Origin of the sequence: Streptomyces sp. NPDC058872, assembly GCF_042743065.1 — a bacterium.
Classification (GTDB): domain Bacteria; phylum Actinomycetota; class Actinomycetes; order Streptomycetales; family Streptomycetaceae; genus Streptomyces.
Map to the genome: position 1 here is coordinate 1 of NZ_JBHYMK010000044.1, position 57671 is coordinate 57671.

Below are 57671 nucleotides of genomic sequence, written 5' to 3' on the forward strand. Positions count from 1 at the left end.
GCCCCCCCCCTCATACCCCCGCACCCGGGGGGGCGCGCGGGGTGTGTTTTATCCCCCCGCGGGGGGGGGGGGGGGGGGGGGGCCGCGGGCCCCCCCCCCCCCGCCCCGGGCCGGTCGGTCAGCGGCTTTCCACGAACGTCTTCCCCGCGTGGCCCTCGGCCCCGCAGGACCGCCGCTCGGCCTCGGTCATCTTCCGGGTCTTGACGACCACCGCGTTGTTCTTGCCGTCCGTCCCGTTCTTCGCGGGCCCCGTGATGGTGTCCTGCCAGAACCAGTAGTAGTGGCCCCACTTGCGGCTGTCGTAGTGGGTCTGCCAGGTGCCGGAGACCTGCTGCATGACCTGCGCGCGGGAGATCCAGCCGACCTCACCCGGCTTGACGGTCATGCTGAGGGAGTTGCTCTCGGTGTGGGTGCTCGACCAGGTGTGGCCGTACGTCGCCGTCACGCTCAGGTCGACGATGCCCGCGATCTTGCCTCCCGTCGTCACGGAGACGCCCACCGAGTCGGTGGAGCCGACCGAGTCCGACCAGCTCATGGTCTGGATGGCGTCCGACGAGCTGCAGTTGTACAGGGAGTCCGACACCTGGTGGAACTTTCCGAGGTACGCCTCGCCGAGCACCGGGGTGTTGAACGTGCACTTGCCGAGACCGGAGGCGCAGTCGGCGGTGAGCTCCTGCCGGGTGGGGTGGTCGGCGGCCGCGGCGGGCGAGGCGGCGATGGCCAGGCCGGCGCAGGAGGCCAGGGCCAGGGTGGTCAGGCGGGCGGCGGTGCGCCTCCGGCGTATGGCGCGGGGGCGTGACGTCGTCGTCATGGAGTGTCGTACCTGCTTTCGGATGTGCTGGGGGGGTCGGAGCAGAGCCGCACCCACCACATGTGCGCACGGCTCCAACTCCGCCTGGTGCGCGAGGGATTGTGTCAGGGGCCAGCTCCACCACGCACGTGCATGAGCGCGATCCGGCCATGCGCCAGCGACACGTGATGATCGGACGGTCGACGGTGAGCGGGCGGTGAGGTGGCAGCGGGTGGGCGTCAGCGGTGGAGCGAAGGATGTCCTGGCAACGGCGCTCCCCCGCCGGGCCCGTTGCGCAGAAGTTCCCCTCCGCCGGTACGGGACGGGGCGCCGTCCGGATACGGTGAGCGGTACGCGCGAACCCGTCAGCCCCGTCCCCACCCGTCCGAGCAGGAAGGCCACCGGTGCACATCGCTCCCCTGAGCCCGCACGACCCCGCCGAGCTGGGCGGTTTCGAGTTGCTCGGCCGCATCGGGCAGGGCGGCATGGGACAGGTGTACCTGGGCGAGTCGCCCGGCGGGGAGCCTGCCGCGATCAAGGTCATCAAGCCCTCGGTCGTGGACTCCGAGACCCGGCAGCGCTTCGCCCAGGAAGTGGAGATCCTCAAGACGATCTGGGGCGCTCGGATCGCGGCGCTCCTGGACGCCGACGCGGAGGCCGATCCGCCGTGGCTCGCGACCGAGTACATCGAGGGCCCCGACCTGAGCCGTCACGTGACACGTCACGGCGCGCTCCCCCCGCTGCTCACGGCCTCGCTCGGGGCGACCCTCGCCGAAGCGCTCGCGACCGTGCACAAGCAGGGGCTGCTCCATCGCGACCTGAAGCCGGCCAACGTGCTGCTCGGCCCCAACGGGCCGAAGGTCATCGACTTCGGGCTCGCGGTCTTCGCCGAGTCCAGCGCGTCGCTGACCGCGCCCAACACGGTGGTCGGCACGCCGTCGTGCATGCCGCCGGAGCAGGCGCGCGGCGACCGGCCGCTGACGCCCGCGGCCGACGTGTACGCGCTGGGCGCCGTGATGCTGTTCGCCGTCACCGGCCACCTCCCCTACCAGGCGGCCAACATCAACGTCCTCTTCCACCAGGTGACCGATCCGGACACGGCGCCCGACCTGTCGGGCGTCCCGGACGACCTGCTGCCGCTGCTGACCGCCATGCTGGCACACCGGGCCGGGGACCGGCCGGCCCTCGGCGAGGTCGTCCAGCGGTGCCGGACGCTCATCGAGGCCCAGGGCGTCAAGGTCGCCCAGGCGCGACGGCGACTGACGACGCACACGGCGGCCCCCGCCTCCGAACGGGAGGTCCTGCTCCCCACGGTCCTCGCGCCGGCCCCGCCCGTCGCTCCGGGCGACCTGCCGGACACCGAGCCGTACGCGCCGGCGGCGACGACGCTGGTCCTCCCGCCCGGTGCCCCGGAACCGACCCCGACCCTCGTCGACCGCCCCGCGCCGGGCCCCGGCTCCCCCGTCGCTCCGCCTCCGGCCGCACCGACCACGCCGGCATCCCCCCCGGCGCCCGCTCCGGACGCCGATGCCGTGCCGAAGGCGGAGCCGGATCCTGCTGCCGCGCCGGCTCCCGCTCCCCGGCCCCGGAGCCGTTCGGGGCAGCGGCTGCACTCCGCCCAGGCCCGGATCACCGCGCAGCGGCTCCGCGAGGTCTACGCGGCGAGCTCGGCCTTCTGAGCCCGGCCCTCCGCCCCTGGCAGACCCGCGATACTGGAGGGCCTGCCCCATCCGTCACGAAACACCACAGGAGGCGCCGGGTGACCGCCGTCCAGACCAGTCCCGAGCAGAACGGCGACGTGCCGGACGCGGCGGGGCAGGAGCAGTTCCCGGCCGGCGCGCAGGTCCTCGTGCGCGACGAGGTGTGGCTGGTCAGGAACGCGGTACCGACCAGGGACGACGGCAGCCGGGTGGAAGTGGTCGGGGTGTCGGACTTCGTCCGCGACCAGGAGGCCGTGTTCTTCACCCGGCTGGACACCATCGAGCTGATCGACCCGCGGGACACCCGGCTGATCGCGGACGACTCCCCGAACTACCGGCGCTCCCGGCTGTTCCTGGAGGCCGTGCTGCGCCGCACCGCCCTGCCGCAGTCCGAGCGGCGGCTCGCCCTCGCGGACTCCTTCCTGCTGGATTCGCTCCCCTACCAGCGGCGGCCCGCCGAGCTGGCCCTGTCCGGCGCCAATCTGCGGCCGCGGCTGCTGATCGCGGACGTCGTGGGCCTGGGCAAGACGCTGGAGATCGGTCTGACGCTCGCGGAGCTGATCCGCCGCGGCCGGGGCGAACGCATCCTCGTCGTCACCCCCCAGCACGTCCTGGAGCAGTTCCAGCACGAGCTGTGGACGCGGTTCTCCATTCCGCTGGTCCGGCTGGACTCGGTGGGCATCGAGCGGATCCAGCGGGAGATCCCGGCGGGGCGGAACCCGTTCACGTACTTCAAGCGGGTCATCGTCTCCATCGACACGCTCAAGAACACCGACCAGTACCGCCACCACCTGGAGCAGATCCGCTGGGACGCGGTCGTCATCGACGAGTCGCACAACCTGATCAACCGCGGCTCCCTGCGCAACCAGCTCGCCCAGACCCTGGCACCGCGCACCGACGCCCTGATCCTCGCCTCCGCCACCCCGCACAACGGCGACGCCCGGTCGTTCGCCGAGCTGATCGGTCTGCTGGACCCGGCGGCGATCCGCGATCCGGAGAACTACCGCGCCGAGGACATCGAGCACCTCTTCATCCGCCGCACGAAGATCAGCACCGAGGTCCGGGAGCAGATGAAGGGGCAGTGGGCGGACCGCGGCCCCTCCCAGGCGGTGCACTGCCCGGCCACCCCCGCCGAGGAGAAGGTCTTCGAGGAGCTGGCCGCCGTCTGGCTGCCCGAGGACGGCCGCCCCTCGGTGAGCTCGGTCCCGCTCTTCCCGTACACCCTCCTGAAGTCCTTCCTCTCCTCCCACGCCGCGTTCCGGGCCACGGTCACCGCCCGCACCAAAACCCTGGAGAAGAAGGACGACCCGCAGGGCACGGCGGCGGAGCTCGCCGCCCTGCGCCGACTGACCGAGCTGACCGCGGACCTGACCGAGGCCGACTCGGCGAAGTTCGGCGCGCTCGTCGAGCAGCTGAAGGAGATCGGGGTCGGCCCGGCCTCGGACACCCGCGTCGTGGTCTTCTCCGAGCGCGTCCAGACCCTGGAGTGGCTCGCGGGCGTCCTGCCCGCGGCCCTCGGCTTCCGGGGCCGCGCGGCGAAGGAGTCCCTCCGCGTCATGCACGGCGGCCTCTCCGACGAGCAGCAGATGCGGGTCGTGGAGGAGTTCGGGCTCGCCGGAGCACCGGTACGGATCCTGCTGACGGGTGACGTGGCCTCCGAGGGCGTCAACCTGCACCGCCAGTGCCACCAGCTCGTGCACTACGACGTGCCCTGGTCGCTGATCCGCATCGAGCAGCGCAACGGCCGCATCGACCGCTACGGGCAGGCCCACCCGCCGCAGTTCCACGCCCTGATCCTGACCAGCGGGACCGAGGGCGCGAAGGACGACACCCTGGTCTCCGAGCGGCTCCTGGAGCGGGAGGACCAGGCGCACCGTTCGCTCGGCACCGCCGAAGCCGTCACCGGCCTCTACCGCGCGGAGGCCGAGGAGAAGTCCCTGATCCAGGATCTGCTGCGCGGCCGGACCGTGGACGAGTCCCTCGACGGACACCGGTCCGACGAGGACGCCGGCACGGCGGCGATGGACGACTTCCTCGCGGACTTCTTCGGCGCGGTCGGCGAGGACCCGGACGCGCCGGCCGGAGCGCAGGCCGAGGCCGCGGGGTCCCCGGCCGGGACGCCCGGAGGCGGAACGCCCACGGACGCGGGCACGGCGACGGGCGCCGTCCTCCCCCGCCTCTTCGACTCGACCGCCCACTTCCTCGACGAGGCGCTCCGCGAGGTCTACCCGGACGCCCGCGAGCGGCTGGACCTCGACCGCGACGAGCAGTCCGGCCTGCTGTCCTTCCGCCCGCCGGCCGACCTGCTGCACCGCCTCAAGGCACTGCCCGTGGACTACCTGCGGGAACAGCGGCTGCGCGAACGCCTCCTGGTCACCTTCAACCGGCGCCTCGCCCAGCACTCGCTCCAGCGGGCCCGCGAGGCGGGTTCCACCTCCAGCTGGCCGGAGATCTCCCTGCTGACCGATCTGCATCCGGTCGTCGAATGGCTGACGGACAAGGTGCTGGTCCGGCTCGGGCGCCAGGAGGCGCCGATGATCACGGCGAACGTGGCGGAGCCCGTCTTCCTCGTGCAGGGCGTGTACTCCAACACCCTGGGCAGGCCGACGGTCGTCAAGTGGATGGGCGTGACGCGGCACGGGGCGGTGGACGACGACATGGTGTCCCTGCTGCGCCGCTCCGGAGTCGGCCCGACGATGGCGAACGAGCTCCGCTACCGCGACCCCGCCCCGCTGGCCGAGGCCGTCCCGGACGCGCTCGCCGCCGCCGAGGCCTTCATGGAGCGGCACCGGGACGCCTGGGACCGTCCGCTGCGCGAGTCGATCGAGCGCCACAAGCTGCGGCTCGGCGACTGGGAGCAGCCCACGCTCGCGGGCGAGCAGACCAAGCGGCGGCTCACCGACCTGGCCGACGACCTGCTGACCACCGGGCAGCGCCCGATGCTGAGGGTCCTCGCCGTCCTGCTGCCCGATCCCGACGCCCCGCCCGCCGCCCCCGTGTCCCCGTCCGCCGCGCCCGCCGCCCGCTGAGAGAGCACCTGCCATGACGTACGACTCCCTGGTGAACCGCGGCGACTACTTCTCGGCCCACTACCTGGCCGAGGTGCTGCCCAAGGACCTGAAGACGGGCCTGCTCCAGACGTGGAAGGAGCGGGAGGAGGCCGCCGGGCCGCCGGCCGGGGCGGGCGGGCCGGCCCCCGCCGAGGACCCGGACACCGCGCGGGAGGACGCCGGCACGGCCCTGCCCGTCACCCCGCGGGCCGGGCTGCGGGCCCTGCGCCGCGACTACTTCCGGGCCCGGTCCTCCTTCGCCCTCCCCGAGGACGCCGAGGGCTCCGCCGCCACGCCCGACACCGGGAACGACGCGGCGACGTACGGCGCGCCCGCCTGGCGCGAACGGGTGCGCACGCTCAACGCCGACGTGCTGCGCGCGCTCGGCTACGACGCGAAGGCGGGCACGCTCACCGTGGAGCGGGCCGGCCAGAGCCACGAGGTGCCGGTCGCCCACGCCGAGAAGGGCCTGGTCGCGGTCGACTGCGGCTGGGCCGCCGAACCGGACGCCGCCCTCGACCCCGACGGCCCCGGCCGACTCCTGGAACCGGTCGCCCTCGACGGCTCGAACAGCCTGACCACCGGCTCCAAGCTGGCCTCGTTCCTCTTCGCCTGCGAGGACGCCCCCCGCTACGTCCTGCTGCTCGTCGGCGGCGTCGTCGTCCTCGCCGACCGCATGGTCTGGGGCGAGGGCCGCTATCTCGCGGTCTCCCTGGACCTCGCGCTCCAGCGCAACGACACCCGGGCGGGCGGCGAACTCGACACCGTCGCCGCGCTGTTCGGCGCCGACTCGCTCCGCACCCCCGAGGAGGGCGGCGAGAACCCCCTCGCCGCACTCGTCGGCAAGTCCACCAAGCACGCGGTGGGCGTCTCCGGCGAACTGCGCGACGGACTGCGGCTGAGCGTGGAGCTCATCGCCAACGAGGTCCTGGAGCGCCTGCGCGAGCAGGGCGTGCACCCGCAGGACATCGGCGAACTCCCCGAACTGGGCCGCCAGCTGACCCGCGAGTCGCTGCGCTACCTGTACCGCATCCTGTTCCTGCTGTACGCCGAGGCCCGCCCCGAGCTGGGCATCCTGCCGTCCGACTACCCCGAGTACCAGCTGGGCTACGGCCTCGGGCGGCTCGGTGAACTCGTCGCGGAGCGGGACCTCGTCGACGAGAAGTCCCGCCGCGGCTTCTACCTGTACGAGTCCCTGGACCTGCTGTTCCGCAAGGTCCAGGACGGCTACCGGCCGCGCCGCACGCACGGCGAGGCGACCGGGACGGCGGAGGCCGCCGACGCCGCCGCCCCCGGTGCGAAGACCAGCGAGGACCTCGGGCTGCGCTTCGAGCCGCTGCACTCCACGCTCTTCGAACGCGACTCGATCCGGCTGATCGGCGCGGACACCGTCACCGACCCCCGCCACGACGCCGACGAGGCCCTCGCCCGGGGCGAGTCCGTCCGCTACCTCGACACCCGGCTGCGCAACGCCACCCTGTACGAGGTCCTGCACAAGCTCATGCTCACCAAGGGCAAGAAGGGCGAGCGCGGCGGCTTCATCTCGTACGCGCAGCTGGGCATCAACCAGCTCGGCGCCGTCTACGAGGGCCTGATGTCGTACTCCGGCTTCATCGCGGGCGAGGAACTGTACGAGGTCGCCAAGGGCGGCGACCCGAAGGACGGTTCCTGGCTGGTGCCCAAGTCGAAGGCCGACGAGTACCCGGACGCGGTCTTCGTCCGGCGACAGGACCGGAACACCGGCGAGGAGCTGCGGGTGCGCTACGCCCCCGGCTCGTTCGTCTACCGGCTGTCCGGCCGCGACCGCCAGACCTCGGCCTCGTACTACACCCCGGAGTCACTGACCAAGGTCACGGTGCAGCTGGCCCTCCAGCACCGCCTGGACCAGGACGGCACGGTGACCGAGGCACGCGAGCTGCTGGACTGGAAGATCTGCGAACCGGCCCTCGGCTCGGGCGCGTTCCTCAACGAGGCGATCAACCAGGTCGCCGCCGAGTACCTGCGCCGCCGCCAGAAGGAACTGGGCCGCTCGATCGACACCGAGCAGTACGCCGTCGAGCTCCAGAAGGCCAAGGCGTACATCGCCCTGCACAACTCCTACGGCGTCGACCTCAACGAGACGGCGGTGGAGCTGGCCGAGGTCTCCCTGTGGCTCAACACCATGCACCCGGGCATGGAGGCCCCCTGGTTCGGCCTGCACCTGCGGCGCGGCAACTCGCTGATCGGCGGCCGGCGCGAGGTGTACGGCCCCGAGCGCCTGAAGAAGGGCGGCTGGCTGGGCACCACCCCGGAGCGCCACCCGCTGACGGACGCCCAGGCGGGCACACCGCTGCCGGAGGGGGCGGTGCACCACTTCCTGCTCCCGGCAAAGGAGTGGGGCGCGGTCGCCGCGGAGAAGGAGGCGAAGGCGCTCGCACCGGAGGCCGCCAAGGCGCTCGCCGCCTGGCGCAAGGCGGTCGCCAAGTCCCCGACGGCGAAGCAGACGGCCCGCCTGCAGGGCCTGGCGCGGCGGGCCGAGTACCTGTGGGACCTGGTGGTCCAGCGGCTGACGATCTCCGAGAGGGAGATCTCCCGACGCGTCGACGTGTGGGAGGCGGAGGCGGACTGGCTGCGCTCGCCGCGGGAAGCGGTGCCCCGGGAAAAGGTGCTGGCCGACCTGACGGCCGTGGACACCCCGTACTGGCGCCTGAAGAAGATCATGGACGCCTGGTGCGCGCTGTGGTTCTGGCCGGTGCAGGAGGCCGGGCTACTGAACGGCACGGACGGGCGGTACGAGCGGGCGGAGGCCGCGCCTGAGCGGGGCACGGCCGGTGCGGGGACCTCCGCACCGGTGTCGGCGTCGGACGTGATCCGTACGTACGAGGAGGTCGACCTCCTCGGCAACGTCACCGTGAAGGAGGTCAAGCGCGGCGACATCGACAAGCGGCGCAAGGGCAAGCGGCAGGGCGAGCAGGCCTTCGCGGGCCAGCGTCGCGAGGTCATCCCGCTGGCGGACCTGGACGACTGGCTGGACTTCGCGGAGGCCCTGCTCGGCACCCACGACGTGCCGGCGGAGTCCCTGGTCGCATCCTTCGATTCGCTCTGCGCGCTGGAGCAGTACGAGGACGAGCTGCCGGACTGGATGGGCATGGACCGCTCCTACTGGCTGGAGAGCCGGTTCCCGTGGGTGGGCGTCGCGAACGACGTGGCGGCGCAGCAGGGCTTCTTCCACTGGGAGTTGGAGTTCGCCCAGGTGTTCGGGGGGCGGGGCGGGTTCGATCTTCAGGTGGGGAATCCGCCTTGGGTGCGGCCGCAGTGGCAAGAGGGCCTGGTTCTGGCGGAGCTGGAGCCTTGGTTTGTCCTGGCAGAGAAGCCGGGAGCGGAGGAATGGCGCCTCTGCAAGGAAAATGTATTGAGCATGGGCATGGACCGCCGGGACTTCCTTCTCGTCGAGCTAGCCGCACACTCGGGGATCGTCGCCGTGCTGGGCAGCCCAGCTCTGTATCCGCTCCTCCTCGGCACCCAGGGCGATCTCTACCGCGCCTTCATGACACAGGTATGGCAGAACATCGGCCGGAATGGCAGTGCGGGCCTGATCCACCCAGACACCCACTTCGGTGGCGTGCGAGAAGGAGCCATCCGAGCCGCCGCGTATCGGCATCTCCGCGTCCACGCGCACTTCGTGAACTCAGCAAACTGGGCATTTGAAGACCTCGACCGCGCCCAGCAGTTCGCGATGCATATCTACGGGACTTCACAGGATCCTGACTTCCTACATCTCAGTGAGTTGCGCGATGCCGATGTCCTGCCCGATTCGCTGGCCCATGACGGACAGGGTTCGACGCCTGGCATCAAGCACAATGGCTCGTGGGACATCAGGCCACACCGCGAGCGCGTGGTGCATGTGAACACGAGTTTGCTGTCCAGCTGGCAGGCTCTGACGGGGTCAACCGGAGGAGCAGCACAAACGCCTCTACTGTATACAGTTCTTACTGGTGAACAAGGGGCAATCGAAGCGCTGGCGGCATACCAAAACAGCCTTGTCGACTACCATCCAATGATCACGCGCGGGTACGACGAAGCCAGCGGCAAGAAGGAAGGAATGATCCGCTGGGGTAATCAGGCTGTCTCGGAGCTTGGTGATGTAATTCTCCAAGGGCCCCACTTCGCATCAGCGCTTCCCTTTTCCAAGCAACCGAGAATCCCCTGCCGGAGCAACCGGGACTGGGACTTGCAAGCGCCAACAGAGCTGCCCGAGGCGTACATTCCTGTGACCAACCTAGTGCGGGCCACCGACGAGACGAAGTACCTCGCAGCGCAGGACTCCTGGCGCGGAAAGCCGTTCACCGCGTACTTCCGTCTGGCATGGCGCACCATGATCCCCGCTAACAATGCACGCAGCCTGCACGCCGCCCTTATCCCGCCAGGCCCTGCACATGTTCTAACCGTTCACTCGGCTGCCCTGGAGAACAACCTCCTGACTGTCCTCAACGCAGGCTTTTGGGCAACGCTGCCGCTCGACTACCTGCTGCGCGTCACGGGACGCGGGCACCTCCAAGTCGCCGAGGCCCGAGCAATGCCTGCCCCCGACCCGAAGCACCCTCTCGCTCCCGCCCTGGTGCTGCGTATTCTCCGCCTGAACGCTCTCACTTCCCACTACGCCCCTCTCTGGGAGGAACTGTTCGACCATACGTGGGCGGCGTACGAGGACTGGGCCAACCCTGACTGGCCATACCTCAAACCCCTCACCGCTGGAGTCGCCCCGACTTGGGACTACTCCACTCCCTTCCGCACCGAACACGAGCGCCGTGCCGCGCAAGTCGAACTCGATGCCCTTGTCTCTGTCTGGCTTGGCATCACAGCCGAGCAGCTTGTCTCGATCTTCAAGTCCCGCTACCCGCAGCTACACGACTACGAAGCCGTGACCTATTTCGACGCCAACGGGCGGAAGATCGCTGGCGACTTCAACACCTACGGCCACGGCCAGACCAAGCAGGACTACCTCGACCTCCTGGCGCACCTCGCCGACCCCGCCAACACCCCGCCCCCGGCCGGCTACGTCGCGCCCTTCTACAAGGCCGACCGTGAAGCCGAGATGCGGGCGGCACACGCGCACTTCCAGGCGCGGCTCGACAAGGAGATCGAGCTCGGGCGATGGACGCCTCCGGCGCGCAAGGCAGCCAGGGAGAACGCGGCGTGACATGGGGCTGCCCCGGACCCTTCGAGGTCCGGGGCAGCCGCGTCGTAGTTCTATCGGCTTGTGAAGCCGATGAACGTCGTCCAGGCGGACGTGCCGACCACGAGCCCAGGGCGGTCCGTGTCCTTGGAGTCGCGGACGTGGACGCAGTTGGGGCATCCGGCCACCTCAACGCACTGGCCGCCGTCTCCGGCGCTGTAGCTGCTCTTGAACCAGGCAAGCGTGTCGTTCTCGTGCCCGAACTTCTTCACGTTCATCGGTCTCCCAGCAACTTCTCGATCAGGGCCTGCGATTCCCACGGTGTGAGGGCCTGAGCACGCAGGCTGCCATACGTAGCCTCCAGTTCACGGACCTTGGCCCGCTCGGTGTGCAGACGGCTGTCGCTCTGCACCTCCGCGTAGGCAATCCTGCGCCCGTCCTTCATCTCCATCAAGGTGAACGGCCCTGCGAGGCCCGCGTGTTCCTCGCGATCGAGCGGCATCACCTGGATCTCGACGTTGCGTGACTGGCTGATCAATAGGATGTGCTCCAGCTGCCCTCGCCAGATGTCCCGTCCGCCGAGCCGCTTATGAAGAACAGCCTCCTCGATCACGAAGCTCACGTGTGGGTGCGGGCGCCTGGAGAAGATCTGCTGCCTGGCCAATCGGGCTGCGATCCGTTCCGCGATGACCGACTCGTCGAGGAGCGGCCTCCACATTCCGAACACTGCCCTTGCGCACTCCTCGGTCTGCAAGAGGCCGTTGACCACATGCGTGTCGTACACATGCAGCTCAACCGCCTCCGCCTCCAACCTGGCCGCATCGCGGAAGAACGCCGGGTACTGCGCCCGGGCCACCTCCTCCTTCATCTCCTTCAGGACCTCGCCCGCGTCCAGCAGTTCGTCCGCCTGGTCGATGAAGCGGGGCGGCGGCACGCGGCGGCCCTGCTCGTACGCCGCGATCGTCGACACGGAGTAGCCCAGCCGCGCGCCGAACTCGGGCCGCTCCAGGCCCGCCCGTAACCGGAAGCGTTTCAACTGCCGGCCGAAGACGCGGAGCATGCCCGAGCCCGGGTCCGGCGCGGGCCCGGCGCTCGTGTCGTCGCCCGTGCTCTCGCCCACGTCGTCGTCCGGTCGCTGGGTGGGTTCGCTCATGCCTGGCATCACCTCCACCGGCCAACGTCCCTGTTCGTCGGCCGTCACGCTCCGCGCCGCCTACACACCACCTCACGTCGCCTACCGCTACCGCCCGTAGGCGCGTCGTGTCTTGGTCACCGTAGGCGGGCGGCGGGAGCGTGGGCCCCATGAACAGCGAAACTTCACCCGCACCAGCGGCCCTTGAGTTCTCGATGCGCTTCACGTCCTCGCCGCGCGGCGCCCGTCTCGCCCGCCGTCTCGTCTCGCACCGTCTCGACGCCTGGGGCCACCCCTACGCGTCCACCGCCAACGAGACCCTGACGCTGATCGCCGCCGAGCTGACCGGCAACGCCGTGCGCCACGGGCACGTGTCCGGCCGGGACTTCCACCTCCGGCTCACCGGCACGGCCGACACCCTGCGGGTCGAGGTCACCGACACCCGTACCGAACGCGTACCGCTGCTCTCCTCCCACGAGCCGCCCGGGGACGCCGAGTCGGGGCGCGGGCTGTTCGTCGTGGCGCGGCTGGCGAGTCGGTGGGCGGTCGCGCCGCGCGTCGGCGCACCCGGGAAGACCGTCTGGGCGGAACTGTGCGTTTCACGCCAATGACCAGCGGGTTTTCGGCAAGGGGTGGTCCGGCTGTCAGTCCCTGACGTTAGCCTCGTCGGTCCGTGCGTCCGTGTACACCGCACGGGGAACCAAGGGGGACACCGAACGTGCGCACCACCCACACCGACCCGGCCGCCGGCTACCGCGTCTCCATCGTCGACGAGGACCCGCTGCGCGCCCGGCGCGAAGCCCGCGAACTGCTCGCCGCCCTCGCCGAGGCCGACCCGGGGGCCGTCCTCGACGTCCCGGGCGGCCCGCCGGCGACCGCCGGTGACACCGACAAGGGCGGTCCGGTCGCCGACCTCGTCGGGCTGCTGTTCAGCGGTGGCTCGCTGGCCGCCGCCGGGATCCAGATCTGGCTGGCCCGGGTCCCGCAGCGGACCGTGGTCGTCACCCGGCCCGACGGCGCGACGCTCACCATCTCCGGCAAGCAGGCCCGCGCGGACGACGCGCAGATCGAGCGCTTCCTCAAGGAGACCCAGGGCCCGGCGAACGGCGACGGCACCAGCACCAGCGGCGACGAGGACGGGCCGGGCGCCGCGTGAGCGACAACGACCGGTACGCCATGCTCATCGGCGTATCCACGTACGACAGCGAGCGCTACCACGATCTGCCGCCGGTCCGGGCGGACCTGCACTACATGCGGGCGGTGCTGGAGAGCACCGAGATCGGCATGTACAACGAGTGCGCGATGGTCGCCGAGCCGACGCGCGCCGAAATGCTGCACGCCATCGAGGAGTTCCTGGAGGAGCGGCAGTCCAGTGAGACGGCCCTGCTCTACTTCAGCGGGCACGGGGAGTTCTGCGAGGCCGACGGGCAGCTGTACTTCCTCACCCGGGACGCCGACCCGGACGACCTGCCGGGCACCGCCGTGCCCGCCGAGTTCCTGGAGCGGATGCTCCAGTCCTGCCGGGCCTCCTCGAAGGTCGTGCTCCTGGACTGCTGTTCCAGCGGCTCCGTCGTCCAGGGCTGGACGGCCAAAGGCGCTTCGGACGAGGGTCAGCGGCCCGCGCCCAGCACGCTGCTCCGGCCGACCGGCGTGTACTTCATCACCGCCTCGGACGCCCTCCAGGCCGCCTCGGCGATGGCACCGGCCGGGTCCTCGCTCGGCACCTCCCGGTTCACCGGCGAGATCGTCGAGGGGCTGCGCAGCGGGCGGATCAAGGACAGCGGCTGGATCACCCCCGACGACCTGTTCGCGTACCTGACCGCGCAGATGGTGCGCAACGGCGTCCCGGAGGAGCAGCGCCCCACCAAGTCCACCATCCGCGCGACGCACTCCCTCCCGCTGGCCCGCTCGGTGGCGCGGTCCGTCCAGCTGCCCGCCCCGCCGGCCGACGCGGCCGGGCCCGCCCCGGTCTCCCCGGCGCTGCGGAAGGCGCGGCTGCTGGCCGGGCAGGACGCGCAGGACGGCGTCGACCCTCAGCGGCTCCTGCGCTACTACGCGCACTGTCTGGGCGCGCAGGCGGCGTCGGGGATGCTGCCCGACCGGGACGGCGGCCGTGGCTCGGCGTACTTCCTGCTCGGGCAGGGGTCGGAGACGATCCAGTCCGGCCTCGGGTCCGGCCTGCCTGCCCCCGCCCAGCTCCCCCGGCCGAAGAGCAGCGGCGCCACGGTCGACGCGTCCGCGCTGCAGGAGTACTGGTACGGCTATCCGGCCGTCACCCTGCCCGAGCGCGGCCAGGGCGGCCGGGGGCGGGCCGCGGTGCGGATCGCGCCCCTGCTGATCCAGCCGATGGAGCTGGCGCCCGACGAGGACGGCCGTGACCGGCTGCGGCCGAGCGGGGTGCCGTCGCTGCACACCGGGGTCGTGACGGAGCTGCTGGCGGACGACGCCGCCGCCGAACTGCTGGCCGACTGGCAGCCGAGCTGGCAGGAGGGCAACGGCGCGCAGATGGTCAGGGCGGTGCGGGAGCTCCTGACGCGGCTCGGGCTCCCGGAGCTGGAGCCGCTCGACCTGTCCGCGCTGAGTGAGCGGTCCGTGATGGACTCCCTGCGGCCCGGCGCCCACAACGCCGCCGTCCTCCTCGCGCCCTCGGGGGTGGAGCGGCTCGCGACCGAGGCGCTCGTGGACAACCTGCTGCAGATCTCCACGCGCACCGGGCAGATCGCCGGCACCGCGCTGGACGCGCTCCTGACGGGCGGCGGTGGCGGCGAGAGCAACGGTGACGGCGGGGACGGCGGCGGGGGCGAGGCCCTGGTCGTCGTGTCGCCGGGGCCGTGCAACGAGAGCCAGCAGCGGGTGGTCGCGTCGGCGATGACCCGGCCGCTCACGGTCTCCACGGGACCGCCCGGCACCGGGAAGAGCGAGGTGGTGACGGCCGTGGTCGCCACCGCGGTCGCCGCCGGCCAGTCGGTGCTGGTCGCCTCCACGAACAACGAGGCCGTGAACGTGGTGGCCGAGCGTTGCGACGCGATCTCCCCCGGGCTGCTGATGCGGACGGGGAACGCGGAGGCGCTGGAGCGCGAGGCCGCGAAGCTGGAGCGGCTGCTCGCCGAGCCGGTCGAGGCCCCCGCGCGGGGTGCGGCGACGGTCGCGGGCGAGCTGCGGAACCGGCATGGCCGGGCCGCCGCGCTGCGGGCGGAGGCGGCGCGGCTGATCGGCGAGGAGGCGCGGCTGCTCGGGCTGCTGCGGGAGCGGGACAGCCGGGCGGACGAACTCGGACTGCCCGTGGAGCTGGTGGAAGGGGCGTGGGCCGAGGACGGGGTCGCCGCACTGGCCCGCTGGGAGCAGCGGGCGCGGAAGGCCGCCGCCGCAGGCTGGTTCGCCCTCGGCCGGTGGCGCAGGGGGCGGGCGCTGGCCGCGTTCGCCGCCTCGGCCGGGGAAGCGCCGGCGGGCCCGTGGCCGGCCTGGGCGGTGGAGCGGCCCGTACCGGCCGGGCTCCTGCTCGACCTGGCGGAGCTGTCGTCCGTGGAAGGGGCGATCCGGGAGCTCGTCCCGCAGCTCCTCGACCGGGACGAGGAGGAGCTGAAGCGGGCGCGGCTGGAGAGCGGTACCGGGCTGTCGGAGACGTCGGCCGAACTGGCGCGGGCGGTGGCCGCCGAGGCCATGGCGCGGGGGCGCTCCCTGATGGGCCAGCGGCTGCAGGCGCTGCGCCGGCGGTCCGGCTTCCAGAAGAGCCAGCGGAACCTGATGGCGCACCTGAAGGGGTGGGCGATCAGCACGCACTCGGTGCGCCAGCTCGAACTCGCCCCGCAGCTCTTCGACCTCGTCGTCATCGACGAGGCGAGCCAGTGCTCCATCCCCTCGGTGCTGCCGCTGCTGTTCCGGGCGAAGCGGGCGCTGATCATCGGTGATCCCATGCAGCTCGGGCACATTCCCGGGATCACGGCGCAGCAGGAGCGGCAGGCCCGGGTGCGGGCGGGGCTGAGCGCGGCGCAGCTGGAGGACCACCGGCTCGCGTACCACGTGTACGCGTCGTACCACGCGGCCGCGCAGCACGGGGAGGCGGCGCTGCTCCTCGACGAGCACTACCGGTGCCATCCGGCGATCGCGGACGTCGTGAACGGCTACTGCTACGCGGGCCAGTTGCAGGTCCTCACCGATGTCCGCAGGCAGGTCCCGGCGCTCGACCCGGCGGGGTCGGCGGATCCGGCTCCCGTGCTGGGCTGGGTGGACGTGCCGCACGGTGAGTCCGCGCGGGGCGCGGGCGACCGGTCCTGGCGGAACGCGGCGGAGGCCGCGCGGGTCCGGGAAACGGTCGACGAGCTGCTGGCGCGGCTTCCCGAGGAGGCGACGGTCGGGGTGGTGACCCCGTTCCGCGCCCAGAAGGAGGCGCTGGCGCGCGTGTGGGCGGACGACGACCGGGTGAGGGTCGGTACCGTGCACGCCTTCCAGGGCGGACAGCGGGACGTCATGGTCCTCAGCCCGGTGGCCACCGGCAACACCCCGCCGCGGACGACGCACTGGGTGTCCCGTCAGGTCAACCTGTGGAACGTGGCCGTCACCCGGGCGAAGTCGCAGCTGATCACGGTGGGCAGCCAGGGCTTCTGGCAGGGGCAGGCGGGTCTGCCGGCGCTCCTCGCGGACCGCTCCGAGGTGCTGGGCGCGGACTCCTCGGCCGGTGCGGGCGGGTTCGTGTCGGCGCAGCCGCGGACCGGGGTGCGGGCGGAGCTCGCGGACCGGCTCCAGGAGTACCTCGGCAGCCTGGGTGTCACCGATCTGGAGCGCGAGGCCGTGGTCGGCGGGCACACCGTGGACCTGCTGTTCACCGTGGACGGGGCGAACACCGCGGTGCTCATCGACACCGGCGCGGAGCACGACCGGGACCCGGCCCGCCATCTGCGGCTGACGCACGCCCGTGGTGACCTGCTGCCCGGTCTGCCGTCCGGCGGCGCCGGAGCGAAGCCCGGACCGGTGGCGCGGACGGTCCGGGTGCCGGCCTGGCGGATCCTGGCCGGTGAGGCGGCGTTGCAGCCGCTCTTCGCCTGAGCCCGTGTCCGGTGCGTCCCCGGTCCCGGGGGTCAAGGGGCGCGCGGTGTCCCGGGGGTCAGGGCCCGGTCCGGGGCGTCAGGCTCCGGACGGCGTGCGTCAGGTGCTGGACGTTGCCCTGCTGCAGCCAGGTCGCGGCGGTCCCGGTGCCCTTCGGGCCCCGGCCGTGCGCGCAGTCGCGCAGCCAGGTCTCGGCGGCACTGGCCGTCGCGCCACGGAACTCCGGCAGTGCGACGATCTCCCGGGCCCCGGCCCGGATCGCCGCGGCCCGGTCCTCGCCGCCCGTCGGCACCTTCACGAGGACGAACGAGTCGCCGGTGGTGTAGCGGAGCACGCCCCAGGGCGGGCCGCCGTCGCCGGAGGAGGGGCCGCGGGTGATGCCGCGGGCGGAGTCGGCGCCGTAGTCCCCGTACACCAGGTGGTCGAGGTAGCCGCGGGCGCTGCGGTGCAGTTCGTGCCAGACGTGCCAGTCCGTGCGGGGCTCTTCCGCCGTCCCGGGTGCGACGAGTGCGGCGGTGACGTCGGGGAAGCCGCCGCCCAGGACCGCCGCCGTCCGCCAGGGTGTCAGCGGCATCAGGACGTCGAGGGCCCGCAGCGCCTCCTTCGCCGTGTCGGTGCGGTCGGCGCGGACCGCGCCCAGGTCGAGCAGCAGGTCCGCCTCGACGGCGGGATCGACGCGGGCGAGCAGGTCCCGGACGCCGTGGCCGACGCCGTCGTCCCAGTCGGCGGGAACCATGACCCGTATCGCGAGCCCGCTGCCCGTGCACCGGGCGCTCTCCAGCGTGGCGGACTGATGCCGCCGTGGCCGCTCGGGGCCGGTCACCGGGCGCAACGGACTCACTTCGGCGAGCGCGGACAGCACCGGTGCCAGTGCGGCCAGTTGGTCCTCGTCGGCGAACGGGGCGTCGACCCAGGCCGGATGGTGCCGGTGGACCCTGCTGATGTCGAGGACGTCCCGGCGTACGTCGGCGGCGAGGGCGTCCGGTGGCAGGCCGGCCCTGGGCGGCAGGTTCCACAGCGGCACGACGGCGCGCTGCACGGACGGGCTCAACTGCCGGTAGGCCTTGCGGGCGTGCGGCCTCGCCGGCAGGACGGGAACGTACAGCGGTCCGGACATGGCGGCTCCCCCTCGGCTCGGCCGGTGTCCTGCTCTCGCGCGCTTCTCCCTCGTCGTGTCCCCGGCTTCTCAGGGTCCGCTGCCTCGCCGCCACGCGTAATGGCGCCTTTTCGGCCTTCCTGGCCGGAACCTGCGAGAACCTGGTAGCGCTGTGACCAGCGAGGTACTGTTCGTGAAGCTCGGCAGCCGAACCCCCACGACGTCTGCGCGTACCTGACCGTGCGTCTGCCGTGGCCCCGCTTGTCGACCTCGGCCGTGCCCCGCCCGGCTGCCACACGATTGGGCACCCGCGTGAACCACCGGATCCTCGGACTGACGGTCCGGAACGTGCGCACGTCGACCGCCCGCCGCACGCCCACCGGCGACGACCGCTCCCTGCCGCACTTCGCGAGGGGCGTCCCGGTGGGCCACGGAGCGGCATAGCCCCAGCTCACGGACGACGCGGAAAGCTCTATACGGTGGAACGGATCATCATGGCATCGGCAAGGCGAAGGGGACCGTCGTGAAGCCCACCATGGCCGCCGCCCAGCTGCGCGGCAGTCTGACGCAGTACCTCACGACGACGTACGCCCTCGCCGACGAGGACACCCGCCGGGCCCTGGAGCGGTTCCTCGGGCACCCCGAGACGGGCATCTTCCGGGGGCCCTACCTACGGATCAGGACCCCCTTCCACGTCGCCGACGACCGTTGGCAGCGGGAGCTGGAGTGGACGGCCGGGTTCCCCGGCTTCGCCCCGTACCGGCACCAGGCCACGGCATGGACGCGGCTGTCCACCCTGCACGGTCCCGCCCGGCCGACGCTGGTGACGACCGGAACGGGATCCGGCAAGACGGAGTCGTTCCTCGTCCCGGTCCTCGACCACTGCCGCCGGCAGCGGGCCCAGGGCCGCCGCGGCGTCAAGGCCGTCCTGCTGTACCCGATGAACGCCCTCGCCACCGACCAGGCCGGCCGCATCGGCGACTACCTGGCCCGGCCGGAGCTGGCCCAGGTGACGGCCGGCCTCTACATCGGCGACCGGCCCGACACGGACTTCCGCCGGGTGATGACGCGGCGCGAGGAGATGCGCGTGTCGCCGCCGGACGTGCTCGTCACCAACTACAAGATGCTCGACCTGCTGCTGCAGCGCGGCGAGGACCGCTCGCTGTGGGAGGGCGCCGACCTCGCGTACGTCGTGCTGGACGAGTTCCACACCTACGACGGGGCGCAGGGCACCGACGTGGCCATGCTGCTGCGGCGGCTGGCCGCCGCGACCGGGGCGTCGCGGCCCGGCAGGCCGCTCGGGTCGATCTGCCCGGTGGCGACGTCCGCGACCCTGGGCGAGGGCGCGCCGGGGAAGGAGGCCGGCGGCATCCTCGACGTGGCGTCCCGGGTGTTCGGGATGCCCTTCCCGGCCGACGCCGTGGTCGGCGAGGAGCGGATGTCGGCCGAGGAGTTCACCGGCGCCGTCGACTACGAGCTTCCCGAGCCGCCCACGCCGCAGGAGGTCATCGAGTCCTCGGGCGGTCCCGGCGTGGAGGCCCGGCCCGCCCTGCTGGACCTGGACGGGCTGGCCACGAGGCTGCTGGGCCGCTCCGGTCTCGACGCCTTCCGCACCGGGCGCCTGCTGAAGCGCCACGACTTCACCCACGGCGTGCTGTCGCTGCTCGGCGGCGAGCCGCTGGACGAGTGGGGCCTGCGGGACCGGCTGGCCCGCTTCGGCTACGCGTGGGGGCGCACCGCGCGGGAGAACCCGCAGCTGGTCCTGCAGGCGCTGTCCCGGTTCGTGGCCCTGCTGTCGGCGGCGCGCGACCCGGAGTCCGACGAACGCCGGCCCCGCCCGCTGCTGCACGTCGAGGCGCACCTGTGGGTCCGGCCGGTCACCCGTGTCCTGCGCGGTGTCGGGGCGGCGCCGGAGTTCCGCTGGTACGAGGACGACCGCACCGCCGCCCGCCGGGCCGCGCTGCACGCGGCTCCGCTCACCGACGAGGACGCCGAGGGGGCGTCCGGCGGCTGGCCCTCGCCCTCGTCCCGGCCGCACCCGCTGCCCGGTGCCGACACCGCGGTCCGGCCCGCCGAGGTGCACCTGCCCGCGGTGTACTGCCGCAACTGCGGTCGGTCCGGCTGGGCGGCGCTGTCCCCCGAGGCGGATCCCCAACGGCTGGTCATGGCGCAGGACCGGATCTGGCGGGCGGCGGTGGGCCGGGACAAGCGGCGCATCCGCTACTTCATCGCCGCGACGCAGAGCGAACGGCAGCAGATGCTGGACGCGCTGAGCGGGGCGCGGCCGTCGGACGGCGGGGTCGACCCGCTGTCGGTGGTGGTGCTGGACGGCGGGCAGGGCACGTACCGGCTGCCGACGGCGTCGGACGCGGGTGAGCTGGTCGACGCCTGGTTCGCGCTGGCCGTGCTGGACAAGAAGTCGGCCGACCGGGCCGCCCGGGACGACCGCTGTCCGGCCTGCCACACCGACAACAGCATCCGCTTCCTCGGCACCGCGCAGGCCGCCCTCGCCTCGGCGACCGTCACCCAGCTGTTCACGGGGGGTGACATCGCGCTCGTGCCGGAGGAGCGCAAGACGCTGCTCTTCAACGACTCCACGCAGGACGCGGCCCACCGGGCCGGATACGTGGCGAACGCCTCGTACAAGTTCTCGTTGCGCTCGCTGCTCGCCCACAACCTGGACGGGTCGGGTGCGCCGACCGCGCTCAACGACCTGATCGGGCACGTGCTGGAGTCGGTGGACGATCCGGAGGCGCTGGCCGCCGTCGTACCGCCCGACCTCCACGACGAGCCCGGGGTCGACCGGCTGCTGTCGGGACGCGGTACGGGCGACGCCCGGACCTGGAAGCTGATCGGCGAGCGCCTCGCCTTCGCCACCGTGATGGAGTTCGGGCTGCGCAGCAGGATGGGGCGCACCCTGGAGCTGACGCGGACCGCCGCCGCCGAGGTGGCGGTCGCGGAGCCCGAGCGGGTCACGGCCCTCGCCCGCGACCTCCACCTGTCCCTGCCGGGCCAGCTGCTGGTCACCGGCGGGCTGCCCACGCCCGAGCGCTACCTCGCCTATGTGCGCGGCCTGTTGGAGCGGCTGCGGCTGCGCGGCGCGGTGCACCACCGCTGGCTCGACACCTGGATGAAGGAAGCCGGCACGAACCGGTACCTGATCTCCGGTCGCAGGCCGGAGGGCATGCCCGCGTTCCCCGAGGGCGTCGCTCCCCCGCGCTTCCTGCTGGACGGGCAGAAGGACCGGTCGGAGTTCGACGCGATCACCGGACGTCTGGGCTGGTACCAGGACTGGACCCGCCGCTGCCTGGGGCTGGACGCCGCCGGTGCCACGGAGTACCTGCGCAAGCTGCTGCCCGCACTCGCCGATGAGCGCGTGCTCGCGGTGCGGACCGCGCGGGACCGGCAGACCCGGCTCTACGGTCTGCAGCCGGGGCACATCGAGGTACGGCTGCTCGACGACGCCGTCGTCAACAAGGCCTTCGTCAGCTGCGAGGACTGCGGCTGGCAGCAGGTGGTGGCGCCCGAGCGGCGCACCCGCTGGTACGGGCACCCGTGTCCGCGCTACCGGTGCAAGGGGATGCTGACCGCGCCGCAGCCGGGCATGTCGCGCAGCGGGGCCGGTGTCTCCGGGTTCGGCTCGGCGGTTCGCGAGCGGGACTACACCGGGGACTACTACCGCCGGCTCTATCTGACCGGCGGGACGTTCCGGGTGGTCACCGCGGAGCACACGGGCATGCTCAGCAGGCCGCAGCGCGAGCGCGTCGAGCGCAGTTTCAAGGCGGGAACGCACTACACCGATCCCAACGTGCTGTCGTGCACGCCGACGCTGGAGCTCGGCATCGACATCGGCGAGCTGTCCGCCGTGCTGCTCGGCTCGCTGCCCGGCGGGCCGGCCAACTACGTGCAGCGGGCGGGCCGTGCGGGCCGCCGGACGGGCAACGCACTGGTGGTCGCCTTCGGGGGCCGCCGGGCCCGCGACCTCTACTACCTGGACGCCCCGCGGGAGATGATCGCCGGGACGATCCTGCCTCCCGGTTGCTACCTGTCGGCCGTGGAGATCCTGCGCCGCCAGTACACCGCGCGGCTGTTGGACCTCGCGGCCGGCGGTGGGCTGCGGACCTCCGACGGCGAACCGCTCGCGCCGGTGCCCCGGCTGTCCTCGGCGCTCTTCGGCACCACGGGCTGGTGCCAGGACCTGGCGGACGCCGCGCAGACCCACGGTGCCGCGCTGGTGGAGGACTTCCTCGCGCTGTTCCCGGCCGGTGCCGGCCCGGACGGCTCCGACGGCGGGGGCGTCTCGGCCCACGCGGCGGAGGAACTGCGCTCCTACGCCACCGACGGCATCGTCCGGGCCCTGCAGGAGGCGGAGGAGGACTGGACCGGCCGGCGCGAGGAGCTCCGCCGCAGGATCGCGGCGATCGACGAGGCCGCCGAGCACCTGGTCCGCACGGACGCCGTGCAGGACCGCGAACGCCGGGAACTGCTCGCCGAGCGGCGCGGCGCCGGGGATCTGCTGCGGGAACTGAGCCAGTCGAGTGCCCACGGCACCCTCGTGGAACTGGGCCTGCTGCCGAACTACAGCCTCACCGACACCACCACGCAGCTGGAAGCGACGCTGTACTGGACCCAGACCCCGGACGACCAGGGCGGCAGCCGGGAGGAGGGAGCGGGCGGCGACCCGGCCAAGCGGGTGTACCGCAGTGAGACCAGGGACTACGAGCGCTCCCGCAAGCTGGCCCTGACCGAACTGGCCCCGGGGAACAGCTTCTACGTCAACGGCTACCGGCACGTGGTGCGCGCGCTCGACGTCGGCACGCCGGACCGGCGGGCGTGGGCGGAATGGCGGCTCTGCCCCTCGTGCGGATACGTCCGCACGCACGACGCGCGCAACGACACCGGTCCGTGTCCCCGCTGCGGCGGGCGGGAGATCGCCGACGCCGGCTGCGTGCAGTACGTGCTCCGGCCGAGGCGCGTCGTGTCCCGGGACAAGCGGGACGACGCCCGGGTGCGGGACGACCGGGACGAACGGGACCGGCGGCGCTACGCGGTGCTGACCACGGTCGACGTCGACCCGGAGCGGATCACTCCCGGTTCGTGGCGGCACGAGACCGCCGTGTTCGGCGTGGACTTCACCCGTCAGGCGACCGTCCGCACCCTGAACCTGGGCCTCGACCGCGAGGAGGGCAGCAGCACCGTGCCGCTCGCCGGTGCCGACGTGCGGCTGAACCCCTTCTACGTGTGCACCAGTTGCGGTGGCGCGACGGCGGAGGGCCGCCCCGTGGTGGACGTGTCCCCGCACGCGCTGACGGAGTCGGGCGCGGCGAGCACCCCGGCCGCCGCCCACCATCTGCTGTGGTGCCCGCGCCGTCGGGTGAGGGCGGCCGGTGCGGAGGAGCAGCAGGGCAAGGGGCAGGACGTACCGCTGCTGCTCGCGCACGAGCTGACCACGGAGGCGGTCCGGGTCCTGCTCCCGGCTTCCGTGGCCCGTGCCAAGGAGCGGCTGGCATCGTTCACGGCCGCGCTGTTCGTCGGCATCGCCGCGCAGTACGGCGGCGATCCCGACCACATCGACATCGCCGAGGCGACGATGCCCGATCACGCGGGTGCCGACGGCTCCGACTGGCCGCGGCGCTTCCTCGTGGTCTACGACCGGCTGCCGGGAGGCACCGGCTATCTGCACCGGCTCGCTTCCGCCGACGGCTTCCGGGACGTGCTGCTCAAGGCGCGCGACGCCATCGAGAACTGCGCCTGCCGCGAGAAGGGCCTCGACGGCTGCCACCAGTGCCTGCTGCGTCGCGTGCCGGCGGCCGACTACGACAAGGTCAGCCGCAACGAGGTGCGGCAGATGCTGGAGGACCTCCTCGGCGAGGACGGCTCGCGCTGGCGGACGTCCCCCGTCTCGACGACGCGGCACATCCCGCTGGAGCGGCAGGCCGAGAGCGACCTCGAGATCATGTTCATCGACACCCTCCAGGAGTGGGCGAAGCTCACCGAGTCCGGGGCCGCGGCCGACGCGTACACCACGTCGGCCGGCACGTACGCCCTCGACCTGCGACTGACGGGGGACGACGGGACCACGGTGAGCTGGCGGGTCTCCCAGCAGCGCGCGCTGGACGGCACCCGGCCCGACATACTCCTGGAGCGCCTCGACGCGCCGGGCCCCCGCGTCGCCGTCTACCTCGACGGCTACGCCTACCACGCGACCTCCGAGCACAACCGCCTGGCCGACGACGCCACCAAGCGGACCGCCCTGCGCAGCGAGGGGCTGCGGGTGTTCCAGCTGACGTACGACGACGTCAAGGAGTGGCGCGAGCGGGTACGGGACACCGGGTACGCGGGGACCGGCCCGGCCGACCCGGTCTGGCTGCCCTACCCGGAGCAGGCGCGGAACCGGGCACGCGACTACTACAGCCGGGTCGGCGGAGGTCTGCCCGGCGAGCTGTCCGACACCGTCTGGGTCAATCCCTCCCGGCTTCTGCTCTCCTACCTGCGGTCCCCCGAGGCCTCGCGCTGGCAGCGGCGGGCGGAGGCGGCCGCGGCAGGTCTGAGCGGTGCCGCCGGAGTCCGCGGCTCCGCCCTCGGGGCCGACGTCCTCGTACCCGCCCTGGAGTCGGCGCTGCGGGGCGAGGCGGTCACGGGCGCGGCGGGGCGGATCCAACTGGTGCACGGGCCCGACGGCTCGGGTTGCCGTCTCGTGCTGGCCGCGGACGGCAGGCGCACCCCTCCCGTGTGGACGGGGGTGACGGTCCTGGACGACAGCCCGGAGGCCCTGGCCGACGCGCAGGCCCACCGGCGGCGTTGGCGGGCGTGGCTGTACTGGAGCAATGTGCTGCAGTTCCTCGACCACGGAGGCGGCGACAGCGCCCAGCTCACCACCAGCCTGCTCGACGGCTTCGCCGCCGAGGTGCTCACCGTGACCGGCGGTGAGGGCTGGCTGCCGTCCGCCCGTACCGAGATCGCGACGCAGGTGGAGACCGCGCCGGCCGGAACGGCGGCGTCCACGGTGGAGACCGGCGTCGCCCGGGAGACCACGCGGGCGGCCGGTGACGGCGAAGCCCCCTCGGCGCCGGCGAGGGAACGGGACCCCCGGTGGAACGAGGTGTTGGAGTACCTCGATCCCGACGAGAGCGGCCTCGCCGAACTGGCCCGGGCTCTCGCCGAGGCCGGCGTGCCCGCCCCCGAGGACGGCTACGAGCTGGACGAGCGGGGGTGGCAGGCCGAACTGGCCTGGCCCGTGGCGCGTATCGGAGTGGTCCTCGCCGCCCGGGAGAAGACCGGGGAGCCCGACCACGAGGCGATGGACCGGGACCAGGCGTTCACGGCGGCCGGCTGGGACGTCCGCACCGCGACGGCGTGGGAGGCCGCGGAGCTGGCCGACCGGGTGACGGGACGGGACCGGGGCACGCAAGACGACAGCACGGACAACGGGGAGCACACACGATGACCGTCACCGGCGTGACGCTGCGCCTGCTCGACAAGGCGGACAAGGAGATCCTGAAGCTCCCCCGCACGGTCAAGGGCGCCTTCTTCGACTTCCAGCACAAGTTCAAGAGCAACCCGCACACCACCGGCCTCAAGCTCCAGCAGCTGAAGGGCGACGGCAGACTGTGGTCGGCGCGCGTCAGCGACGACTACCGGGCGCTGCTGATCCGGCTGGCCGAGGACGACTGGCTGATCGTCTCCGTCAAGCACCGCAAGGACGTCTACGACCGGCTGTCGGCGGCCGTCAACCAGGTCACCGGCGGCATCGAGTACGTCGACCTGGAGGTCGTCGAGGAGAGCGTCCTCCGTCGCCTCCCCGCTCCGCCGGCCGCCCCGGCGACCGCCCCCGAGCCGGCCGAACCGGCAACGCCCCCGCGGTTGTTCGCCGCCTGGTCCGACGAACGGCTGACGGACCTCGGGGTCGCCGCACCGCTGATCCCGGTCATCCGGACCCTCACCACCGAGGACCAGCTGCTGGGGCTCGTCGAGTACGCGCCGCAGCTCACCGGTGAGGTGCTGCTCTCCCTCTTCGACGGCAAGTCCTACGACGAGGTCCTCGACCAGGTGACCACGCCGGTCGCCGCCGCCGAACCGGTCGACCCCGAGGACTTCCAGGCCGCCGCGCAGCGCCCGGCGACGGTGGTCACCACGTCCGACGAGGCGCTCCGGGAAGCCCTGGAGGGCGGTGACTTCAGCCGCTGGAAGGTCTTCCTGCACCCGACGCAGGCCAAGCTCGTGGAGCGGCGCTACTCGGGGCCGGCCCGGGTCGGCGGCGGCCCCGGCACGGGCAAGACCATCGTCGCCCTGCACCGGGTGCGTCATCTGGTGCGGCAGCTGCGGCCGGGCCGTGACAAACCGGTCCTGCTGACCACGTACAACAAGAACCTCGCCGCGGATCTGCGGTCCCGCCTGCTGGAACTGGGGGGCGAGGAACTGCTGTCCCGCGTCGAGGTCAGCCACGTCGACCAGCTGGCGCTCCGCATCGTGCGCGAGGCCGAACCGGGCAGCGGGAAGCAGGTGATGGACGACGGCCAGGCCGTACGGGAATGGCGGGCACTGCTGGACGAGCTGGGCGAGGAGGGCTGGGACGCCGAGTTCCTGCACGACGAATGGACGCAGGTGATCCTCGGGCAGGCCGTCGCCACGCGTACCGACTACTTCCGTGCCCGGCGGGCCGGCCGCGGCCGGAACATCACCCGCGCCGAACGCGCCGCCGTCTGGCAGCTCACCGAGCGCTTCACCCAGCGCCTGGACCGGCTCGGCCGCCAGACCTGGGACCAGGTCGCCGAGCGCGCCGCGCGTCTGGAGATGGGACGGGAGCAGCGCATCCTCTCCCTCGCGCGCCAACGGGAGGAGGCGGGCGGTCTCGACAACATCCACGTCCAGGACGGTTCGGGCGGCTGGCTCCGCTTCCGGTACCGGCACATCGTGGTGGACGAGGCGCAGGACCTGCGGCCCGCGCACTGGAAGATGCTGCGGGCGATGGCCCCCCGGGAGGCGGACGACCTCTTCCTCGTCGGCGACACGCACCAGCGCATCTACAAGAACCAGGTGACGCTGGGCAGCCTGGGCGTCAACATCAGGGGCCGGTCGTCGAAGCTGAGCCTGAGCTACCGGACGACGCGTCAGATCCTGCGCTCCGCTCTCGACGTGCTCGGCGAGACGGACTACGACGACCTCGACGGCAGCAAGGAGACGCTGGCGGGCTACCGGTCCGTCCTCAGCGGTGGTCAACCGTCCGGGCACTCCTTCGCGGACTGGGCGGCGGAGCGTGAGGGCATCGCGGCGCTCATCGAGGAGTGGGACGCCGATCCTGACCTGCGCATCCCGCACGAACAGATCGCGATCTGCGTGCCGACCAACCAGATGGCCTCCGAGATCGGCTACACGCTGGGAGTGCGCGGCATCCGGCCGGTGGAGATCCGTGCCGACGGGCCGCATGGAGACGGCGGGGTGCACATCGGCACGATGTTCCGCTTCAAGGGACTCGAGTACCAGCGGATGATCATCGCTGGTGTGTCGGACGGCTTGGTTCCGCGCGAGGCGGTGAGCCGCTTGCGCACGAGCGATCCCGGGCGGTACCGCCAGGAGATGCAGCGCGCCCGGTCCCTGCTGTTCGTCGCGGCCACCAGGGCCCGGGACAGCGTGGACGTCTTCTGGCACGGCACGCCCAGCCCGTTCCTCGGCCCGGCCCTGACCCGACGGGAGTAAAACCCGACCGGGCCCACTCCACGACCGCGTCCGAACGGCACTCCCCTGGTACTTCCCCCGGGCTTTCGGCCGCACCTGCGGGCAGGACCGTGAAACAGCCGAAGGGGAATCCGCCCGGGTCGGTCACTCGGGAGATGGGGCGCGACCGGCCCTGGAGCCGCCGAGCCCTTTCCGGCTGATCCGACGGGGCGGGGTGCCGGCTCCGGTCTTCTCGTGGTCCTCGGCTTCCTTCTCCTCGGCGCGAGCCTCGTACCGGGTCACCTCGTAGAAGTGCCGCAGCTGGTCGAGTGCCCGCTCTGAGAGCGGCCGGCCGGAGGGCGTGCCGGCCGCGCGGCCCCTCAGCCGCCCGGCATCATCCCCGCCCCGCCCTTGAGGCGTTCGATGTCCGAGGCGCGGACCTGGATGACGAACAGGGCGATGAGGAAGGCCACGGCACCGAAGATGGCGGCGGTGACGAAGCCGGCCGAGACGCCGGAGGTCAGCACCTGGTCGCCCCAGGGTGGTGGGAGCTGGCCGGTCTGGGCGAACTGTGCCTTCTCCAAGGGGCTCGCCTGGGAGAGGAACAGGGGCACCTGGACGTCCGCTTCGTTGCGGCTGGCGGTGCCGAAGACCGTGACCAGGATCGACAGGCCGAGCGAACCGCCGACCTGTTGCATGGCGTTGAGCAGTCCGGACGCGGCCCCGGCCTCCTTCTGCTCGACGTTGGACAGCGCCATGATGGTGAGGGAGACGAACATCAGGCCCATGCCGAAGCCGAAGACGAGGATCGGTCCGAGGACGCTCCCCAGATAGGTGGAGTCCACATCGGTCAGGGTCAGCCAGGACAGCCCCGAAGCGGCGAAGAGCGAACCGACCACCATGAAGGGTTTGGGCCCGTAGCGCGGCAGCAGGTTGGAGGTGATCCCGGCGCCGACCGCGATGATCGCGCTGACCGGCAGGAAGGCGAGGCCGGTCGCCAAGGGGCTGAAGCCGAGGACCTGTTGGACGAAGAGGGTGAGGAAGAAGAACATCCCGAAGATCGCCGCCGCGAGGCACAGCATGATGGCGTACGTTCCGGAGCGGTTGCGGTCGGCGAACATGTGCAGCGGGGTGATCGGTTGCTGCGAGCGCCGTTCGTTCAGGATGAACACGGAGAGCAGGACGACCGCAGCGATGAACGAGCCGATCGCGTAGGGGTCGCGCCAACCCTCCTGGGCCGCGCGGATGAAGCCGTACACCAGGGCGACCATGCCGAGCGTCGAGGTGAGGGCACCCGCGAGGTCGAAGTGGCCGGGGTGCCGTGCGGACTCCTTGACGTGACGGGGCGTGAGGGTCGCGATGAGCACGGCGATCGGCACGTTCACGAAGAAGATCCAGCGCCAGTCGAGCCATTCGACGAGCATGCCGCCGGCCACCAGTCCGATCGCCCCGCCACCGGCCGAGACGCCCGCGAAGACGCCGAAGGCCCGGTTGCGTTCCGGGCCTTCGTCGAAGGTCGTGGTGATCAGGGAGAGCGAGGTCGGGGAGGCGATGGCGCCGCCGACGCCCTGGAGCGAGCGGGCCGCGAGGAGTTGCCACTCGCTCTGGGCCAGTCCGCAGAAGAGCGAGGCCAGTCCGAACAGGAGCACGCCGAAGATGAACACCCTGCGGCGACCGAGGATGTCACCGGCGCGGCCGCCGAGCAGCAGCAGGCCGCCGAAGGTCAGCGTGTAGGCGTTGACGACCCAGGACAGGCTGGTGGTCGAGAAGTCGAGCGCCCGCTGGATGTGGGGCAGCGCGATGTTCACGATGGTGATGTCGAGGACGACCATCAGCTGGCAGGAGGCGATGACGAACAGGGCAATGCCCTTGCCGTCGCCGCCCTTCGGTGCCGCGGTCTGCTGCGGGGTGCTTGGCTTGGGGGTACTCATGAGGCATCGCGCCCTCACCGGTGGGACCCGTGGGCCGATCAGTCCACCTTTCGACACTAAGCCCGCCCCCAGAGGGCGACCAGTTGATCTTCCTTCGGTCCGTCACTCCAGGACGGCGGTGCCGTCCAACTCCACCAGTGCCTGCTCGTCCCAGAGCCGCACGACCCCGATCACGGCCATCGCCGGATAGTCACGCCCCGCCAACCTGCGCCAGATCCTGCCGAGTTCGTGCGCGTGCAGACGGTAGTCGGCGACGTCGACGGCGTAGACGGTGACGCGGGCGAGGTCGGCGGGCGAACCCCCGGCGTGCCGGAGGGCGGTGAGGAGGTTGGCGAGCGCGGTCTCGAACTGCTCGGGCAGGGACTCCCCGGTCACCTTGCCGTCGCGGTCGAGACTGGTCTGTCCGGCGAGGAAGACCAGCCGGGTCCCGGTGGCGGTGACCGCGTGGGAGAAACCGGTGGGCGGGGAGAGTTCGGCGGGGTTGTGTCGGTGCAGGCTCACGCGATCGGCTCCTTCCGGCGGGACGGCGCGTGCGGTTCCTCCCCGCTCCGCGCCTCCCCCCGTGGCGTCGTGGCGCCGCGGGCGGCCGTGCGGCCCGCGTACAGCTCCTTGGCGATGATCGTGCGCTGGACCTCGGTGGCTCCCTCGTAGATCCGGGGCGCACGGACTTCGCGGTAGAGGTGCTCCAGGAGGTGGCCCCGCTGGAGGGCGAGGGCCCCGTGGAGCTGGACGGCCGCGTCGACGACGTACTGGGCGGTCTCGGTGGCGAGGAGCTTGGCCATGGCCGAACGCCGGGGGACGTCCGGGTCGCCCTCGTCGTACGCGACGGCCGCCGCGTACACCAGGAGGCGGGCGGCCTCGGTGCGGGTGGCCATCTCGGCGATGCGGTGCGAGACGGCTTGGAGGTCGGCGAGGACGCCGCCGAAGGCGGGGCGGACGGAGGTGTGGGCGAGGGCGGCGTCGAGGGCCGCCTGGGCCATGCCCACGGCGAAGGCTCCGACGCTGGGCCGGAAGAGGTTGAGGGTGTTCATGGCGACGCGGAAGCCCCGGTCCGGCGCGCCGAGCAGGTCCTCGGGGCCGACGGGGACGCCGTCGAAGGTGAGGGTGCCCAGGGCGTGCGGGGCGAGCATGTCGAGCGGTTCGCCGCCGAGCCCGGGGCGGTCGGCGGGGACGAGGAAGGCGGTGACTCCGCGGGCTCCGGCGCCCCGGGTGGTGCGGGCGAAGACGGTGGCGAAATCGGCTTCGGGGGCATTGGAGATCCAGCGCTTCTCGCCGTGCAGGCGCCAGCCGCCGCGGCCGTCCGGCACCGCGTCGAGGGCGAGGGCCGCGGCGTCCGAGCCGGCGTCGGGCTCGGAGAGGGCGAAGGCGGCCACGGCGCGTCCGGCGGTGGCCTCGGGGAGCCAGCGGGCGCGCTGGGCGGCGGTGCCGAAGGCGGCGACGGGGTGGGTGCCGAGGCCCTGGAGGGCGAGGGCGGTCTCGGCCTCGGTGCAGCTCCGGGCGAGGGACTCGCGCAGGAGGCACAGGTCGAGGGCGCCGGCGTCGAAGACGCGGGCGAGGAGGCCGAGCTCGCCGAGGGCGGCGACGAGGGGCCGGTTGACCCGGCCCGGTTCGCCCTGGTCGGCGAGGGGCTTGAGTCGTTCGGCGGCGAGGGCGCGGAGCTCCGCACACCAGGTGATCTGGTCGGGTTCGAGCGAGAATGCGGGCATGTGGGCCCTCTCTGACGCCCTCGGGCGCCCTGGTTCCGGCGCCGTGCGGCGCCCGTACGGCGGCGCCCTCGGGCGCCCTGTCCCCGACGCTCCTCGACGCCCCGGCACCGACGTCCTCCGACGCCCGTGCGGCGGCGCTCGCGGGCGCCCTGCTGCACGCTCCCTCCGCTGTCCCCTGGGCTACGCCCTTCGACGCTCTTGTCGCGAACCGTTGACTGCCGTCACCAACACGATACGCTCATGGAGCGACGGTCGACCCCACCACGACAGGGGGACGGACTCATGGAGCTGACGCCCTCGGCCCACCTCGACACCTTCGCCCGCGACCGACTGCCGCCACCGGACCGGTGGCCCCACCTCGTCTTCGACCTCCCCGAGCTGACCTACCCCGACCGGCTCAACTGCGGCGCGGAACTCCTCGACGGCACGATGGAGCGGTTCGGCGCCGACCGGCCCGCCTTCCGCGACGGCGAGGGCGGCGTCTGGAGCTACGGCGAGCTCCGCGCGCACGTCGACCGCCTCGCCCACGTCCTCACCGAGGACCTCGGGGTGCAACCCGGCAACCGGGTGCTGCTGCGCGGTCCGACCACCCCCTGGCTGGCCGCCTGCTGGCTGGCCGTGATGAAGGCCGGCGGCGTCGCCGTCACCGTCCTGGCCCAGCAGCGCGCCCCGGAACTGGCCGTGATGGCGGACGCGGCCCGTTGCACCCACGCGCTCTGCGACGCCCAGGTCCTGGACGAACTCCTCGCGGCCCGGATCCCCGGGCTCCGCATCACCCCCTTCGGCGGGGACGGACCGGACGACCTGTTGGCCCTCGCCACCCGCCACCCCGACCGGTACGAGGCGGTGGCGACCGCCGCCGACGACGTGGCCCTCATCGCCTTCACCTCCGGCACGACCGGACGACCGAAGGGCTGCGTCCACTTCCACCGGGACGTGCTGGCCGTCGCCGACACCTTCTCCGCGCACGTGCTGCGCCCGCGGCCCGACGACGTCTTCGCCGGCTCCCCGCCGCTCGCCTTCACCTTCGGACTCGGCGGACTCGTCCTCTTCCCCCTGCGGGCCGGGGCCAGCGCGGTCCTGCTCGAACAGGCCGGACCCAAGCAACTGCTCGCGGCGATCGAGCGGCACCGGGTCTCGGTGCTGTTCACCGCCCCCACGGCGTACCGGGTCATGCTCGACGAACTGGCCCAGGGCACCGCCCCCGAGGTGTCCTCGCTGCGCCGCTGCGTCTCCGCCGGCGAGAACCTCCCGGAGGCGACCTGGCGGGCCTGGTACGCGCGCACCGGCCTGCGGCTCATCAACGGCATCGGAGCGACCGAACTGCTCCACATCTTCATCTCGGCCGCCGACGGCGACATCCGCCCCGGCACCACCGGTCGGCCGGTGCCCGGCTGGCAGGCCAAGGTCGTGGACCGCTCCGGGCGGGCGGTCCCGGACGGCGAGGAGGGGCTGCTCGCCGTGCGCGGCCCGGTGGGGTGCCGTTACCTGGCCGACCCCCGCCAGGAGGAGTACGTGCGGGACGGCTGGAACGTCACGGGCGACACTTACGTCCGCGAGCCCGACGGCTGGTTCCGCTACGTCTCGCGCGCCGACGACATGATCATCTCCGCCGGGTACAACATCGCCGGTCCCCAGGTCGAAGAAGCGCTCCTCGACCACCCCGACGTGGTGGAGACGGCGGTGGTGGGCCGCCCGGACGAGCTGCGCGGTCAGGTCGTCGTGGCGTACGCGGTGGTGCGGGACGGGGTGCCGCGCGACGCGGGCACCGCCGCCGCGCTCCGGGCCTTCGTCCGCGCCCGCCTCGCCCCGTACAAATCGCCCCGGGAGATCGTCTTCCTGGACGCGCTGCCGCGCACGGCGACCGGCAAGCTCCAGCGCTTCCGGCTGCGGGACACGGTGTGACCCCGGCCGCCGGAGGGGCCCGGGAGGGCCCGGCACGGTGCGGCCCCCGGGAACGACGGGCCCCGTGCGGCCCGACACGACGTGCGCGGCACCCCCTAGAGTGATCACGTGGTCGAGCAGCACACCCCCCGTTCCCTGATCGTCTCCTTCTACGGCGCGTACGGTCGTGGACCCGACGATTCCCCGGTACCGGTCTCCGCGCTCATCCGGCTGCTCGCCGTCCTCGGCGTGGACGCACCCTCGGTGCGGTCCTCGGTGTCGCGCCTCAAGCGCCGCGGGCTGCTGCTGCCGGGCCGGACGGAGGGCGGTGCCGCCGGATACGCCCTCTCGGAGGACGCCCGGCGGCTCCTCGACGACGGCGACCGCAGGATCTACGCCCGCAGCGAGCCGAAGCTCTCCGAGGGCTGGGTCCTCGCCGTCTTCTCGGTGCCCGAGGCCGAGCGGCACAAGCGGCACCTGTTGCGCTCCCGGTTGGCCCGGTTGGGCTTCGGCACCGCGGCACCGGGCGTCTGGATCGCGCCGGCCAGGCTGTACGAGGAGACCAGGAACGCCCTGGAGCGCTTGGAGCTCTCGCCGTACGTGGACCTCTTCCGGGGCGATCACCTCGGGTACGCGGCGACGGCCGAAGCGGTGGCCCGCTGGTGGGACCTGCCGGCGATCGCCGGGCTCCACGAGGAGTTCCTGACGGTCCACGAGCTGGTCCTGCGGAGCTGGCGGTCAGCGCCGCAGGGCGCCGAGGAGGCCTACCGGGACTACCTCCTCGCCCTGGACTCCTGGCGGCGGCTCCCCTACGCGGACCCGGTGCTCCCGGCGGAACTCCTGCCGGACGACTGGCCGGGACGCCGTTCGGCGGAGGTCTTCGCCTCCCTGCACGGACTGCTGTGGGAGCGGGGGGCGGCACATGTGCGTCCGATGCTGTCCGCTGACGGGGCCGGGGGCCCGCCCGGCGCTTCCTGAAGGCCCCGGGGTGCCCCCTCCGGTTGCGGTCGGGAGGGGAAGGGCCTCAGGTCGCGCGGGCCGTCGATCCGCCGCGGCCCCCGGGGCACCGGCCGGGTCCCGGGGGTCCGGTCCTCACTCGCGGCGGCCGGTCGGGGGACGGCGGCTGCCCGCGCGGTACGGGGCCGGCCAGGGGGCGGCCGGGCCCCGGTAGGACTGTTCGGCAGCCGCGTGCAGGGTCCAGTGCGGATCGTAGAGGTGCGGGCGGGCGAGGGCGCACAGGTCCGCGCGTCCCGCCAGCAGCAGGGAGTTGACGTCGTCCCAGGAGGAGATCGCGCCGACCGCGATCACGGGCACCCCCACCTCGTTGCGGATGCGGTCCGCGTAGGGCGTTTGGTAGGAGCGCCCGTAGGCGGGCTCCTCTTCGGGGACGACCTGGCCGGTGGAGACGTCGATCGCGTCGGCCCCGTGGGAAGCGAAGGCGGCGGCGATCTCGACGGCGTCCTCGACGGTCGTGCCGCCCGGCGCCCAGTCGGTGGCGGAGATGCGGACGGTCACGGGGCGGTCGTCCGGCCATGCCCCGCGCACCGCGTCGAAGACTTCCAGGGGGTAGCGCAGCCGGGCCGCGAGGTCTCCCCCGTAGCCGTCGGTGCGGTGGTTGGTGAGCGGGGAGAGGAAGCCGGAGAGGAGGTAGCCGTGGGCGCAGTGGAGTTCGAGGAGGTCGAAGCCGCAGCGGGCGGCGCGTCGGGCCGCGGCGGTGAACTCCTGGCGCACGGCGGCGAGTCCGGCGCGATCGAGGGCGTGCGGAACCTGGTTGACGCCGGTCCGGTACGGCAGCGGGGAGGCGGCGACGAGCGGCCAGTTGGCTTCCGGAAGGGGTTGGTCGATGCCCTCCCACATGCGGCGGGTGGAGCCCTTGCGGCCGGAGTGGCCCAGTTGGACGCCGAGCGCGGTGCCGGGCGAGGAGCCGTGGACGAAGTCGACGATCCGGGTCCAGGCGGCTGCCTGTTCGTCGCTCCACAGACCGGTGCAGCCGGGGGTGATGCGTCCTCCGGGGCTCACGCAGACCATCTCGGTCATGACGAGCCCGGCGCCGCCGAGGGCCCGGGAACCGAGGTGGACGAGGTGGAAGTCGCCGGGGACGCCGTCCTCGGCGACGTACAGGTCCATGGGGGAGACGACGACCCTGTTGCGGAGGGTCAGCCCGCGCAGCCGGAAGGGCGTGAACATGGGCGGGGTGTCGGGCGGGCAGCCGAAGTCCGCCTCGACGGCGGCGGTGAAGGCCGGGTCGCGCAGCCGGAGGTTGGCGTGGGTGACCCGGCGGCTGCGGGTGAGGAGGTCGAAGGCGAACCGGCGGGGCGGTCGGTCGACGTGTCCGGCGAGCTCCTCGAACCAGTGGAGGCTGGCGCGGGCCGCGCGCTGGGTGGACTCGACGACGGGCCGGCGTTCCGCCTCGTAGGCGGCCAGGGCCTCGTCGAGGTCCCGGTGCGCGCCGATCGCGGCGGCCAGGGCCACGGCGTCCTCGACGGCCAACTTGGTGCCGGAGCCGATGGAGAAGTGCGCGGTGTGCGCGGCGTCGCCGATGAGGACCGTGTTGCCGTACGACCAGCGCTCGTTGGAGACCGTGCGGAAGGCGGTCCAGGCGGAGTTGTTCGAGCGGAGCTCCCGACCGCCGAGCGCCTCGGCGAAGACCTTGGCGCAACGGGCGGTGGACTCGGCCTCGTCGAGCTCGTGGAAGCCGGCGGCCCGCCAGACCTCCTCGCGCATCTCGACGATGACGGTGGAGGAGGACGCGGAGAAGGGGTAGGCGTGGAGCTGCATCACGCCGTGCTCGGTCTCGGCGATCTCGAAGCGGAAGGAGTCGAAGGGGAAGTCGGCGGCGAGCCAGATGTAGCGGCAGCGGTGGGTGCTGATCCGCGGGCGGAAGTGCGCGGCACGGGCGTCCCGGGTGCGGCTGTGGACGCCGTCGGCCGCGATGACCAGGTCGTGGTCGGCGGCGAGGACCTCGGCGGGCGGGGCCTCGGTGCGGAAGTGGAGCCGGGCGCCGAGGTCGGCGCAGCGGGCGTGCAGGATTTCCAGGAGCCGGCGGCGGCCGAGGGCGGCGAAGCCGTGGCCGGTGGAGGTGGTGCGGTGGCCTCGGTGGACGACGTCGATGTCGTCCCAGCGGACGAGCTCCTCGTGGAGCGCCCCGTACACGACGGGGTCGGCGTCCCGGATTCCGCCGAGGGTCTCGTCGGAGAGGACGACGCCGAAGCCGAAGGTGTCGGAGGGCGCGTTCCGTTCCCAGACGGTCACCTGGCGGGTCGGGTCCTGACGCAGCAGCAGGGCGGCGGCGTACAGGCCGCCGGGGCCTCCTCCGACGACCGCGATCCGGGCGGGGGCCGTGGCGGGGCTTCCTCCGGGACCGCGCCCGGGGTCCGGGGGCACGATCAGCACCCCCGCCACTTCGGGGGGCGCTTCTCGGTGAAGGCGGCGTGGAACTCGGCGTAGTCCTCGCCGTTCATCAGGAGCGCCTGGGTGGCCGCGTCCAGTTCCACGGAGGCGGCGAGCGGCATGTCGAGCTCGGCGGTGAGCAGGGCTTTGGTCTGGGCGAGGGCGAGGGCGGGACCGTCCGCGAGGCGCCGGGCGAGGGCCGCGGCGCGGGTGTCCGCCGCGCCCTGCTCGGTGAGCTCGCTGAGCAGGCCGATGCGCTCGGCCTCGGCCGCGTGGACGGGTTCGCCGAGCATGAGGAGACGGGTGGCGTGCCCGAGCCCGACGACCCGGGGCAGCAGGTAGGCCGCCCCCATGTCGCCGCCGGAGAGTCCGACCCGGGTGAAGAGGAAGGAGAAGCGGGTGGTGGGGTCGGCGACCCGGAAGTCGGCGGCCAGGGCGAGGACGGCGCCGGCGCCGGCGGCGACGCCGTGGAGGGCCGCGACCACCGGGAAGGGACACTCGCGCAGCGCCCGGACGACCTGACCGGTCATGCGGTTGAAGTCGAGGAGTTCGGCGGTGTCGAGGGCGAGGGTGGCACCGATGATCTCGTCGACGTCGCCTCCCGAGCAGAAGCCGCGCCCCTCGCCGCCGAGGACGAGGGCACGGACGGTGCGCTCGCGGGAGAGCTCGGCAAGGAGGTCGCGCAGGTCGGCGTAGGCGCCGAAGGTGAGGGCGTTGAGCTTCTCGGGGCGCGTGAGGGTGACGGTGGCGACGCCCTGGTCGATGTCGAGCCGCAGGTGTTGCCAGCGGGTCGTGCGGGCCGCAGAGCCGGTAAAGGGGCTCATTCGAGGGGCCTCCTTCCTCCTCCCGGAGGGTATCACTCGATCGTGACTGTCGTCATGACCGCGCAATAAAGGAGAAGGAGCGGCACCCCCTGCCGAAAGACCCGGCCATCCGTGACCTAGGTCCCTGGCAGGAGGGCGGGGATGCTCTGGAGAATCCTCTTTTCACTTTTTAGGGTTGAAGTAAGGGGACATCGGGATGAATCATCCCCTTCGCCCCGCCCCTGCCCGCCCGAGAAGACAAGGACCCCGCCGCCATGCCCGAAGCCATCGGACCCACCGGTCCGGGCTCCGTCGCGCCCGGAACCGCGCTCGCGACCACACCGGGCACCTCCTGGCGCATCCACCTCCCCCACACCACCGCCGCCGTGCCGATCGCCCGCGCCCTGATCCGCACCGCGCTGGCCGGCCTCGAACCGACGGCCCCCGATCGGCCCGATGCCGACACGGCGGAGCTGCTCACCGCCGAGCTCGTCGCCAATGCCGTCGAGCACACCGCCGGGCTCGGCCCCATCGAGCTGGTCATCGAACTGTCGGCCGCCCCCGGCGGCTGCCAGATCGAAGTCCACGACTCCCGGCCCGCCCGACCCGACGAGCTGACCTGCCCCGCTCCGGAAGAAGGGGTCAACCCCTGGCAGGAGAACGGCCGGGGCCTGTTCCTGATCCGGGCGCTCAGCAGCGACTGCGGCCACCGCCCCACCCCGCGCGGGAAGGCCGTCTGGTTCACGCTTCCGGGAGTACCGGCCCAGCGGCACCACTCGGCGTCCTGACGGACCGCGGGTCCGCCCGGTCGGCCCCGGTCACGCCCCGCGCACCCCCGCCAGGGTGGCGACGAGCACCGCCTTGATCGTGTGCATCCGGTTCTCCGCCTCGTCGAACACGACCGAGTGCTCCGACTCGAAGACCTCGTCCGACACCTCGAGCTCGGTCAGGCCGTGCCGGGCGTGGACGTCCCGCCCCACGGCCGTGCCCAGGTCGTGGAAGGCGGGCAGGCAGTGCAGGAACTTGACGTCCGGGTTCCCGGTGGCCCGCAGCACGTCCATGGTCACGGAGTACGGGGCGAGGGCGGCGATCCGCTCGTCCCAGACCTCCTTGGGCTCACCCATGGAGACCCAGACGTCGGTGACGACGAAGTCGGCACCGTCGACCCCCTCGGACACGTCCTCGGTGAGCGTGATCGTGGCGCCGCTGGCCCCGGCGAGCCCCCGGGCGGCCGTGACGACCTCCTCGGCCGGCCAGTACGCCTTCGGGGCGACGATCCGGACGTCCATGCCGAGCAGGGCACCGGTGACCAGGTAGGAGTTCCCCATGTTGAAGCGGGCGTCACCCAGGTAGGCGAAGGAGATCCCGTCGATCGGCTTGTCCACGTGCTCGGTCATGGTGAGCACGTCGGCCAGCATCTGGGTGGGGTGCCAGTCGTCGGTGAGCCCGTTGAAGACGGGTACGCCCGCATGGATGGCGAGCTCCTCGACGTTCGCCTGGCTGTCCCCCCGGTACTCGATGCCGTCGAACATCCGGCCGAGGACCCGGGCGGTGTCCTTGACCGACTCCTTGTGGCCGATCTGCGAGCCGGACGGGTCCAGATAGGTGGTGGAGGCACCCTGGTCGGCGGCCGCGACCTCGAAGGCGCAGCGGGTGCGGGTGGAGGTCTTCTCGAAGATCAGCGCGATGTTCTTCCCGCGCAACTGCTGGACCTCGGCGCCCGCCTTCTTGGCCGCCTTGAGCTCGGCGGCGAGCGCGATCAGGCCGCGGAACTCCTCGGCGGTGAAGTCCAGCTCCTTGAGGAAGTGGCGGCCGATGAGGTCAGTGGCCATGGGAAGCGCTCCATTGGGTACGGTCGGGGGCGACGGACGAACGATGGAAGTCTATACACACAACAACATTTCTATACAGCCCCTTCGTCCTCCCCGGCCGCCCGGCCCCGCTCCGGGCCCTGTGGGCGTGCCGTCGACGCCCCGTCCGGGCCCCCGGCCCCTGGCCCTGGCCCTGGCCCCTCAGGCCGCGTCCCGCTCCACCGGACAGCTCATGCAGCGCGGACCGCCCCTCCCCCGCCCCAGTTCGCTGCCGGGGATCTCGATCACCTCGATGCCCTGCTTGCGCAGATGGGTGTTGGTCGTGACGTTCCGCTCGTACGCGACGACCACTCCCGGCTCCACGGCCAGCACGTTGCACCCGTCGTCCCACTGCTCGCGCTCGGCCGCGTGCACGTCCTGCGTCGCCGTGAGCACCCGGATGTCCTGGAGCCCCAGGGCCGCTGCGATCGCACTGTGCATCTGCTCCGGCGGGTGGTCGGTGACCCGCAGGGACTGCCCCGCGTCGCCGGGCTCGATCGTGTAGGAGCGGAGCATGCCGAGCCCTGCGTACTGGGTGAACGTCTCCTGGTCGACCATCGTCATCACCGTGTCCAGGTGCATGAACGCACGTCGCTTCGGCATGTCCAGGGCCACGATCGTGCGCGCCGAACCGGCCGCGAACATCCGCCGGGCCAGCATCTCCACGGCCTGCGGCGTGGTCCTCTCGCTCATCCCGATGAGCACGGCGCCGTTGCCGATGACGAGGACGTCGCCGCCCTCGATGGTCGAGGGATAGTCCGCCTGCCCCTCCGACCAGTGGTGGAAGGAACCCGCCTCCGGACCCGTGAACAGCGGATGGTGCTTGTAGATCGCCTCGAAGTGCACCGTCTCCCGCTGCCGGGCCGGCCAGCGCATGGCATTGATGGAGACCCCGTCGTAGACCCAGGCCGAGGTGTCACGGGTGAAGAGGTGGTTCGGCAGCGGTCCGAGGACGAAGTCGTCCAGGTCGAGGGCGTGGAAGCGGACCGAGGTCGGCTCCCGGTGCACCGCCAGGAACTCCCGCTTCGTCATGCCCCCGACGAGCGCTTCGACCAAGGCGGCGGCGTCCAGCGCGTCGAAGGCGGCCCGGAGGTGGTCGGCGGCGAGCGGACCGTACTCCTTCTCGTCAAAGACCCGGTCGAGGACGAGTGCACGCGCGGGGGGCACCTCCAAGGACTCCCGCAGCAGGTCCCCGAAGAGGTGCACCTCCACCCCCCGGTCGCGCAGCACGTCGGCGAAGCCGTCGTGCTCCTGCCGGGCCCGCCGCACCCAGAGGACGTCGTCGAAGAGGAGAGCGTCCTTGTTGGTCGGCGTGAGCCGCTTCAGCTCCAGATCGGGCCGGTGCAGGATGACACGGCGCAGCCGCCCGGTCTCGGAATCGACTTGGAATCCCATGCGCCCCATCCTGACGGAGCGGGGCACCCGTGTCAGGTGGTCCACCGGGCCACGCCGACCAGGACGATCGCGGCCGTCGGAGCGCCGATGAGCAGCACGGCACGGGAAACCACGGTTCCCCTGCGACCCGGTGCGCCCGGAGCGCGGACCGGAGCCCCGAACCGCACCTCCTCGCGCGACACCGATGCGGGCGCCCGGACGCCGTCGGGGACGGAGCCGGTCACGGCCGTGCTCATTCGTCGTCCCAGTCGTCGAAGTCGACGCCGGGGCGGGCGGGTCGGGCGTTCCCGGTGCGGCGCGGGGGACGGCCCGCCCCGTCCCGCCCCTCCCGGTCGTACGGATCGTCACGGTCGTACCGGTCGTTGCGGTCGTAGCCGTTCCGGTCGTACGGGTCGGTGCCCTCGTACGGGTCGTGCTGCTCGTACCGGCCGTGGCCGCCCTCCCGGTGGCCCCGGAGCCGCCTCCGGCCTCCCTCCCCCTCTCCCTCTCCCTCCCGCTCCCGTTCGGTGCACGACTCGACCCGGGTCGGTTCGTGGACCCGGGGGTCGCGGGGGACGTCGCCGTGCCCGACGCCCCCGTCCGGGAGGGCCTGCTCGGGGCGCCCCTCGGTCAGTTCCCGCGGTCGCGGGGCGGAACCGTCCGGGGGCGCGGGACTCCGGTCGCCGGCGCCGCCGGGAGGGGCGTCGCTCCGGGACCGGAGGTACGTCAACACCTGGTACGCCTGCTCGCCGATGTCGTGCCGCTCCAGGACCCCGCTGTCCAGGAGCCGGTCGACGACGGCGAGGTAGTCCTCCCGGCCCTCGCGCCGTTCCCGCTGGAGCTGGGTGCGGATCTCCCACTGCTTGTCGGGGTGCATCGCCATGTGGTGGGCGATCTGGGCGAGGTCACCGCGGCGGAAGAGGGCTTCCATCTCCCGGGCCCGGTCGGCGATGAGGGCGCGGTCGGCGGCCCTCCTCCGTCGCTCCGCCTCGGCGACGCGTTCGTCGGCCTCCATGGTGACACCGGCCCGGTCGCGCCGGGACACCTCGGCCTTGACGGACTCGTCGAGGTCGATGAAGACGTGCACACGGGTCCACAGTCCGAGGTCCCGGCCGAAACCGAGCCGTCCGGCGGCGAGTTCCGCACGGACGACCTCGTCGGCGCGTTCCGCGTCGGTGATCCGAAACCTCCTCGACAGCCTGCGCAGTCCGTCGAGGAGTTCGTCGTGGAGCAGTTCGGCAACGTCCTCCACCTGCTCCCGGACGACGAGGCGCGGGTCGGTCACCCTCCACTGGACCTTGACGAGCGCGTCGAAGAAGACGCCGTCCCCGGCGGCGGGCAGTCGGAGCCGGAACTCGGTGACGTGGCGACCGAGCCTGACCTCGAAGACGGTGTAGGGGGAGCCGAACACCGGCTTGTTGACGTCCTCGGTGCGGTCCGGCCAGACCACCCGGTGACCACCGTTGCGGTAGAGGAGCACGGCGGCGACCCGACCGCTCCGGCGCCGGTACGGCGGCGCGTACTCGCCGACGAGGGGGCCGCGCGGACGCCCGGAGGCGGCCCGGCCGGTGGCCGTCGTGCGCCGCCGCTCCCGGCTCCGTGTCCCCCGTTCCCGCCCGTCCGGCCGCGCGTCCCCGCTCTGCTCGGGCCCGGTCATCGGTTCGCTCCTTCCGTCACGGCGTTCCCCCCGTGGCGCACCGCACTTGCGTCCGACGGGGGTGACGGCCCCGGGCCCGTTCGCCGAGCGCCTCGGGCCGGTCCCCGGTCACCGCGCCGCACCGCGGGACGGCACGGGCGGAAGCCCTCGTGCCCCGGTGCGGCCCGTCACGGCAAGGAGGCGGGCGCCTCTTCGGGGCCCGCACCTCCCCGGCGACCCGGGACGACTCCTCCCCGGCGCCCCGGGACGAACACGTGCCCGTGACGGTCCCGGAGGGGCCGGGACACCGACGGGCGGTCCGGTGGGGGGCGCCTCGACCTCTCATCCCGGCTCGCCCGCCCCCGGGCCCTCGGACGTGCCGGCCACCCCCTCGGGGACGGTGTCGCCGAGGGGGTCGACCAGTTCGCCCCCGGCACGGCGGTGGCGCTTCCCGTCCCCGGCCCGGGACGTCCGGTCGTCCTCCCGCAGCGGCCCGGTACCGGCCCGTGGCCACCCGGCCACCATGCGCTTCTCCCCGGACGCATCCGTTCCCCCTTCGGGAGCGGGCAGCGGCGGGACGGCCCTGCGCGGCACGTGGAACCACGCGGTCTCGTCGGTTTCCGCGGTCCGGATGCGGGCCGGCCGGTAGTGGCCGGGCTCGACGTACCGTCCCCCCTCGACGACCACGTTCGCGTACAGCCAGTCGGAGACGACGACGAGCAGGTCGACCTCCGGGCTCTCCGCCATGATCCGCCGGGCCGGGACGCTGTCGCACAGGTGGGCGGCGCGGTCCACCGCCCGCCCGACGAGCCCCCGTGCGTCCCGGGCGACGAGCCCTGCGTTCATGCCGATCCGCAGCCGCAGGCGTCCGGGCCGACCCGCGTTGTGGGTGCGCAGGCTCTCGTAGAGGGTGTCGATCCACCGTCCGACCATCAGGGTCGGCGACACGTCGGGGCGCAGGGCGACGAGGACGCCGTCCCCCCGCTCCTCCTGGTGGAAGGTGCCCGGTTCGACGCCCACGGAGCCGTACGCCTCGTCGAAGGCGGCGTACAGACCGGCCCGGTGCCGCTCCTCCTCGGCCGCGTCCGGGGTCGCGGAGCCGCAGGGGCGGCCGAAGACGACGAACCGGCGGATCCCGCCCGCTGGCGCGTTCTCTCCCGCACTGATCACTCTCGGACTCCCTGGGTGTGGTGCCGTGACGGTGCGTGCGTCCGGACCTGCCGCCCTGCGCGACGGCGACGGGGTCCTCTGCCCACCCGGCGGGGACCTGTCCGCCGGGTGCCCGCCGGGTGTCCGCCGGGGCGGCCGGTCCCCCGTGCGGACGGTCGCGGGGCCCGTCCGGCAACGGCAGCGGGGACGGGAACGGGGACGGGGACGGGGGAACGACGGAACGGGCCGGCGGCCACCGCCTCGGCCGTACGGGTGGGGCTGCGCGGGCCCCGATCGACCGGGAGGCGAGCACGGGGCAAGGAGCGGTCCCGTCCGAAGAGAGTCACCGACACCCACCCCCGCATCGTCCGCGAGCCCTCCGGGAGGAACCGCCCGCCGGTGGTCAGCCGGTGCACACCCTTTCCCTCCCACATGCCTTGCCCCGCAACACTGTTGATGCTGCGTCACATTGCGGGGTGAAGAACGCTAGAGGGTCCTGGAGAAATGCGTCAACGAGCACGGGGGGCGCAGGGGAGCGCCGACTTCCGGCCCCCTGCGCCCCGGGCGGGGAAACCCGACGGATTCCTCCGTGCCCCCGCAGGCGTCCACCGGCCCCCGCGGTGCACACCACCACCGGTCGGCGACACCGCGCACGGGGGCGCCGGGGCCGTCGAACCCGCAGGTCCGGAGCACGGCACCCGGCGCCCCCGCCCCGGGGCCCGCGCGGGCCCCGGCCGCCGGCGCCTTCAGAGCCTCGGGTCGACCGGCTCGGACTCCAGGGCGAGAACCGCGAAGACGGCCTCGTGAACCCGCCAGAGCGGTTCGTCGGCAGCGAGCCGTTCGAGGGCTTCCAGCCCCAGGGCGTACTCGCGCAGCGCGAGCGACCGCTTGTGGCCGAGGAAGCGCTGGCGCAGGCGCTGCAGGTTCTCCGGGCGGGTGTACTCGGGGCCGTAGATGATCCGCAGGTACTCCCGGCCCCGCACCTTCACGCCCGGCTGTCCGAGCCTGCCCCCGGCATCGCGGACGAGCGCTGCCAGCGGCTTGACGACCATGCCCTCGCCGCCGGCCTCCGTCATCTCCAACCACCAGTCGACCCCCGCACGGACCGACGCCCCGTCTCCGGTGTCGACGAGGAGCCGACGGGTGACCTGCAACAGTCCGGTCGGATCGTGCTCGACGAGCCGGTCGATGCGGGCCAACTGTTCGTCGTGGGGGAGGGCCGCCAGCGATCGCCCGCGGGCCGCGAGCAGCTGGAAGGGGGCGAACCGCACGCCCTCCAACCCCTCGGTCGGCCAGCAGTACCTGCGGTACGCGCGGGTGAAGGCCGCCGCGTCCGTCACCCGCTCCCGCTGCCGGGCGAGCAGCCCTTCGAGCCCGTCGACGCCGCGGGCCGACACCCGCTCCAGGACGTCGACCGCTCCCGGAAGAACCGCGCCGGAGGCCGCACCGACCGCCGCGTACTGGCTGCGCAGCAGCCCCGCCGACTTGAGCGACCACGGCATCAGCTCGCCGTCCAACAGCAGCCAGTCCGTGTCGAGCTCGCTCCAGGTTCCGGCCGCACCGATCGCCGTCCTGAGCCGGTCGAGGACCTCCTCGGTGACGTTCCGGTCGTCGAAGAAGGGGCGTCCGGTACGGGTGTACAGGGCGCCCGTCGCCCCGGAGGCTCCGAACCGCTCGCGGGCCACTGCGGCGTCCCGGCAGACCAGCGCCACGGCCCGGGACCCCATGTGCTTCTCCTCGCACACGACCCTCTCGACGCCGTCCGCCCGGTACTGGGCGAAGGCTTCGGCCGGGTGCTCCAGATAGCCCTCCTCCCGGGAGGTGGCGGTCGGCGCCATCGTCGGCGGGAGGTAGGTGAGCAGCGTCGGGTCGATCGCGAACCGGCTCATCACCTCCAGGGCCGCCGCGGCGTTCTCCTCGCGCACCGCGACGTTCCCGTGGTGGCGGGTCTCCACGGTCCGTCGCCCGTGCACGTCGGCCAGGTCCAGGGGACGCCCCTGGTGTCCACCGGGCGCTTCGGTGACGAGCGGGCGGGCCGGCTCGTACCAGACGCGCTCGGCCGGCACGTCGACGAGTTCGCGCTCGGGCCAGCGCAGCGCGGTCATCTTCCCGCCGAACACGGCGCCGGTGTCGAGGCAGAGGGTGTTGTTGATCCAGGAGGTGTTCGGCACCGGGGTGTGTCCGTACACGACGGTGGCCCGCCCCCGGTACTCCTCCGCCCAGGGGTAGCGCACCGGCAGGCCGAACTCGTCGGTCTCGCCCGTGGTGTCCCCGTACAGCGCGTGCGAACGGACCCGTCCGGAGGTGCGGCCGTGGTACTTCTCCGGCAGCCCGGCGTGGCAGACGACCAGCTTCCCGCCGTCGAGGACGTAGTGGCTGACGAGCCCGTCGATGAACTCCGCCACCTGGGAACGGAACTCCTCCGGCTCGCGCCCCAACTGCGCGATCGTCTCGGCCAGCCCGTGCGTCTCCTGGACCTTCCGGCCCTTGAGCCACCGGCCGAGCTTGTTCTCGTGGTTGCCGGGGACGCACAGCGCGTCGCCCGAGGCGACCATCCCCATGACCCTGCGCAGGACGCCCGGCGAATCGGGCCCCCGGTCGACGAGGTCACCGACGAAGACGGCCGTTCGCCCCTCGGGGTGGTGGCCGTCCTCGTAACCGAGCTTGGCCAGCAGGGCCTCCAGCTCGGAGCGGCAGCCGTGGACGTCGCCGATGACGTCGAAGGGGCCGGTGAGGTGCCGCAGGTCGTTGAAGCGGCGCTCCAGGACGACCTCGGCGGCCTCGACCTCCGCCACCGAACGCAGCACGTGGACCTTGCGGAAGCCCTCGCGTTCCAGGCCCCGCAGCGAACGGCGCAGCTCCCGGCGGTGGCGCTGGATGACGTGCGCGGGCATGTCCGCCCGGTCGGGCCGGGCGGCGTTGCGGGTGCGGCACACCTCCTCGGGCAGGTCGAGGACGATCGCGATCGGCAGCACGTCGTGGTCCCTGGCCAGCCGGACGAGCTGACGCCGTGCCTCCGGCTGCACGTTGGTGGCGTCGACGACGGTCAGCCGCCCCGCCGCCAGGCGCTTGGCCGCGATGTAGTGCAGCACGTCGAAGGCGTCCTTGCTCGCCGACTGGTCGTTCTCGTCGTCGGCGACGAGCCCGCGGCAGAAGTCGGAGGAGACGATCTCGGTCGGCTTGAAGTGGCGCCGGGCGAAGGTGGACTTGCCGGAACCGGTGGCGCCGACGAGCACCACGAGGGACAGGTCGGTCACGGGCAGGGTGCGGGTCATGCCACGACCTCCTTCGCGGTCCCGTTCTCCACGGTCCCGTTCTCCACGGTCTCGTCCTCCACGCTCTCGCTCTCGCTCTCGCTCTCCACGGTCTCGTTCTCCGTCGTCCCGTCCTCGGCGCTCGCGCCGCTGCGGCTGAAGACGGCCATCTGGGTCGGCGGCCCGGCCTCCGGATCGTCCGGGCCCACGGACCGGAAACCGACCTCGTACCCGTACTGCTCGGCAACGCCCGTCGCCCAGCCCGAGAACTCCTTGCGGGTCCACTCGAAGCGGTGGTCCCCGTGCCGGACGCTCCCGGCCGGAAGCGACTCCCACCGCACGTTGTACTCGACGTTCGGCGTGGTCACGATGACCGTACGGGGCCGGGCCGAGCCGAAGACCGCGTGCTCCAGGGCCGGCAACCTCGGCAGGTCCAGGTGCTCGATCACCTCGCTGAGCACGGCCGCGTCATAACCGCCCAGCCTCTTGTCGGTATAGGTCAAGGAGCCCTGCACCAACGTCACCCGGGCAGCCTGCCGCTCTCCCATCCGGTCCAGGCGCAGTCGCCGCGCGGCCACGCCCAGGGCCCGCACGGACACGTCGACGCCCACGATCTCGGCGAAGCGCGGATCCTTGAGCAGGGCCTGCACCAACTGCCCCTGGCCACAACCGAGATCGAGCACACGACTGGCCCCGGCAGCGGCGAGTGCAGCCAGGATCGCCGCCCTCCGCTGCTCGGCGAGCGGCACCGGACGCTCCTCCGTGTCGCTCGCCTCGTCGACGGCGTTGTCGACGTCCTCGACGTCCAGCCCCTCCGCCTCGGCGAGCCGCACCAGTTCGAGCCGCTCCGTCGCCTCACGGGTCAGGCCCCAGCGCCGCGAGAGGTAGCGCGCGGTGATCAACTTCTGCTCGGGGTGCCGGGCCAACCAGCCGTCACCGGCGCGCAGCAACTTGTCGACCTCATCGGGGGCGACCCAGTAGTGCTTGGCGTCGTCAAGGACCGGCAGGAGGACGTACAGGTGGTTGAGGGCGTCCGCGAGCCGCAGCTCGCCCTCCAGGACCAGCCGTACGTACCGCGAGTCACCCCACTCGGGGAACTCCTCGTCCAGGGGCACCGGCTCGGCGTCCACCGTGTCCCAGCCCAGCGGACCGAACAGCGCCCGCACCAGTGCGGGACCGCCGCGGGCGGGCAGCGCAGGCACCTCGATCCGCAGCGGGAGCGGCGCAGCAGCCCGCTCGGGCAGCGCCTTGCACTCGCCGTGCAGCGCCGTCTTGAACACCCGGGCGAGTGCGACCGCGAGCAGCGAGGAGGCGGCGTAGGGGCGGTCGTTCACGTACTGTGCGAGCGCAGCGTCCGGAGCACCGCCCCTCCCCTTGCCCTTGCCGCGGCGCACCAACGCCACGGGGTCCACTTCCAGGAGGAGCGCCGCCGTGCACCGCTCGGTGCTCGCCTCCGGGTACAGGACGTGGGCGGTGCCGTGGGAGGTGGAGAATGCCTGCGCCCGGTCGGGATGCTTGTGCAGCAGGAAGCCGAGATCGGTCGCAGGTCGCTCAGGGGTGCCGGTGGCACTGATCGTGAGGAACACGCTGTCGAGTATCGTGCGCCCTCCTCGGCCCGGCCAGGCATTTTCACGTGGCCGGAAGCCCACGTCCCGTTCAATCGGCGCGGGCACCACCGCCCCTGCCCAGCACGGTGGCGAGGGCGCTGATCGTCGGCGGGCCGACGCGGCAGCAGCCTCCGAGGAGTCGGGCGCCGGAGCCGACCCACCCGATGGCCAGGGAAGGGGCGAAGGCGGTCTCCCCGCGCCAGTGGCGCTCCCGGGCGTCCCAGCGCTCGCCGCTGTTGGGATAGGCCACGCCCGGTTTCCCGGTCACGGCCACGGCGAGCTCCACGGCGGCCTCCACGTCCGCCGGGCCGCAGCAGTTCACCCCGACGGCCACGACCTGTTCGTTCCCCGCCGCGACCGCGAAGGCCTCCGCCAGGTCCTGCCCGGCCCGGGTCCGCCCGTCGGCAACCGTGTAGGAGAGCCACACGGGCACCCCGCACCCCTCGACGGCCCTCAGCAACGCCTCCGCCTCGTCCACGTCGGGGACGGTCTCCAGGGCGAGGACGTCGGGCTCCGCCGCGACCAGGGCCTCGATCCGGGGCCGGTGGAACTTCTCCAGCGCCCCCACGGACAGCCCGTACCTCCCCCGGTACTCGCTGCCGTCCGCGAGCATCGCCCCGTACGGCCCCACGGACGCGGCGACCCACACGTCCTCCGCCGTGCCCCGGGCAGCCGCCCGGGCCAGTTCCACGCTCCTGGCCAGCAGGCGTGACGCCCGCTCCCGGCCCGCTCCGCGCCGGGCGAACCCCTCGAACGTGGCCTGGTAGCTGGAAGTGATCAAGACCCGGGCACCGGCCCGCAGGTACGCCGTGTGGGCCGCCTCGATGTGCTCGGGGCCGTCGCTGAGCAGCCGCGCGGACCAGAGCCCGTCGGAGAGGTCACAGCCCTGCGCCTCCAGTTGGTTGGACAGCCCTCCGTCGAGGACGAGCGTCCCCGCGCCCAGGGCTTCCGCGAGCGTGCGGACCGGCTTCATCGGACTCGCCCCCTCAATCCAACTGTGACCGGACCCGGGCGGAGATCAGCTCCAGGTGGTCCAGGTCCTCCAGGTCCAAGACCTGGAGGTAGGCCCGGGAGGAACCGATCGCCGCGTACCTCCCGAGCTTGTCGACGACCTCGGCGGGCGAGCCCGCGAGCCCGTTCGCCTTGAGCTCCGCGACGTCCCGGCCGATGGCCGCGGCACGACGGGCCACCTCGGCGTCGTCCTTGCCGACGCAGACGACCAGGGCGTTGGAGTACACCAGGTCGTCGGGCGCCCGACCGTGGGCTGCGGCTGCGGCCCGGACCCGCCCGAACTGCCGCTCGCTGTCCTCGATGGAGGCGAACGGGATGTTGAACTCGTCCGCGTACCGTGCGGCGAGCCGTGGGGTGCGACTCGCGCCGTGTCCACCGATCAGCACCGGGACCCTCGACTGTGCCGGCTTCGGCAGCGCGGGCGAGTTCGTGAGCTGGTAGTACGCCCCCTCATAGCTGAAGTGCTTTCCGACCTCGGTCCCCCACAGACCGGTGACGATCTCCAACTGCTCTTCGAGACGGCCGAACTTCTCCTTCGGGAAGGGGATGCCGTAGGCCTTGTGCTCCTCTTCGAACCACCCCGCCCCCAGCCCCAGTTCGATACGGCCTCCGGACATCTGATCCACCTGGGCGACCTGGATGGCGAGGACTCCCGGCAGTCGGAAGGTCCCGGCGGTCATCAGGGTGCCGAGTCGGATCCTCTTGGTTTCCCTGGCCAGACCCGCCAGGGTGATCCAGGCGTCGGTCGGTCCGGGCAGACCGTCGGCGGCCCCCATGCTGAGGTAGTGGTCAGAGCGGAAGAAGGCGTCGAATCCGAGCTCCTCGGTGGCCCGGGCCACCGAGAGGAGGGTGTCGTAGTCCGCCCCCTGCTGGGGTTCGGTGAAAATGCGAAGATCCATGCCTCCATCCTGCACCGTCGGGTGCGTGTCAACCCCACCGTCAGCCCCTCGGCCGCCCCGGCTCGGTCGGGTGAATATCCGACCCCTTGGCGGGCCCCGTTCGCCCTGGCCAGTGACCGGGGCCCGGCACCCGTCGTTGGCTCGGACGGAGCCGGACCGCCCGGCCCGCGTGCCGGCGGCCGCTGCCGGTGCGTCGCTCTCTCACGACCCCGTCCTCGGCGGCGGGGCCCGGGCCGAGGAGGCCGCCATGTCCCAGGAAGCCGTGCCGGAGCAGGCCGTACCCGAACAACCGGTGTCGCAGTCCGTGCCCGAGCAGCAGGGCACGGGTGCCCCCAAGGGGCTGCTCCAGCAGATGGAGGAACTGATGGCGGCGCTCTCCGCCGACCTCTCCCAGCTGGACGCCGACCTCCAGTCCACCTCCGAGCGGCACACCGGCCCGCTCCAGAACGACCCCGGGCACCAGCACCTCGGCGACGAGCAGCGCTGATCCGCCGCTGCCGTCGCCTCGGCACCCGCCCCCAGAGGCGTGCGTCCACCCCGGACGGCACCACCCCCGAGCCCACGGGCCCGGACGACGTGGGGGCGAGGCCGGTACGCCCGGGCGGCCCGCGCACGCGCCGTACGACCGGAAGTGGCGCCGGCACAAGCTCCTGCCTCCGATCGGCGCCAGCCGGAAGAGGGCTACCACGATGCGCCCCGGCCCCGCCCCGGGCCTGCTCTCCCCCGGGCGGGGTCGGGCGGACGGGCCCGCTCCCCGTCCCGCACGGCGAGGCGCCGCAGCATCCCCCGCACCCGGTCGCTCGACTCGTCGGCGGCATCGATCGCCTCGATGCACTGCCAATAGAGCGCCTCCTCGTCGGTGGCACAGGCCACCCCCACGAGCGCGATCCCCACCTCTCCCAAGAGGTCCCCCAACGCGGCCAACGTCTGCCAGGGGTCGGCCACTTCGGTCAGTCGGGCCGCACGCGGCCCGTCGGCCCCCCAGACCGGGTACTCGCCGACCTCGCTGAGACCCCGCGCCTCGCCGCGCAGCTCCAGCGGCCCGCAGAGCGCGAGACGACTCCCTATGGCCTGGGCGAGGGCCTGGGCCTGCCAGGCCTCCGCCACGATGTCCTGCGCGGTCCCGCTCTCTGCCAGCGCCCGCCGGCCGAGCGCGATGAGTCGCTCCGCATCCATCAACACCGCCCCCGTTCATACGACTTACTTCCCACTGACTCCACTACCCAGAGTGAGGCGATCTGAGCCCCAACACCAGGGGAATTCGGAAATCTGTGGACAGGAAGCCGAACGGGGAAAAGTCGATCACTCCGAAGAGTGACGATCTTCGCCCGCTCCCCCCTCCTCGCCCCCTCCGCCCGGCCCCCGGATCGGAAACCTGACCTCGTTCCGGTCGATCTTGGCCGCCAGCGCCACCAGCGGATCGACCCCGAGCACCTGGCAGAACTGGAGCAGATAGGCGAGCACGTCCGCGACCTCGTCGGCGACCCGGTGCGCCGACTCGGGTTCCTCCATCACCCGCTCCGCCTGCTCGGGCGTCAACCACTGGAAGATCTCCAGGAGTTCGGAGGCCTCCACACTGAGGGCCGCCGCCAGGTTCTTGGGCGTGTGGTGGGGCTGCCACCCCCGGGCCGCCGCGAAGTCGACCAGTCTGCGCTGCAGTGCCGATACGTCGTTGTCCGTCATCCGCACAGGTCTACCACCGTCACGCCGGGCGTCAGCCGCGCCTGCCCCGCCGCCCGTTCCCCGACCGTGCCCGCCAGCCGGATGTGACCGTCGGCCGCGATGTCCGCCGCGAGCCGCAGCAGTTCCCCCGTCTGCCGGCCGTCGAGCTCCCGGTCGAGGCCGTCGGTGAGCACCGTCAGGCCCTGCATGGCGTCCGGCACTTCGGCGATCCGGTCCATTTCGAGGACGCCGGGACCGGTGAGCAGGGTCAGCGCGAGCGCCAGATAGCGCAGCTCGCCGTTGCCGAGGCGACCCAGCGGGGTCGCGGGTCGATCGCCGCGTTCGAGGACCGCCCGGACCGTGCCGTCCGGGAGTTGCCGTACGCCGAGGCCGGTGACGGGCCCCGCACAGCCCGCTCCGGCGACGGTGGCGAGGCGCTGGTGGCGGCGGGGGCAGTCCGTGTGGGTGCGGTGCAGGACCTCGGCGAGGTTGCCGCAGCCGCGCCGCAGCCGCCCTTCCCCGGGCGGCACCGGGGCCCGCATCCCTTCGGGCCTGGGGTCGCAGGCGAAGGCGGACCGCAGTCCGATGACCATCTGCTCCGCGGCGGCCAGGACTTCCCGTTGCCCCTGCGTCTTGCCCGCGACCCTCAGCGGTAGGAGCGCCGTGCCGAGCAGGTCGTCGGGGAACGGGGCGCGGGTGACGGGAACGGCTCCCGCGGTGTGCCACTCGGCCTGGACGGTGTTGCGGCCGGGGTCGCGGAGCGCGGTGGCGAACAGGGTGCGCCCCCTGCGGGTGAGCCGCTCACCGACGATCCTCAGGTGCGGCTCGGCCTGCACGGCGAGGTCCAGGTGCACGGGCCCTTCGGGTCCGTCGACCGTGCATCCGATGCGGAAGCCGCGCCTGCCCTGGGCATCGGGCCTGGCGCGTTCGGGGATGCAGTCGGCGGCGCGGGGGAACGCCGCGTCGAGCGGATCGCCGGCACCGAGCCGGGCCAGGGCCTCGTACGCCCGGAGGGTGGTGGACTTGCCGCTGCCGCTGGGGCCGGTGAAGAGCGTGACCGGTCCGAGCGGGTGCACGGCCGTGCCCTGTCCGGCGAAGGCGGAGAGCCGCAGCTCGGTGACGGCCGGCCGGGGGACGGGGCTCCCGTCCCGTTCCTCCGACGGGAGCGGGGCCCGCGCCGCGGGGACGGAGGCGTGGGGTCCGTCGGTGACGACTCCGGACGCGTCGGTGCCACCCGTGCGGGCTCCGGGCACGCGCGGTCCGACCGTGCGGCCCCCGGAGGGACCGGGGCCGTCGGCACGGGACCCGGTCTCCCCGGTTCCGGAAGCCGGAACCCGGTGCGCCCGGGGCTCCGGCGTCCGCGTCGCGGCGCCCCCGGTGCACCCCGCGGGGTTCCGTTCGGCAGGGGCGGGGGAAGGCGGCACGGCCGAGGGGGGGACGGCGTCGGAGGGACGTTCGTCCGGCGGGTGGGCGAGCGCGGAGCCACTGGTGAGGTCCATGCCCGGACCGTATGCGGAGCCCTCCCTGGCGAACCGTTACGGCGAAGCGGCCTTCCTACGATCGGGGGACGCCGGCCGTACGGCCGTCCAGGACGTCCTCCTCGCCCTCCGCGCCCTCGACCTCCGTGCCTGCCGGGGCCAGCAGGAAGACGTTCCGGTCCACGCGGTGCATGCCGCTGCCGAGGCCGAAGACGACGCCGCTGCTGAAGTCGAGGATCCGCTTGGCGACGTCGGTGTCCGCGCTCGTCAGGTCCAGGAGCACCGGGATCTGGGCGATGAGGTACTCGGCGACCTCACGGGCGTCGGCGAAGACCTGCACGCGGAGCACGACCATGCGGCGCTGCTCGGCGGATTCGTACTGCTCGGGGATCGTGCGGTGGTCGACCCTGGACGGCCATTCGTCACGGCCGCGCAGGGGCAGTACCTGGGCGAGGCCCTCCCATTGTTCGTCGGTGACGTCGTACCTCTCGTACCTACTCATGGCCCCATCCTCCCGCTCCTCACTCGTTCGGCCCAACAACGACACGGGGCGATGGTGCGGATGCCGGGGCGGGACACGAGCGGGGCACCCGCCGGCACACGGGGCGGGGCGGGGGTCAGCCGGTTCTCCGGACCGCGTCCGGTGGCGGGACGGAGTACGTGACGGTGGCCGAGGCGGCCAGATCGCCCGCTCCGTCGCTCAGTTCGGCGAGGACCACGCAGAGGCGCCGGCCGAACTTGGCCATGCGGGCGTGGACGCGGAGCAGACCGGGGCGGGGGCGGTTGAGGTAGCTGATCTGGAGGGAGGTGGTCAGGGCCATCGGGGTGGACCGGCCCAGCCGCGCATTGATCAGGAGGAAGGCGGCGAGGTCGACGAGCCCGGCCTGCTCGGGGCCCGAGATCGTGCCGCCGGGCCGGGTGCGGAGTCCGGCCCCGTCCGCCTCCATGAGGAGCCGACTTCCGTTCGCCTCGGTGACCCGGCAGACCGCGTAGTCCGGGAACTGCCGTTGGACGAGCGCGTTCAGCTCGTCCGGTGACAGGGCGTCGACGGTCGCGGAGGCCGTCTGCGGGTCGCGCACCGGGAGCTCGGTGTCCCTCATCGGACGAAGCTCTTCGCGAGCCGTTGGAGGCCTTCCTTGATCTCGTCGGCCGAGTGCGTCGTGAACGACAGCCGCATCGCTCCCGGGTCGGGCTCCCCGCAGAAGAACGGCGCCCCCGGCACGTACGCCACCTCGTGGCCGACGGCGATCGGCAGGAGGGCGGTCGCGTCGTACCCCTCGGGCAGGGTCACCCAGATGAACATGCCGCCCTCCGGGCTGTTCCACCGGCTGCCTTCGGGCAGCGCGGCCGGCAGGCCTTCGAGCATCGCGTCCCTGCGTTCCCGATAGGCGCTGCGCATCACCGCGACGTGCGCATCGAGGTCGCTGTCCTGCAGATAACGCGCGGCAGCGGCCTGGTCGATGGTCGAGGTGTGCAGGTCCGCGGCCTGCTTGGCGATCACGCAGGCGCGGCGCAGCCCGGCGGGGGCGCGCAGGAAGCCGAGTCGGAGCCCGGGGGCCATCACCTTGGAGAAGGAGCCGAGCAGGACGGTGCGGTCGGCCGCTGCGGGGTGGGACGCGATCCAGGGGACGCGCTCGCCGTCGTAACGCAGCTCGCCGTACGGGTCGTCCTCGACGATCCAGAACCCGTGGCGTGCGGCTGCCGCCGCGACGGCGGCGCGGCGCTCGTCGGGGAGGGTCCGTCCCGTGGGGTTCTGGAAGGTGGGCACCAGGTAGAGGAGGGTGGCCCGCTCGCGGGAGGCGATCTCCTCCAGGGCCTCCGGGAGGATGCCCTGGTCGTCCGTGGGCACCGGGACGACCCGGGCACCGGCGAACCCGAAGCTCTGCAGGGCCGCGAGGTAGCAGGGGTCCTCGACGAGGACCACGCCGCCCGGTTCGACGAGGGCGGTGGTGAGCAGCGTCAGGGCTTGCTGCGAGCCGGTGGTGACGAGGAGGTCATCGGCTTCCGTGGGCAGTCCGCGTGCGGTGAGCCGGGCGGCGACGGCGGTGCGCAACCCGGGGTCGCCCTCGGTCGTCGAGTACTGGAGCGCCTGCCGTGGCGCGTCCTTCAGGACCTGCTCGTACGCCGCCCTGATCCCGTCGACGTCGAAGAGTTCGGGGGCCGGGAGCCCTCCGGCGAACGAGATCACCTCGGGCCTCGCCGTGAGCGCCAGGATCTCCCGCACGGGCGACGAACCGACGTTGGCCAGGCGGGAGGCCGTGGCCGGCGCGGGCACGGAAGGGGTGGAGGGAGTGGCGTTCGCGGGCACGGAGGCAGCAGGAAGCATGGCGTCAGCATATAGAGATTCAGGAGCGTGTCCAGATCGTTCGATTCCCGCCGCAGATGGCCGAGTTAACTTCCTTTCACGGTGCATCGCACGGCTCTTCACCGTTCTGATCCGGCCACACTGCGGTCCGTGGGAATCCAGCCGTGCACGGCCCATTCGGAGGATTCCCCTCCCCTCCCCGCTCTCGCTGGTCGGTACCGGGAAAGGAGGCCGGGCGTTCCCTTGCCGTCGTGTCCGACGCGCCGTGGGCCGTTTGTCGCACGGTTCCGTCCGCGCCGTGGATGCCTCTGGGAAATCGGCCATTCCGATCGTGGGACTCATTGATGGACGGCCGTGCCGTGGATAGCGTTCGAACCGTTCCACCGACCGAAGTGCACCGCGATGCCCTCCGCGATGTGCGAGGTCTTCCGCTTCACGGACCCTTCGGGTGCTACGACCTTCGGGTTGCGGGCCTTTCGGGTCACGAGCCTTTCAGGCCAAAAACCTTTCGGGGCTCGGGCCGGTCGAGACGCGCGCCCCTCGGGACTCGGGCCGGTCGAGACAGGAGTCCATCGGGGCGGGGCTGGCATTTCGGTTCACGGGTCTGGGCTTTCGAGTCGCAGTCCGGTTTTCCGGGTCGTAGTCGAGCGAGCGAGGCGAGTGGGTCACCATGGCATCTTCCGTTCCCGTCGACGAGGCAGTCGTCGTCCGCACCCCCGAGGAATTCCTCGCCATGCCCGAGGACTACCGCGAGATCGCGGTCCGGGGAATGATCGTGAATACCGAAGGCGAACTCTCGGGCGCCGATGACTACATCCAGGTGTTCCTGCCGCTCGCGCCGAACGCGGAAGAGCGGCAGGTCTGTGCCGAGCGCGCCGTCGAGGAGTACGACCACTACAAGATCGGCAAGCGGATCCTGGCCGACATAGGCGTGGACACCGGCTACATGGAGCAGCAGCGGCTCGCCGACCGTGACCTGTTCGCCGGCCACGAGTTCCACACCTGCACCACCTGGGCGGAGCGCGGGATCTTCTCGTACATCGGCGAGGAGACCGCCATGGTGATGATCTCCGAGTTCGCGCAGAGCAGTTACAAGCCGTGGGCCGAGGCGGTGCGCACGATCGTCCTCGACGAGAAGGTCCACATCGCGCACGGCGCACGGGTCTGTCGGAACCTCGCCCGCACCGAGGAAGGCCGCGAGGCGCTCCAGCAGGGCCTCGACCGCTTGTGGCCGGGGTTCGTCCGCATCTTCGGAAGCGCACGGTCGGAACGCTCGAAGCTCGCCGTCCGCTTCGGGCTCCGGCAGACCACCAACGGCGAGGCCCGCGACGTCTGGCGGGCGAAGGTCACCCCGCGGATCGAGAACCTCGGTCTGAAGGTCCCCGAGTAGCCCGGCACGGGGAGACCCGAGACAGCGAGAGAACACCGCCCGCAGCCCGACCGAGGAGTTCCCACCGCCATGGCCACCCCCCTGACCCTCACCCCCCGTCCGCTCGGTCGCCGCGAGGCGAAGGAGCGCACCGCGGCCCTCCTGGCCGAACGTCCCGACCTCGCCGAGCGGCTGCACCGGCTGCGCCGGCTCGGACGGGAGGTGCGCTCCTGCGAGGTCCACCTCACCAACAACTGCAACATCCGCTGCAAGGGCTGCTGGTACTTCGAGGGCGGCTTCGACACGGCCGTGCGGGAACTGTCGGACCTGGACCGGATCCGGGCCTTCGCCCGCCGGCTGCGGGACGAGGGCGTCAACCAGGCGACCCTGATCGGCGGTGAGCCGACCCTGGTGCTGCGTCGGGTGGAGGCGTTCGTCGAGGAACTGCCCTACATCACCATCTCGACCAACGGCCTGCGACCGATGCCCGTGCAGGGCTTCGAGCAGATCGCGGTGGCCGTCAGCATCTTCGGCGGGGGGCCGCTCGACGACGACCTGCGCGCGATCCGGGTGAACGGCTCGAAGTTCACCGGCCTGTTCGACACGGCGCTCTCCCACTACCGGGACGATCCGCGGGTCCTGTTCATCTTCGCGCTCTCCGAGGCCGGACTGCCGTACCTCGAACCGACCGTGCGCAAGATCGCCGAGAACGGCAACATCGTCACCTTCAACTTCTACAGCGA

The 57671-nt window shown here is 72.6% G+C and carries 38 protein-coding genes (1 of these 38 running past the window's edge); 14 read left to right on the forward strand and 24 right to left on the reverse strand.

Features of this window, described 5'->3' with window-relative positions; translation table 11 throughout:
• Positions 1-118: 118 nt before the first annotated feature.
• The gene (locus ACFW22_RS25035) at positions 119-811 is read right to left on the reverse strand and encodes a hypothetical protein (protein ID WP_386408538.1); all 693 of its coding nucleotides are present in this window, start codon (positions 809-811) and stop codon (positions 119-121) included.
• 383 nt (positions 812-1194) lie between these two features.
• Here ACFW22_RS25035 and ACFW22_RS25040 point away from each other — a divergent pair, with 383 nt between their 5' ends.
• The 3 genes from ACFW22_RS25040 (at position 1195) to ACFW22_RS25050 (ending at position 10719) form a co-directional block, all read left to right on the forward strand.
• On the forward strand, positions 1195-2469 hold the full coding sequence (locus ACFW22_RS25040; RefSeq protein WP_386408540.1) for a serine/threonine-protein kinase: 1275 nt from the start codon (positions 1195-1197) through the stop codon (positions 2467-2469).
• An 80-nt stretch (positions 2470-2549) separates the two neighbouring features.
• Entirely contained in the window at positions 2550-5519 is a 2970-nt protein-coding gene (locus ACFW22_RS25045) for a DEAD/DEAH box helicase (RefSeq protein ID WP_386408542.1), read from the forward strand.
• A gap of 13 nt (positions 5520-5532) precedes the next feature.
• Entirely contained in the window at positions 5533-10719 is a 5187-nt protein-coding gene (locus tag ACFW22_RS25050) for a class I SAM-dependent DNA methyltransferase (RefSeq protein ID WP_386408544.1), read from the forward strand.
• Between the two features lie 50 nt (positions 10720-10769).
• Here ACFW22_RS25050 and ACFW22_RS25055 read toward each other — a convergent pair whose 3' ends face one another.
• On the reverse strand, positions 10770-10973 hold the full coding sequence (locus ACFW22_RS25055; protein ID WP_386408546.1) for a DUF397 domain-containing protein: 204 nt from the start codon (positions 10971-10973) through the stop codon (positions 10770-10772).
• A complete protein-coding gene (locus tag ACFW22_RS25060) occupies positions 10970-11848 on the reverse strand; it encodes a helix-turn-helix domain-containing protein (protein ID WP_386408548.1) in 879 nt (292 codons plus the stop codon). Before ACFW22_RS25060 ends, ACFW22_RS25055 begins: the two co-directional genes overlap by 4 nt.
• Positions 11849-11997: 149 nt before the next feature.
• On the opposite strand from ACFW22_RS25060, the gene ACFW22_RS25065 reads away from it, so the two are divergent.
• The 3 genes from ACFW22_RS25065 (at position 11998) to ACFW22_RS25075 (ending at position 16870) form a co-directional block, all read left to right on the forward strand.
• Complete coding sequence (locus ACFW22_RS25065) at positions 11998-12438, forward strand: ATP-binding protein (RefSeq protein WP_386408550.1); 441 nt, start codon at positions 11998-12000, stop codon at positions 12436-12438.
• Positions 12439-12545: 107 nt separating this feature from the next.
• Entirely contained in the window at positions 12546-12983 is a 438-nt protein-coding gene (locus tag ACFW22_RS25070; RefSeq protein ID WP_386408552.1) for a hypothetical protein, read from the forward strand.
• Complete coding sequence (locus tag ACFW22_RS25075; protein ID WP_386408554.1) at positions 12980-16870, forward strand: AAA domain-containing protein; 3891 nt, start codon at positions 12980-12982, stop codon at positions 16868-16870. The genes ACFW22_RS25070 and ACFW22_RS25075 overlap by 4 nt, the downstream gene beginning before the upstream one ends.
• Positions 16871-16928: 58 nt before the next feature.
• Here the strand turns inward: ACFW22_RS25075 and ACFW22_RS25080 are convergent, their stop codons facing one another.
• Complete coding sequence (locus ACFW22_RS25080) at positions 16929-17987, reverse strand: beta family protein (protein ID WP_386408556.1); 1059 nt, start codon at positions 17985-17987, stop codon at positions 16929-16931.
• Between the two features lie 502 nt (positions 17988-18489).
• On the opposite strand from ACFW22_RS25080, the gene ACFW22_RS25085 reads away from it, so the two are divergent.
• Entirely contained in the window at positions 18490-25413 is a 6924-nt protein-coding gene (locus tag ACFW22_RS25085; protein WP_386408558.1) for a DEAD/DEAH box helicase, read from the forward strand.
• A complete protein-coding gene (locus ACFW22_RS25090) occupies positions 25410-27662 on the forward strand; it encodes a UvrD-helicase domain-containing protein (RefSeq protein WP_386408560.1) in 2253 nt (750 codons plus the stop codon). Before ACFW22_RS25085 ends, ACFW22_RS25090 begins: the two co-directional genes overlap by 4 nt.
• A gap of 338 nt (positions 27663-28000) precedes the next feature.
• Here the strand turns inward: ACFW22_RS25090 and ACFW22_RS25095 are convergent, their stop codons facing one another.
• The 3 genes from ACFW22_RS25095 to ACFW22_RS25105 all read right to left on the reverse strand — a co-directional run bounded on the left by ACFW22_RS25095 (position 28001) and on the right by ACFW22_RS25105 (position 31257).
• On the reverse strand, positions 28001-29551 hold the full coding sequence (locus ACFW22_RS25095) for an MFS transporter (protein WP_386408562.1): 1551 nt from the start codon (positions 29549-29551) through the stop codon (positions 28001-28003).
• 102 nt (positions 29552-29653) lie between these two features.
• On the reverse strand, positions 29654-30052 hold the full coding sequence (locus tag ACFW22_RS25100; RefSeq protein WP_386408564.1) for a RidA family protein: 399 nt from the start codon (positions 30050-30052) through the stop codon (positions 29654-29656).
• Complete coding sequence (locus ACFW22_RS25105) at positions 30049-31257, reverse strand: acyl-CoA dehydrogenase family protein (protein ID WP_386408566.1); 1209 nt, start codon at positions 31255-31257, stop codon at positions 30049-30051. Before ACFW22_RS25105 ends, ACFW22_RS25100 begins: the two co-directional genes overlap by 4 nt.
• 282 nt (positions 31258-31539) lie before the next feature.
• On the opposite strand from ACFW22_RS25105, the gene ACFW22_RS25110 reads away from it, so the two are divergent.
• Together ACFW22_RS25110 and ACFW22_RS25115 are read left to right on the forward strand one after the other, a co-directional pair.
• Positions 31540-33162 carry an AMP-binding protein gene (locus tag ACFW22_RS25110; RefSeq protein ID WP_386408628.1) on the forward strand — a complete coding sequence of 541 codons (1623 nt, stop codon included), beginning with the start codon at positions 31540-31542 and terminating at the stop codon, positions 33160-33162.
• 108 nt (positions 33163-33270) lie between these two features.
• The gene (locus ACFW22_RS25115) at positions 33271-34119 is read left to right on the forward strand and encodes a PaaX family transcriptional regulator C-terminal domain-containing protein (protein WP_386408568.1); all 849 of its coding nucleotides are present in this window, start codon (positions 33271-33273) and stop codon (positions 34117-34119) included.
• Positions 34120-34233: 114 nt separating this feature from the next.
• Here ACFW22_RS25115 and ACFW22_RS25120 read toward each other — a convergent pair whose 3' ends face one another.
• The gene (locus ACFW22_RS25120) at positions 34234-36534 is read right to left on the reverse strand and encodes a bifunctional salicylyl-CoA 5-hydroxylase/oxidoreductase (protein ID WP_386408570.1); all 2301 of its coding nucleotides are present in this window, start codon (positions 36532-36534) and stop codon (positions 34234-34236) included.
• A complete protein-coding gene (locus ACFW22_RS25125; protein WP_386408572.1) occupies positions 36528-37355 on the reverse strand; it encodes an enoyl-CoA hydratase family protein in 828 nt (275 codons plus the stop codon). The genes ACFW22_RS25120 and ACFW22_RS25125 overlap by 7 nt, the downstream gene beginning before the upstream one ends.
• A 254-nt stretch (positions 37356-37609) precedes the next feature.
• Between ACFW22_RS25125 and ACFW22_RS25130 the strand changes: the two genes are divergently transcribed.
• On the forward strand, positions 37610-38122 hold the full coding sequence (locus ACFW22_RS25130) for an ATP-binding protein (protein WP_386408574.1): 513 nt from the start codon (positions 37610-37612) through the stop codon (positions 38120-38122).
• Positions 38123-38152: 30 nt separating this feature from the next.
• On the opposite strand, the gene argF is transcribed toward ACFW22_RS25130, so the two are convergent.
• From argF to ACFW22_RS25175, 9 genes are all read right to left on the reverse strand, one after another.
• Positions 38153-39166 carry an ornithine carbamoyltransferase gene (gene argF / locus ACFW22_RS25135; RefSeq protein ID WP_386408576.1) on the reverse strand — a complete coding sequence of 338 codons (1014 nt, stop codon included), beginning with the start codon at positions 39164-39166 and terminating at the stop codon, positions 38153-38155.
• A gap of 180 nt (positions 39167-39346) precedes the next feature.
• Entirely contained in the window at positions 39347-40579 is a 1233-nt protein-coding gene (locus ACFW22_RS25140; protein ID WP_386408578.1) for an arginine deiminase, read from the reverse strand.
• Between the two features lie 32 nt (positions 40580-40611).
• Positions 40612-40815 (reverse strand): hypothetical protein, encoded by a 204-nt coding sequence (locus ACFW22_RS25145; RefSeq protein ID WP_386408580.1) that lies wholly within the window; start codon positions 40813-40815, stop codon positions 40612-40614.
• A complete protein-coding gene (locus ACFW22_RS25150) occupies positions 40812-42215 on the reverse strand; it encodes a hypothetical protein (RefSeq protein WP_386408582.1) in 1404 nt (467 codons plus the stop codon). The genes ACFW22_RS25145 and ACFW22_RS25150 overlap by 4 nt, the downstream gene beginning before the upstream one ends.
• Positions 42216-42536: 321 nt before the next feature.
• Positions 42537-43364, reverse strand: a complete 828-nt coding sequence (locus ACFW22_RS25155; RefSeq protein ID WP_386408584.1) for a hypothetical protein — start codon at positions 43362-43364, stop codon at positions 42537-42539.
• A gap of 725 nt (positions 43365-44089) precedes the next feature.
• Positions 44090-46618 carry a polynucleotide kinase-phosphatase gene (locus ACFW22_RS25160; RefSeq protein WP_386408586.1) on the reverse strand — a complete coding sequence of 843 codons (2529 nt, stop codon included), beginning with the start codon at positions 46616-46618 and terminating at the stop codon, positions 44090-44092.
• Positions 46615-48183 (reverse strand): 3' terminal RNA ribose 2'-O-methyltransferase Hen1, encoded by a 1569-nt coding sequence (locus ACFW22_RS25165; protein WP_386408588.1) that lies wholly within the window; start codon positions 48181-48183, stop codon positions 46615-46617. Before ACFW22_RS25165 ends, ACFW22_RS25160 begins: the two co-directional genes overlap by 4 nt.
• A 70-nt stretch (positions 48184-48253) precedes the next feature.
• Positions 48254-49177: a homocysteine S-methyltransferase gene (mmuM, locus tag ACFW22_RS25170; protein WP_386408590.1), complete on the reverse strand. Its 924-nt coding sequence runs from the start codon at positions 49175-49177 to the stop codon at positions 48254-48256.
• A gap of 13 nt (positions 49178-49190) precedes the next feature.
• Positions 49191-50114, reverse strand: coding sequence for an LLM class F420-dependent oxidoreductase (locus ACFW22_RS25175; RefSeq protein WP_386408592.1), 924 nt, complete (start codon positions 50112-50114; stop codon positions 49191-49193).
• Between the two features lie 247 nt (positions 50115-50361).
• On the opposite strand from ACFW22_RS25175, the gene ACFW22_RS25180 reads away from it, so the two are divergent.
• Entirely contained in the window at positions 50362-50601 is a 240-nt protein-coding gene (locus ACFW22_RS25180; RefSeq protein ID WP_386408594.1) for a hypothetical protein, read from the forward strand.
• Between the two features lie 194 nt (positions 50602-50795).
• Here ACFW22_RS25180 and ACFW22_RS25185 read toward each other — a convergent pair whose 3' ends face one another.
• The 6 genes from ACFW22_RS25185 to ACFW22_RS25210 form a co-directional block, all read right to left on the reverse strand.
• Entirely contained in the window at positions 50796-51290 is a 495-nt protein-coding gene (locus tag ACFW22_RS25185) for a DUF6099 family protein (protein WP_386408596.1), read from the reverse strand.
• A gap of 126 nt (positions 51291-51416) precedes the next feature.
• Positions 51417-51797 (reverse strand): nucleotide pyrophosphohydrolase, encoded by a 381-nt coding sequence (locus ACFW22_RS25190; protein ID WP_386408598.1) that lies wholly within the window; start codon positions 51795-51797, stop codon positions 51417-51419.
• Positions 51794-53029, reverse strand: a complete 1236-nt coding sequence (locus ACFW22_RS25195; RefSeq protein ID WP_386408630.1) for an ATP-binding protein — start codon at positions 53027-53029, stop codon at positions 51794-51796. Before ACFW22_RS25195 ends, ACFW22_RS25190 begins: the two co-directional genes overlap by 4 nt.
• Positions 53030-53330: 301 nt before the next feature.
• Positions 53331-53756 carry a cell division protein SepF gene (locus ACFW22_RS25200; protein ID WP_384877352.1) on the reverse strand — a complete coding sequence of 142 codons (426 nt, stop codon included), beginning with the start codon at positions 53754-53756 and terminating at the stop codon, positions 53331-53333.
• A gap of 115 nt (positions 53757-53871) precedes the next feature.
• Positions 53872-54354: a PaaI family thioesterase gene (locus ACFW22_RS25205; protein WP_386408600.1), complete on the reverse strand. Its 483-nt coding sequence runs from the start codon at positions 54352-54354 to the stop codon at positions 53872-53874.
• Positions 54351-55580, reverse strand: a complete 1230-nt coding sequence (locus ACFW22_RS25210; protein WP_386408602.1) for a PLP-dependent aminotransferase family protein — start codon at positions 55578-55580, stop codon at positions 54351-54353. Before ACFW22_RS25210 ends, ACFW22_RS25205 begins: the two co-directional genes overlap by 4 nt.
• Positions 55581-56229: 649 nt before the next feature.
• Here ACFW22_RS25210 and ACFW22_RS25215 point away from each other — a divergent pair.
• Both ACFW22_RS25215 and ACFW22_RS25220 read left to right on the forward strand, forming a co-directional pair.
• Positions 56230-56949 carry a Phenylacetic acid catabolic protein gene (locus ACFW22_RS25215; protein ID WP_386408604.1) on the forward strand — a complete coding sequence of 240 codons (720 nt, stop codon included), beginning with the start codon at positions 56230-56232 and terminating at the stop codon, positions 56947-56949.
• A 69-nt stretch (positions 56950-57018) separates the two neighbouring features.
• Positions 57019-57671, forward strand: the 5' portion of a protein-coding gene (locus ACFW22_RS25220; RefSeq protein ID WP_386408606.1) for a radical SAM protein. It continues 460 nt past the right edge of the window; only the first 653 of its 1113 coding nucleotides appear in the window; the start codon lies at positions 57019-57021; its stop codon lies beyond the right edge, outside the window.

What these genes read in the sequence shown, in the direction of transcription:
- ACFW22_RS25210 (WP_386408602.1), bottom strand. Translation starts at nt 55,580, where the DNA reads ATGCTTCCTGCTGCCTCCGTGCCCGCGAACGCCACTCCCTCCACCCCT.
- argF (WP_386408576.1), bottom strand. Translation starts at nt 39,166, where the DNA reads ATGGCCACTGACCTCATCGGCCGCCACTTCCTCAAGGAGCTGGACTTC.
- ACFW22_RS25180 (WP_386408594.1), top strand. Translation starts at nt 50,362, where the DNA reads ATGTCCCAGGAAGCCGTGCCGGAGCAGGCCGTACCCGAACAACCGGTG.
- ACFW22_RS25080 (WP_386408556.1), bottom strand. Translation starts at nt 17,987, where the DNA reads ATGTCCGGACCGCTGTACGTTCCCGTCCTGCCGGCGAGGCCGCACGCC.
- ACFW22_RS25175 (WP_386408592.1), bottom strand. Translation starts at nt 50,114, where the DNA reads ATGGATCTTCGCATTTTCACCGAACCCCAGCAGGGGGCGGACTACGAC.
- mmuM (WP_386408590.1), bottom strand. Translation starts at nt 49,177, where the DNA reads ATGAAGCCGGTCCGCACGCTCGCGGAAGCCCTGGGCGCGGGGACGCTC.
- ACFW22_RS25200 (WP_384877352.1), bottom strand. Translation starts at nt 53,756, where the DNA reads ATGAGTAGGTACGAGAGGTACGACGTCACCGACGAACAATGGGAGGGC.
- ACFW22_RS25125 (WP_386408572.1), bottom strand. Translation starts at nt 37,355, where the DNA reads ATGAGCCCCTTTACCGGCTCTGCGGCCCGCACGACCCGCTGGCAACAC.
- ACFW22_RS25055 (WP_386408546.1), bottom strand. Translation starts at nt 10,973, where the DNA reads ATGAACGTGAAGAAGTTCGGGCACGAGAACGACACGCTTGCCTGGTTC.
- ACFW22_RS25145 (WP_386408580.1), bottom strand. Translation starts at nt 40,815, where the DNA reads ATGAGCACGGCCGTGACCGGCTCCGTCCCCGACGGCGTCCGGGCGCCC.
- ACFW22_RS25160 (WP_386408586.1), bottom strand. Translation starts at nt 46,618, where the DNA reads ATGACCCGCACCCTGCCCGTGACCGACCTGTCCCTCGTGGTGCTCGTC.
- ACFW22_RS25050 (WP_386408544.1), top strand. Translation starts at nt 5,533, where the DNA reads ATGACGTACGACTCCCTGGTGAACCGCGGCGACTACTTCTCGGCCCAC.
- ACFW22_RS25150 (WP_386408582.1), bottom strand. Translation starts at nt 42,215, where the DNA reads ATGACCGGGCCCGAGCAGAGCGGGGACGCGCGGCCGGACGGGCGGGAA.
- ACFW22_RS25215 (WP_386408604.1), top strand. Translation starts at nt 56,230, where the DNA reads ATGGCATCTTCCGTTCCCGTCGACGAGGCAGTCGTCGTCCGCACCCCC.
- ACFW22_RS25185 (WP_386408596.1), bottom strand. Translation starts at nt 51,290, where the DNA reads ATGGATGCGGAGCGACTCATCGCGCTCGGCCGGCGGGCGCTGGCAGAG.
- ACFW22_RS25060 (WP_386408548.1), bottom strand. Translation starts at nt 11,848, where the DNA reads ATGAGCGAACCCACCCAGCGACCGGACGACGACGTGGGCGAGAGCACG.
- ACFW22_RS25190 (WP_386408598.1), bottom strand. Translation starts at nt 51,797, where the DNA reads ATGACGGACAACGACGTATCGGCACTGCAGCGCAGACTGGTCGACTTC.
- ACFW22_RS25130 (WP_386408574.1), top strand. Translation starts at nt 37,610, where the DNA reads ATGCCCGAAGCCATCGGACCCACCGGTCCGGGCTCCGTCGCGCCCGGA.
- ACFW22_RS25035 (WP_386408538.1), bottom strand. Translation starts at nt 811, where the DNA reads ATGACGACGACGTCACGCCCCCGCGCCATACGCCGGAGGCGCACCGCC.
- ACFW22_RS25095 (WP_386408562.1), bottom strand. Translation starts at nt 29,551, where the DNA reads ATGAGTACCCCCAAGCCAAGCACCCCGCAGCAGACCGCGGCACCGAAG.
- ACFW22_RS25205 (WP_386408600.1), bottom strand. Translation starts at nt 54,354, where the DNA reads ATGAGGGACACCGAGCTCCCGGTGCGCGACCCGCAGACGGCCTCCGCG.
- ACFW22_RS25140 (WP_386408578.1), bottom strand. Translation starts at nt 40,579, where the DNA reads ATGGGATTCCAAGTCGATTCCGAGACCGGGCGGCTGCGCCGTGTCATC.
- ACFW22_RS25110 (WP_386408628.1), top strand. Translation starts at nt 31,540, where the DNA reads ATGGAGCTGACGCCCTCGGCCCACCTCGACACCTTCGCCCGCGACCGA.
- ACFW22_RS25065 (WP_386408550.1), top strand. Translation starts at nt 11,998, where the DNA reads ATGAACAGCGAAACTTCACCCGCACCAGCGGCCCTTGAGTTCTCGATG.
- ACFW22_RS25105 (WP_386408566.1), bottom strand. Translation starts at nt 31,257, where the DNA reads ATGCCCGCATTCTCGCTCGAACCCGACCAGATCACCTGGTGTGCGGAG.
- ACFW22_RS25090 (WP_386408560.1), top strand. Translation starts at nt 25,410, where the DNA reads ATGACCGTCACCGGCGTGACGCTGCGCCTGCTCGACAAGGCGGACAAG.